The following is a 48516-nucleotide window of genomic DNA, read 5'->3' on the forward strand; positions in this document are numbered from 1 at the left end:
GCAGGCGAGAGTGCACACCGTCTCCGACCGGACGGGCGGCAACTCTGGCCCGCTGAGGCAGCACGAAATTCACCGCTACGAAAATGGCCCGAACCCGGCGAAACCGTCCGGGGAAGAATTGATTTTCCCGGACGGTTTCCCCGGCAAAGACCTCGTTGTTGTCACGACTTGTTGGTGCCGGGGGTCAGCACCTTGCCGATAACGAAGACGGTCGCGTTCTTGGTGGGGATGTTGCCGCAGAGGACCGGGTTTCCGTTGACGGTCGGGGCGAACACCGTGATGGACGGCGCGCTGTTCAGCGGGTCGACCAGGTTCGTCGCCTGGACGGCCGCGACCAGGGTCTTGAGCAACGGGTTCGTCGACGCGGCGGAGGTGCCGTGGTTGTCCCGCTGACAGTGTTCTCGTCCGGCCGACAGTGTCGACCATTGGGCTCCCGCCGATCGCTTCCGACACCGGCGTGACCGCTGGACACGCAGCGTCCAGCAGTGGCCTTGTCAACGGAGCCAACGGTTCCGTCAGCGACGTCACCGCGTCGAGAGCCGGCGAGCGCTCGACATACTCGGTGCCGGTTCCGGCCGCGCTCTGGTAGGCCTCGGCGGTCACGGACGGGAACTCCTCGCAGCCGCCGCGGTGGGAATCAAACGCCTCCGCCGGACGCTTACACCTGCTGTGAAAAAGATTGGCTTCCTCTCCTTCGGCCACTGGTCGCCGGGTGCGCACTCCGAGACCCGGTCCGCCGCCGACTTCCTGCACCAGTCCATCGACCTGGCGGTCGCCGCCGAGGAGCTCGGCGTGGACGGCGCGTACTTCCGCGTGCACCACTTCGCCCAGCAGGCCGGCAGCCCGTTCCCGCTGCTCTCGGCGATCGGCGCGCGCACCTCGAAGATCGAGATCGGCACCGGCGTGATCGACATGCGCTACGAGAACCCGCTGTACATGGCCGAAGACGCCGGTGCCGCCGATCTCATCTCCAGCGGCCGCCTGCAGCTCGGCATCAGCAGGGGGTCCCCCGAGCAGGTGATCGACGGCTGGCGTTACTTCGGGTTCACCCCGGACGAAGGCGAGACCGACGCGGACATGGCCCGCCGGCACACCGAGGCCTTCCTGAAGGTGATCGAGGGTGAGGGCTTCGCGCAGCCGAGCCCGCGGCCGATGTTCGCCAACCCGCCGGGGCTGTTGCGCGTCGAGCCTTACTCCGCTGGCCTGCGCGAACGCATCTGGTGGGGCTCCGCCTCGAACGCGACCGGCGCCTGGGCCGCGAAGCTGGGGATGAACCTGCAGAGCTCCACACTCAAGTTCGACGAGACAGGTGAGCCGCTGCACGTCCAGCAGCGCAAGCAGATCGAGGCCTACCGCGACGCGTGGAAAGAGGCCGGTCACGCCCGAGAGCCGCGGGTGTCGATCAGCCGGAGCATTTTCGCACTGACCAACGACCTGGACCGGGCCTACTTCGGCCGCGACCGCAACTCACGGGACCAGATCGGCATGATCGACGAGAACACGAAGGCGATCTTCGGACGTTCGTACGCCGCCGAGCCGGACGAGCTGGTGAGGCAGCTCAAGGAGGACGAGGCCATCCAGTCCGCGGACACCCTCCTGCTGACCATTCCCAACCAGCTTGGTGTCGACTACAACGCCCACGTACTGGAGAGCATCCTCACTCACGTGGCCCCGGAGTTGGGCTGGCGCTGACCGCCGTCGGGGTACGAGCACTGACGGCTGTCAGTCTCCCGTCGATCAACCGCCTTCACGCTTTTGGGTGATCACGCCAAGTAGCGTCGGGTTGGTGCCTATCCAACAGGAACCCGAAACGGCGGCTTGTCTCGCCGCGCCATGTTTGGTCTCTCCGGTCTGATCACCGCGGCGGTCGCGGTAGGGAGCACCGGGGTCGCGGCCGCAGCCGAGGAGCCCATCGACCCGGCGGCCGGCACCCTGATCACCCTGGGCACGGCGGCTGGCCCGCTGCCGGAGGCGAACCTGACCGGGACGAGTTCGGTCATCGTCACCGGCGGCCACAGCTAGATCGGGCCGCCACTCGCGGGCCACCGCCAACGACTCCTCCAAGGACATGTCCACCCTCGTACCGCCGAACCCCTCGCCCGCAGCGGCGGGAACTATGCCCTCCAGCAGGTTGACACCGATACGAAGCTGGACTTCGGCGACGATGTCAGGGAGTTCGGCACCCGCCGCAAGGAACTCCACGTCGTCTGCGGCCAACACAGCGAAGACGGAGGGGGCTGACATGAGCGCGACGGTGTCACCGCGCTTACGGAAGGCTCGAGCCAGGGGCAGGAAGGGGGAAGATGTGCCCGTGGGCGGGGGTGGCAGAAAAGAGAACGCGCACCATTATCACTTACCTCTGCAGCGAATAGTTGATCGTGCAAGAATGTTGATAGGGCAAGAACACTGCGGTCTGCTGACCCTGTCGGCCCGCGATCGCCGCGAGGTCGCCTACGAGGTACATCATGGACATTCGGTGATTATATAACTATGACCGCAAAGTTATAACACAAGTGATCGTCAGGGCAATCCGTGCTGCCCTTCTTGCCAATCAATTTGATCTCAAAGCAGCATCAAGGTACCGAAAGGCGCCCTGGCGCTCTGCGCATGTGTGAGGCGCATGATGAATATGCACCACCGGCGCTGGACGCACTGGTCGGGGCCGGGGACACTCACGATTGAGAGCTGCGCCTGCCGACCTCGCGGCGTCCGAAACGAGGAGGCCTTGATGGGCAAGAAGCTCGCCCGCCCTACGCCGCTGCCGCTTGCGCGCGCGGCGGATGAATTCCTGCTGTGCACGGTGTTGTTGTTCGTTGTCGTGACGATGGTGCGCTGGCTGCGAGCACCGGATTCGCCGCTGTATATTGCCGGCCTGCACAATGCGCTCGCCGTACTCGGCCCACTCAGCGGGGTGGTGCTGGTCGCGTTGATCTACTCACCGCCTGGCCGACGCAGCGGGGGGCACATGAATCCGGCGGTGACGATCGGCCTGTGGCTGACAGACGCGTTCCCCGGCGCGAGCGTGCTGCCGTACGTTGCCCTGCAGCTGGGTGGATCGCTGCTCGGCACTGAGCTCGGGCAACTGGCATGGGGCAGTGCCGCCGCCGGCCCGACCGTCGGCGACGCGGCGTTGCGTCCTGGCCCTGGCTGGGGCACCTCGGCTGTGTTTCTCGCCGAGACCGCCAGCGTGATCGTAGTGATCTTGCTCGTCGGGCATTTCCTGGCACATCCGGCTTATAGCCGATGGTTGCCGCCCACGGTCGGCCTCTTCGTTGCCACGCTCATTGTCGTACTTGGTGCCTACAGCGGCGGATCAGCCAATCCCGCTCGCCAGTTCGGTCCGGCAATCATCTCGGCGCAGACAACGCTGTTGTGGGTGTACCTACTGGCACCGGTGGTGGGCGCCATACTCGGGGCGTCAGTCCATCACCTGCTGTTCCGCAGGTTCCAAATCCGCGAACCGCTGAGCTACAAACTGGACGGCAGTGGGTCGATGCCGCCCGCCGACACGCCAGTAGCTGCCGCTCAGACTTCCTGAGCGACGCCCGCGGTCGTGGCGCGGGAGTTGTTCGGTGTTGGTTGCGGCGCGCCGGGCAGCATCAGGCTCAGTACGAGGGCGACTCCGGTGAACCCTGCTGCCCACCAGAACGCTTGGTCGAAGGCGTTCGCGGCCAGCGCCGCCGAACCCGAATGGTTGCCGAGAGCGACATCCAGGATGACGGCGAGCACAGCGACACCGAATGACCCGCCGACCTGCTGCGCGACGCGATTGATGATGCCGGCGTGCGCAATCTCGTCACGCCGAAGGCCGACGAACGAGGCCGCCTGCAGGGGAATCGACACGACGGAGAGTCCGAAGCCGCGCACCACCAGCACCGCCATCAGGAACCATTCGTCGGTCGTCGCCGAGACGAGCGCGAAAGGCACGGTCGCGAGTCCCACGATCACGAAGCCGGCAAACGCGACCCGCCTTGGCCCGATCCTATCGGTGAGTCCACCGGCCAGCGGGCGGCCCAGGAGCGCGCCGATACCCAAGGGAGCAACCAACAAGCCGGCGTGGAGCGCGTCAGCTCCGCGTACTTGCTGCAAATAAAGGGGAAGCAACGCCATGCCGCCGTAGAGCGCGGCTCCGGAGAGGAAGGCCATCGCGGTGGCGGACGCGAGTGGCCGGTGTGCGAACAACCTGACGTCGACCAACGCCGTGCCGCCGCGTCGAACCGAATACCAGGCGAATATCACCAGCAGGACCGTGCCGGCAAGCAACGGGCCGAACGCGTCGGCACCGCCGAAACCGCCTTTCTGCGACGACCTGGAAAGACCGAACAGAATCGCGACCAGACTCGGCGACAGCAGAAGCCAGCCGACGAGGTCGAAACGCGGACGCGCGTTCGTGGCGTCCGCGTCCAGCATCCGCCAGGCCAGTATGAAGCCGACCACGCAGAACGGAACGTTCACCCAGAACAGCCACCGCCAGTCGAGCCAGTTCAGAATGACGCCGCCGATGATCGGACCCAGAATCGGCACCACCACCATCGGCAAGCTGACGATCGACATCGTGCGCCCCAACGCCCTGCCTGCCGCCGCTTGCATGATCATCGTCGAGAACAGCGGAAACAGGAGCCCGCCGCCGAATCCCTGAACAATCCGGAAGCTGATGAGACTGGTAGCGCTCCAGGCCAGGCTGCACAGAATCGAGCCGATCAGAAAGACGGTCAAGGCGAACAGCCACACTCGCTTGCCGCCGAATCGGGCCTGCGCCCAACCGGCGAGCGGAATCACCGCACCGAGCGCGAGCAAGTACCCGGTGCTCACCCACTGAATCGTCGAGATCGGCACGTGCAACTGCGCCGAAAGGGTCTGGAGCGCAACGTTGACGATCGTCGTGTCGAAGACCACGGCGAGCGAGCCGACAATGAGCGCGACGGCGATCTTGACAACTTTCGGATCGAGGCGATCGTCGGTGGTTGTCTTGGTCACTTCGGCTCCAGTGTCGTCTGTCTGGGTCAGCGTTCCACGGTGCCGATGAGCCGGCCCCGGGCCAGGACGGGGGTGGTGATGGAGGACAGGAGGACGCGCGGCCGTTCGCGTTCCGGTGCGGTTCCGCCTGTGGTTGTACTGACGGGGGCGGCGAGGGCGAAGAGTTGGAAGGTGTAGTGGTGCGGCCCATGGCCCTTGATGGGTGCGGGGCCGTGGTATCCGCGTCCGATAGTGGAGCGCAGAACCCTTACGCCTTCGGCAGGTTGCCCTGCGGCGAGGGCGCCCGGGGCGAGGTCGCGGACCGCCGGGTCGATCAGGGCAAGACAGTGGATGGCGGGCTTGGCCAAGGGAACATCGGTGTCCTCGACGACCAGGAGGAGCTGAGCAGTGGCGGGAGGCGGCGGATTCCACGCCAGGTGGGGCGACAGGTTCTGGCCGCCGATGTTCTTGCCGCAGTGGTCCGGCGGGATCGTGCCGCCTTCGTCGAAATCCCGGCTGCTCAGGTTCAGCAGTTCGGGGCCGTGCAGGTTCGGCTGATTCCACGCCGCGTGGGTCTCACCTGATTTGCGATTTTTCAGGAGTCGGCCGAGCAAGGTCAGCGCCATGGTTTCTTTCTGGTTCAGTGGGGATCAGATTCTTTGGGCGAGTCGGTCAAGCAGCGGCGCGGCCGCCGCGAGCTGCTCCAGCTCCCCCGGCGTGAAGCCGTCCGCCAGCGCCAGTGCGAGCAGTTCCGTGCGGGCGCTGCGCTTGTCCTTCAACGCTTGCCGGCCCGCGTCGGTCAGCGCCAGGACCACACGCCTGCCGTCCTGCGGGTCCGGGCTCCGCTCGATCAGACCGCGGGCCTGAAGTCCGCCGAGCGTCGCCCCCATCGCCTGCGCGGTGATCTGCTCCTGACGGGCCAGTGCTGCCGACGTCGTCGGGCCCGCGCGATCCAGCAGCGACAGAGCCGCCCGCTCAGGCATCGTGAGCTCACCCTCGACGCGCGTTTGACGCGCTCGCCTCAGCAGCGCGCCGACGCTCGCCAGCAGGGCGGTGGCGAGCGTAGCGGGGGTCAGCTCGTCGCTCATATGCTAAGGCTACTTTATAAACCAGCCTTAGTAAAGTCGTCCTGCCCTGGCCCGGGAGGGTGGACCGACGAGCGGGTTAGCTGAGACTGTTGACGCAGGCCACGGACAGGGCGACTGCTTGATCGCGACTCACAATGGGCGACTCGGGCGCCGCTGACGAAACGGGGCGGCCCGTACCGCCGAAATCAAACGTCAGCGCCAGGAGATTATTACCGGAGTCGTCGACTTCGATCGAGAACTGGCGATTGTCCGCGTCGCGTGAACTTCCCGCTGTCGACTGCACCGTATAATTCTCGATGCGCTCGACCTTGCACTGATGAGCAGAGGGATCGCCGCAGTCACCTTTGGACTGCGTTATCGTCGGTCGCGTCAGGTTGATTTCAACCTCTCCCGAACTGCCGTCGGTTCCCCGTACGGCGACATCGACACGAAAGGCAGTGCCAGCACCATCCGGGGACGTAGTCACCGTCGATTGGGCGTGCACGGTAGCGGAATTCACCGCAGCCCACTTGGCGACCGCGGCGAGCAGAAGGTCTTTGCCGACCACTCCGTCCGGTATCGATCGTGCGTGATTACCCTGCTCCGGAACGGTTGGGGCGGAACATCCAGCACAGAGGGTGCCGATTCCGAAGAGTGTCGACAAGAAGATAATTGCATAGGCCTTGCTCACCCTGTTTGCTCCCCCGCTTTTACGAACGTTACCTGCCAGTGTGCGGTGGTGCGGCGGGTAATTGCACCGTGACGCGGAGCCCGCCGTCGGCGCGGGGGGTGAGGGTGAGGGTTCCCTCGTGTGCCTGGGTGATGCTTTTGACGATGGCCAGGCCGAGGCCGACACCTGCTGCGTGGTCGGTGCGTATGCGTTGGCTGCCGCGCTGAAACGGCTCGACAAGCGTGGAAACCACTTCTGGGGAAAGGTTCTTGCCGGTGTTCTCGACAGCGAGCAATACAGCTTTGGGTTGAACGCTGGTCGTGACCCACACCGTGCCCTGTTCAGGCAGGTTGTGGACGATCGCGTTGTGCACCAGGTTCGTCGTCATCTGCAGGAGGAGCGCGCGTGAGCCGATGGTGGGGGTCATCTCGCCGGCGATCTCGATGATGAGGCCACGTTTTTCTGCGAGCGGGAGAAGCGTTTCGGTGGCCTCTTCCGCGATGAGGGAAAGGTCGACGTGTTCTCGGCCAAAGGACCGCTGGTTGGCGCGGCTGAGCAGGAGCAATGCTTCGGTGAGGTCGATCGCTCGGGTGTTGACGAAGTAGAGGCGGTCGACAAGTTCGGCAGTGTCGCGGGTGCGATCGTTGCGAGCCACGTCGAGAAGTGTCTGTGTGATCGCCAGCGGGGTGCGCAGTTCGTGGGAGGCGTTGGCGGCGAATCTCTGCTGTTCAGTGACGTGTGCTTCGAGCCGTGCGAGCATGGCGTCGAAGGCGTCGGCGAGTTCGCGGAATTCATCTCTCCTGCCTTCCAACTCGATCCGGTGGGAGAGCGATCCGTCCGCGGCCTGGCGGGTGGCACTGGTGATGCGAATCAGGGGCGCGAGCATGCGGCCGGCGAGGATCCATCCTCCCAGTAGGCCGAACAGCAGCAGAAACAACAGCGCTGCGGCCACCTTCGGGGCGAAGGCGCGCAGCAGGTCGGAGCGGTCTGGGATGAACATCGGACCGGGTGTGCCGGGCGGACCGGACGACGAGATGTCGATCACCGCGGGCACGTAACGCAGCAGGAACACCCACACCACGGCGAGCAGCAAGGCACCCGCAAGCATGACCAACCCGGCATAGGTGAGGGTGAGTTTGAGGCGAACGCTCAGACCGGGCGCCCTATCCACGGTCCTCTCCCCCACGTCCGGTGCCGGGTGCGGTGTCGATGCGGTAGCCGACGCCCGCCACGGTGGCGATGATCCAGGGTTCGCCGAGGCGTTTGCGCAGCGCCGAGACGGTGATCCGCACGGCGTTGGTGAACGGATCGGCGTTCTCATCCCACGCCCGTTCCAGGAGTTCTTCGGCGCTGATGACACCGCCTTCGGCAGCGACGAGGACTTCGAGCACGGCGAACTGTTTGCGGGTGAGCGCGACGTAGCGGCCGTCACGGTAGACCTCGCGGCGGAACGGATCCAGCCGCAGGCCTGCGATCTCTCGCACGGGCGGCCTGTTGTGGGCGCGCCTGCGGTCGAGTGCCCTGAGACGGAGCACGAGCTCCCTGAGCTCGAAAGGCTTCGTGAGGTAGTCGTCGGCGCCGAGCCCGAACCCGGTGACCTTGTCGTCGAGCCGGTCGGCGGCGGTGAGCATGAGAATCGGCACGCCGCTGCCGGAGGCGACAATGTGCTTGGCGATCTCGTCGCCGGAGGGGCCGGGGATATCGCGGTCGAGAACGGCGATGTCATAGGCGTTGATGCGCAGCAGTTCCAGCGCGGTATCACCGTCACCGGCGATGTCGGCGGCGATTGCTTCCAGCCGTAGGCCATCGCGGATAGCTTCAGCCAAAAAGGGTTCGTCCTCGACGATCAACACACGCACACTCGCGATGCTACGTGCCGGAGCATATCGCCGGCATATCGAAAACCAAATACGTGTCGGCAACACCACGTTGTCTTGGCTGGCAGCATGACATACCGCGAACCAGCACGAACAGCAGCACGCCAGTCGCCGGCGTCCTCGTCCTCCTCGGCCGCCCGGCGCGCCCTCGGCGAGCCGGCCGGCGCCGTCCCTGATGGCGCGACGGTCTTCGATGACGAAATTCCGGCCGTGGCCAACCTTGACCCCGAGCTGCTCGGTGCCCTGCGCCAGGCTGCGACTGATGCCGCCGACTACGGGGTCGAGTTCTTCGTCAACGGCGGCTGGCGCTCCCCGCAATACCAGGAACGACTACGCCATGAGGCGGTTACGAAGTACGGGTCGGAAAAGGAAGCCGCTCGATGGGTGACCACCGCGGACACGTCTGCCCACGTGTCCGGGCACGCGGTCGACATCGGGCCGGCCGACGCCAGGGCCTGGCTGTCCGAGCACGGCGCCGCGTATGGGCTGTGCCAGATCTACCGTAACGAGCCCTGGCACTACGAACTGCGCCCCGAAGCCATCGACCACGGTTGCCCGCCCATGTATGCCGACCCCACACACGATCCCAGGATGCGGCGGTGACCGAGACTCTCGTATGTTACCCGTCGGTAGCATATCGTCGGCATATCGAAAACCGGATACGCGCCGACAACACCGCGGTGTCTTGACTGGAGGCATGACCTACCGCGAACCAGCACGAACAGCGGCCCGCCGCACGCGGTCGCTGTCGTCCTCGTCCTCCGCGCCCGTGCCGGCGCTGGGCATCACCATCTATGGCTGCGGTCCGGACGAGGCCGTGTTGTTTCGAGAGATGGCACCTCGCTTCGGTGTTGTGCCCACTATCACCGAGGCAGCGGCAACTGAAGCCACCACTGAACTGGCATGGGGAAATCGATGCATCAGCGTGGGCCATAAAACTCGTCTCACCGACTCCACCCTTCTTGCACTGAGCCGGGTCGGCGTAAGGTATATCTCGACACGAAGCATCGGCTACAACCATCTCGACGTAAAATACGCCGAGAGTGCAGGCATCTGCGTTGAAAATGTCGCCTATTCGCCCGACAGCGTGGCCGACTACACGCTGATGCTGATACTGATGGCGGTCCGAAACGCAAAATCCATCATCCGCCGCGCGGACGTTCATGACTACAGACTGAGTGATACACGCGGGAAAGAACTACGCGACCTGACCATCGGGGTCGTCGGAACAGGACGCATCGGCGCCGCGGTCATGGACAGGCTGCGAGGTTTTGACTGCCGAGTATTGGCCTACGATAATCACCCCTTGGCCGCTGCCGACTACGTTCCTCTCGATGATTTATTGCAGCGGAGCGACATTGTAACGCTCCATACACCACTGAACGCGGACACGCACCATCTACTGGATCGTCACCGTATCGAGAAGATGAAGCATGGCGCGTTTATTATCAACACCGGGCGCGGTCCGCTCCTTGACACTGAGGCTCTTATTCCAGCGCTGGAAAGCGGTAGGCTGGGCGGTGCGGCGCTGGATGTTCTCGAAGGCGAGGAAGGCATATTCTACGTCGACCGCAGGGAGAAACCCATCGAAAGCAAGCAGTTGCTGCGGCTGCAAGAACTGCCGAATGTGCTGATCAGTCCACACATCGCCTACTACACGGACCATGCGCTGAGCGACACTGTCGAAAACTCCATCATCAACTGCCTCACCTTTGAAAGCAGAAATCACCATGGATAGGTTGAAGGTCGGAATCATTTTCGGGGGTTGCTCCGAAGAGCATCCCATCTCCGTCAAATCTGCGCAAGAGGTCGCAAAAAACCTCGATACCGAAAAGTATGAGCCGTTCTATATCGGGATCACGAAGAGCGGCGCTTGGAAGCTCTGCGACGGCCCTGGTGAAAATTGGGAAAAGGGCAACTGTCGTCCGGCCGTGCTGTCGCCGGACAGAGACGCACACGGACTTCTTGTTCTGCAGCAGGGAAAATGCGAAACGATCAGCCTGGACCTCGTGTTTCCCGTTCTGCACGGCAAACTCGGCGAGGATGGTGCGATGCAAGGTTTGCTGGAACTCTCCGGCATCCCCTACATAGGCTGCGACATCCAAAGTTCCGCTCTGTGCATGGACAAATCCCTTGCTTACACCGTCATCAAAAGCGCGGGAATCGCTACGCCGAACTTCTGGACCGTCACGGCGAAAGAGAATATTGATCCCGACAGCCTCACCTACCCCGTCTTTGTCAAACCGGCCCGTTCGGGGTCGTCTTTCGGCGTCAGCAAGGTATCCCAGAAGGAAGAACTGCCGGGCGCAGTGGAAACCGCGAGGCGCTACGACTCGAAGGTGCTGATCGAGGAGGCTGTCGTCGGCAGCGAGGTCGGCTGCGCCATCCTGGGGAACGATCTGGAGCTGATCGCCGGCGAGGTGGATCGCATTGCCCTGTCCAGTGGATTTTTCAGAATCCACCAGGAGAGTGCGCCTGAAAGCGGTTCCGAAAACTCGACACCAGTCGTTCCCGCGGACATTTCAGCCGAGTCACGCTCGCTCGTTCAGGAGACAGCAAAGGTCATCTATCGCGCACTGGGGTGCAGTGGACTGGCACGGGTGGACATGTTCTTGAAGCCAGACGGAACAGTAGTCCTCAACGAGGTCAACACTTTGCCTGGTATGACCTCTTACAGCCGCTATCCGAGGATGATGGCGGCCGCCGGATTGCCGCTCGCCGAAGTGATCGACCGGCTGGTATCGTTGGGCTTGACCGGAAAAATACGATGAAAGGTGACTTCGTCTTCGTGGACGAGTTCGTCGCCGGAATACGCTGGGATGCCAAGTACGCCACCTGGGACAACTTTGTCGGCAAACCGGTGGACGGCTACCTGGCAAATCGAATCGTCGGCACGAAGGCTTTGTGCGCCGCCCTGGAAAGAGCGCAAGGAATGGCCGAATCCCTTGGCTTTGGCTTGTTTCTCTGGGATGGTTATCGCCCACAACGCGGCGTGGACTGTTTTCTGCGCTGGTCACAACAGCCGGAGGATGGCCGGACCAAGCTACGCCACTATCCGAATATCGACCGAGCCGAGATGTTCGAAAACGGGTATGTGGCCACCAAGTCGGGCCACAGCCGGGGCAGCACCGTCGACTTGACGCTCTATCACCTGGCTACCGGCGAACTTGCCGCCATGGGCGGCGACCATGATCTGATGGATTCACTCTCACATCATGGAGCAGCGGAGGTCACGCCGGCCGAAGCGAGAAACCGCCAGTACCTCTGTTCCGTCATGGAGGCCTCCGGTTTTGCCCGGTACGACTTCGAGTGGTGGCACTACACGCTGAAAAATGAACCTCATCCGGACACCTATTTTGATTTTCCCATCACCTAGCGTGATACACGTAAGGAAGAGAATGTCGCCGCAGAAATCCATTTTGTCCGGTGTCTTCGGTGCTCGGCACGAGCCAGTTGCAGCGCAGGCGTGACAACACCGCGCGTCGTCGTCGCCGGCGGCCATTCGGCCGGGCACATCGAGCCCACGATGAACTTCGCCGACGCGCTGCGTCGGCTGGAGCCCACGGCCGAGATCACCGCGCTCGGCACCCTCCGAGGCCTGGACACGACGCTCATCCCGGCCCGCGGCTACCCGCTCGAGCTCATCCCGCCGGTGTCGCTGCCGCGCCTACTGAACCGGGCACTGCTGCAAACGCCGGGTAGGCTGCGCGACTCGGTGCGGGCGGCCGAGGCGATACTCGACCGCGTGCGGGCCGAGGTCGTGGTGGGCTTCGGCGGCTACGTAGCCATGACGGCGTATCTCGCCGCCCGCCGGCGGGGCCTGCCGATCGTCGTCCACGAGGCGAACGCCCGGCCCGGAGTGGCCAACCGGCTGGCAGCCCGGATGACGACGCACGTGTTCACCCCCGCGCCGAGTGTCCGACTGGCTCACGCGACCGCCATCGGGATCCCGCTGCGTCCGGCGATCACCGGGCTCGACCGGCCCGCGCTGCGCGACGCCGCCCGGCAGCGGTTCGGCCTGCGACCCGACGGGCCGGTGCTGATGGTCACCGGCGGTTCGCAGGGCGCCCTGACGATCAACGCCGCGGTGTCCGGCGCGGCCGCGGCGCTCCGGGCAGCCGGTGTGCAGGTCCTGCACATCACCGGGCCGCAGCACGTGGTCGAGGTGCCGGAGGGCGACCCCGCGGATCCGCCCTACGTCGTCCTCCCCTACGTCGACGAGATGCAGTACGCCTACGCCGCGGCCGACTTCGGGATCTGCCGCTCGGGGGCGATGACGTGCGCCGAACTGGCCGCTGTCGGCCTGCCGGCCGCGTACGTCCCGCTGCCACTGCGCGGCGGTGAGCAGCGGCTGAACGCCGAGCCGGTCGTCGCGGCCGGCGGGGCACTGCTCGTCGACAACGCCGACCTCGACCCGACCTGGATCGAGACCACCCTGATCCCGGTGCTCACCGATCCCGAGCGGATCGCGGCGATGTCGGCCCACGCGTCGGCGGCCGGCGCACCTGACGCGGACGTCGTCCTGGCCCGGCACGTGCTCACCGCGGTCGCCGAGCGACGTAGGTATCCTGCAAGTCGGTGATTCGGCCAGTGTGGGAAAATCGTGAACCATGACGAAGCTGCCTAGGTTCTGATGGTGGGCGAGCAGGCCGCGAGGTCGATCGACGCCACCCACCTTCCCGAAAACCTGGTGGCACTCATCGATTCTCTCGGCCCCGGTCAGAATCTGCTGATAACCCGGGACGGTCAGTCGATCGCGTCGATATCCAGCACGGTTGAGACCGGAATCGGCGATCCCGCCGGCGGCGGCCGTGGCGCCGCCGGGAACGTGACCGTGGTGGCCACCGCAATGGAGCTGTCGGCATCGGCTCGGGCGTCGTTGTCCGCGCAGCTCGGCCCCGACTACGTAGTACTGGACATGAACTCGGCCCCCGAGAGCGTCGACGTGCTGCTGATGCCGCCGACCAGCCCGCAGTTGATCGGGCACTTGCGATCGAGGTTCCCGAAGGCCCGGATAGTCATCGCGGAAATCGAGGATCGAGAACTCGGTGTCAGCTACCAGGGCCCCGTCCGCCGGCTACTCGACGCCGGCGCCGACACCTACTTTCCGCCCAGCACAATCCCCCGCCTCGCCGAGCAATTGGACCGCACGATGATTCATCTTGCTCAGCTCACCGCCGACGCCTCACCACCACGGACAATCGAATCGCCGCAAGACCGCAATGTCCTTGAAAGCGAATAACCCGCTCGCAATTCGGTGAAGGTGGTCGACGCCGGTCGTGTACTGGCGATCTTCGCCCTTCGGTGACACGATTCTCGGCGATGAAGCCCGAATCCGATCCAGCAAGCGCCACCAGGCTGAACACGCATCTGGGTCGTCTCCGCCGCGCAGGACTCGCGAGTGTTCCAGCGCGTTCTAAGCGGTTAGAACCTGGTTAGAACCGGCCGCAACACTCACGAGTCTTTAGGGTATGTACACGGCGTCCTTGCCGTACAGCGCTTTGGTGAAGCTGGAGATGTAGGTGTGCGAGTCGGCAGCGCCGAGGTTGTACGTCAGGAACACGCCGTAGCCCTCACTCACGGTTCGCTGGGCGAGGCTGGCGGTGGTGCTGGTGGACGTCGCGCCGATCTGCACTGCCGCCGGCGACAGCCCGGACTTCGGGAGCGCGATACTCGGCACGCCCCAGGTGCCGTAGTAAGGGTTCCAGGCGTAGTTGAACTTCGACGTGATGTCGACGCCTCCGTAGGACAACCTCGATGCCGCCGGGCCGATGTTGTACAGCGAGATGAGTTTGGTCGGCATCGCCGCCCGCAGTGCTGACACGAGGTAGACGAACGAACTGGAGTTGGGCTGGCCGGTGGCGTTGTTGCCGTAGTCGGCGTATTCGTCGTCGAAGTCGATACCGTCGAGCCCGTACTTGGTCACGGCGTCGGACAGTTGCTTCGCGAAGGCCTCGGCCGCCGACTTGGACGGGAAGTTGGCGAACCCGGCGCCCTGGTGATTGCCCAGCACCGACAACATGACCTTGATGCCTTTGGCCTGTAGCGGGCGGACCTGGGTACTCACGTTGTCTAGCACGCCCTGCACGTTCGGGTTGAAGCTCAGGTATGCCGCCTTCTTGGCGGTGTCGTAGTTGATGTTGGCGGCGAAGATGACACCGATGTCAAAGACGTTGCCGCCGCCTTGGGCCAGCGTGTACTTGCCCACGTTGACCATGCTGTCGTTGTTCACCTCGATGTAGGCCACGGAAATCGGCCCGGTCTTCGCGAGCCGCGGCGCGGGCGTGCTCGCCGCCCCCGTGCCCGCCGTCAGGCCCGCCATGAGCGTGGCGGCCGCCAGCAGTGCAGTGACCCGGCCAAATTTGACCACCGTTGATCAACTCCCGTCGAGTGGGTACTCACGAACTCGAGCAGAGAACGGACGCGGATCGCGCCTGAAGACACTTTGACTATGTATGTGCTTTTCCCTCGCCCTGTCAAGGTTTGTGATCAAGTAACGCGCTCGGTACCTCGGTTGGCCTACGCAGAACGTCTTGTCCCGAACACTCACGAGTCCGAGCGCCGGCGAGCGAAGCGCTTCGCTGACGCTGGCCTCCAGTTGTCCGAACAACTGGTCCTTCACGGCGTCGAGCAACTGGCCCTTGCCGGAGAACCGGCGAGATCGCTCCCACCGACGTTCCCGCCTGCGGGAGCTGTGCACCACTGCCATCTGGATGGACGGGGGCCGGATACGCATGGCCGGCTCGCTGAGCGAGGTCCTCGCGGCTTATAGGAATTCTCTATAGCACCTGCTGACATTTCGTCTTTGCCATTGGCGACTTTCCGGACGTACGGTGAAATAGCTCGACGAGGTGCGCACCGCGATTTCTCCGAAAGATTCGCGCTCTACGCACATAAATCATTCTTCTCCTCGAGCGGACGAACACGTAATCGAAAGGACCGGTGGCATGACCACGATCGAAAACGGATCGGGAACGCGCGAACTCAAGGGAAAGCGGGCCCTGGTCACAGGTGGTTCTCGCGGAATCGGAGCGGCCATCGTGCGCCAGCTCCTGGACGCGGGTGCCGAGGTGCTCACCACCGCCAGGTCGGCAACGAGCACGGTGCCGGAGGGAGCCACCTTCGTGGCGGCCGACGTGCAGACACGGGCCGGAGCGGAGGCACTCGCCGCGGCCGCGCAGGAATCGCTCGGCGGGGTGGACATCCTGATCCACAACGCGGGTGGGGCGCAGCCGTACAAGGACAGCTCGGCCATCACCGATGAGGAATGGCAGAACGCACTGGACCTGAACTACCTGGCGTCGGTGCGGCTGGACTCGCTGCTGACAGCGGGGATGCGGGAACGGCGTTCGGGGGCAATCGTGCACATCTCCTCGGCCGCGGTCCTCACCCCGATGGGACAGTTCCTGCACTACACAGCGGCGAAGGCTGCGCTGGAGAACTACAGCCAGGGACTGGCCTTGGAGCAGGCCCCGTTCGGAATCCGGGTCAACATCGTGTCTCCTGGCCGAACAGCCACCCCCGGCGGCGAAGCAACGCGGGAGCAGTGGGCCGGTCTGGACGCGACGCCGGGCCAGACCAACGCCAACGACACCCCGCCGCTGGGGCGCGATGGTCAGCCCGACGACATCGCCAACGCGGTGCTGTTCCTGGTGTCCGACCGGGCGAGTTGGCTGACCGCGAGCAACCTCTTCGTGGACGGCGGCGAATTCCCCCGGGGCTGACGCCGACGCCCGCTTTCTTCTCGGCCGTCAGGAGACCGGCGAGAAGGAGGCGGGCTCGCTCCAGGTCTCTTGACGCAGGAGTTCGAGCAGAGCTGTCTCCGCCGGGCCCGGGCCTTGCCGGACCACGGCGATGACGGGCTGGGACACGACCGGGAACACCGGGCGAACGAGGTGCTCGTGACCGTCCGGCACCACCGAGGCCGGGACAAGCGTCACCCCCAGCCCTTGGGCGGCCCAGCGCACGGCCGTCGCCGTCTGGGACGCGCGGGCGGCCGTGGTCGGGGTCAGATCGTTGTCCCGCAGCACGTTCAGCAGCACGCCGTCGAGCGCGCTGTCGCGGTCGAACCTCACCCACGGCTCCCCTTCCAGCTCGCGCAGATCGACCCGGTCCGCGGCGAGCTGCGGGTGCCCTGGGCCCAGCACCACGACGAACTCCTCGTCGCCGAGGTGGTGGGCGTCGGCGGGACTCTGGTCGCACGCCGCCATCAGGGCGAGGTCCAGCACGCCCCGGCGACACAGCTGATCCAGCTCGGCGGAGCTCGGCTCCTCGAAGACGGTGACCTCCAGCCGCGGGAATCGGCTACGCAGTGCGCCCAGCGCACCCGGCAGCTGCCGCGTGCCGAAGCCCATCTGCACCGCGACCACCAGCTCGCCGACCAACTCGTCTGCACCGGCCCGCGCCGTCGCCCTCGCCCGCCGCGACGCGCTCACTGCGACCTGCGCCTCCCGCAGGAACGCGCGGCCGACCACGGTGGGCACCAGCCCGGTCGGCGTGCGGGCGAACAGTTTCACACCAAGTTCCCGCTCCAGGCCGCGAATCTGTTGGGACACCGACGGTTGAGCGACGTGCAGCAGCTCCGCCGCCGCTGTCACCGAGCCCTGCTCAGCAACGGCCAGGGCGTACTCGTACTGACGAAGGCTCATCGGCTCCCCTCCTTGCGGTTGCGCGGTCTCCCCCGTTGTAACGTTGTAATACTACGTGGGTCAGCCGAGCACCGGCTGAGCGTGAGCCACAGCGTGTACAGCCGGATGTACAGGTGACACGTAAGTGGCTCGGACGCACGGTGCGATCGGATAGCGCTACTGGCCGATCGACCAAAGTTGCGCCGAACTCCTGTCCATTTCCCGAGGTTGCCTTCGCGACTTTCGTCGCCAGCGGACAGCACAACGGTGGAGACCACGACTGCAGGTGGAACGGGATCAGCGTCTATGAGCTGTGGTGGACGGTGTAGAGCGCTGGACTGAACGGGTAGTGGCGTAGTGCGTCGAGGACCACGTTGACCGCGGCGCGGGGCGGTGCCCCACGCCGCACGGCGGCGGTGATGGCGCGCGTGACCGGCGCGAGGAGTTCCCGGGTGGTGACCCGATAGCGGGGATCCACGGCGAGGGCGGGCAGCAAGGCGATCGACAGGCCGGCTTCGACGTGCTGGAGGGTCAGCAGGTAGTTGCTGAACCGGCACACCACCCGCGGTTCGAACCCGGCCTGCCGGCACAGCCTGGTCGCGAGATTCGCCATGTACGACTGGGGTATGTCGAACGCCCACGGCTTGTCCGCGAAGGCGGCGAGGTCGGCCGGGCCCCGGCCCGCCGCAGGATGTTCGGGGCAGACGAGCACGATCGAGTCGGTTGCCAGTGCGACGAGGTCGACGTCCGGGTCCAGGGGTTGCTCGACGAAGTCCGTGGTCGTGATGATGATGTCGGCGTCACCGCTCCGCAGCACGGACATACTCTCGTGCGGCTCCAGCTCCAGCAGTTCGACGTCGAGGTGCGGATGCGAGCGCGCGAGCCGGGTCACGACCGGCACCGCGAGCGAGTGGATCGCGCTCTGGAAAGCCCCCAGCCGCACCACCCCGACCGGCTCGTCACCCAAGCTGCGCAACTCGGCTTCGACCGCGTCCAGGTGATCGAGGATCGCCCGCGCCCGCCCGGCCAGCAGCACCCCGGCCGGGGTGAGCCGGATCCGACGTCCGGTGCGCTCGAACAACCGCGTGTGCGTCTCGGTCTCGAGCACCGCGAGTTGCTGGGACACACTCGACGCGCTCTGGTTCACAGCCTGGGCCACCGCGCGGACAGTGCCGAGCTTGTCCAACTGGGCCAGCAGCCGCAAGCGCCACGGATTCAAGGTCACGACCGAATTGTTGTACGGTTCTGCCGAACAGGGAAGCCAGGATTATGAGCTGGACCGGGCAACCGACCGCCGCTTACCGTCGGTGAGATGACTACCTCGACCACTGTGCCGCCGTCCCCTGTGCCGCTGTCCCCCACCGACACGTTCTGGGCCGACGCCGACCGGCATCTCGTGCGCTACGCGGGCTCCGGCGAGTTCACCCGAAAGATCATCGACCACGCGGCGGGGAGTTTCCTGTTCACCGAGGACGGCGACCGGATCCTCGACTTCACCTCCGGGCAAATGAGCGCGATCCTCGGTCACTCGCACCCCGAGATCGTCGCCACCGTGCGGCGGCAAGTGGGCTCGCTCGATCACCTGTACAGCGGCATGCTGAGCCGCCCGGTCGTCGACCTCGCGCGGCGACTCTCCGAGACGCTCCCCGCGCCGCTGGAGAAGGCACTGCTGCTGACGACCGGCGCCGAGTCGAACGAGGCCGCCATCCGGATGGCCAAACTCGTGACCGGCAGGCACGAGATCGTGTCGTTCGCCCGCTCTTGGCACGGGATGACCCAGGCCGCCGCGAGCGCCACCTACAGTGCGGGCCGCAAAGGCTACGGTCCGGCGGCTCCGGGCAATTTCGCCATTCCGGCGCCCAATTCCTACCGGCCGGACTTCACCACCGCCGACGGCGAGCTGGACTGGCGGCGCCAGCTGGACTTCGGCTTCGACCTGATCGACGCGCAGTCAGTGGGCAGTCTCGCCGCCTGCATCGTCGAGCCCATTCTCAGCTCCGGTGGCGTCATCGAACCGCCCGTCGGATATCTCGCCGCCCTGCAAGGGAAATGCCGTGAGCGAGGAATGCTGCTGATCCTCGACGAGGCGCAGACGGGGCTCTGCCGCACCGGCAACTGGTACGCGTTCGAACGCGACGGCGTCGTCCCCGACATCCTGACGTTGTCCAAGACGCTCGGTGCCGGCCTGCCCCTCGCTGCCGTGCTCACCAGCGCCGACATCGAACAGGAGGCCCACGACCGCGGGTTTCTGTTCTTCACCACCCATGTCGCGGACCCACTGGTGGCGGCGGTCGGCAACACGGTCCTCGACGTCCTTGCCCGAGACCGGATCGACGAACGTGCCACCGAACTCGGCAAGTTCCTCCGCCGGGGGCTCGACTCGATCGCCGAGCGGCACCCGGTCGTCGGGGACGTCCGCGGCCGCGGCCTGCTGGCCGGCCTGGAGCTTGTCGTCGACCAGGAAACGAAGACGGGTTCGGACGAACTCGGCGCACTGGTCACCCGGCGCTGCCTCGAACTCGGCCTGCACATGAACATCGTGCAGCTTCCCGGCATGGGCGGTGTCTTCCGGATCGCGCCGCCACTGACCGCCACCGAAGACGAGCTCTCACTGGGTCTGTCCATTCTCGACGAGGCCATCGGCGACGCGAGCGCCCAGTTCGGCCTCTGACAGCAACGGTGCTTCTGGCATGTTCTGCCACGGATCTCTTCACGTTCTGACACGCGACCGGAAGGTAACCTCGCTAGCATGCCGGGCAATCCGGAAGACCTAGTCGCCAGTCACGTGCGTTCCTCCCCCACCGGCGAAGAACTTTGGTCTTGGGTGTCCGAGAACCTGCGCCGATTCGTCCCGTTCGACGGTGCCGGCTGGTTCGGCATCGACCCGTCGACGCTGCTCGCGAACTGTCCCATCCGGGTGGAGAACATCGAGCAAGGCCACTGCGAGTCGTACTGGGAACGCGAGTGCAAGGTCGACGATGTCCTCCTCTTTCGAGACCTGGCAAGAGCACCCGTTCCGGTCGGGACACTCTATGCGGCCACCGGCAATCGGCCGGAGCTAAGCCCCCGCTACCGTGAATATCTCGCACCGCAGAACTTCGACGACGAGTTGCGTGCCACGTTTCGAATCGGCGGAAAGAGCTGGGGTGCCATCGACCTGTACCGGCAGCGAGGCCGAAACCGGTTCGACGAAAAAGACGTCGCGCTTGTCTCGCGAATAGGGTCGGCCATTGCCGGCGCGCTCCGGGGACTGGCAACCCAAGAAAGATCCAGGGAAGCCACCCCGCCGCCAGAAGGTATCGGGACTGCCCTGTTCGACCACAGCGGCGGCCTGCTCTCCTTCGACGAGCAGGCCGACCGCTGGTTCACCGAGATCGGCGGTCCACAGTGGATGGAGCGGCGGCCGCCCTCGATGAGCGGGGTATGGGCGACCGTCTTCCGCGCGGCGAATGTCCATATCGGACGGGACCGGGGACCCTCGACCGTCCGGCTGCGGACCAAGGACAGGCACTGGGTCACCGTGAGCGCGTCCGTTCTCCGCAGTGTCGGCTACGCTGCCGGCCCCGGCCCGGTCGCCCTGTCGGTGTCCCGCTCCTTGGGCTGGGATATCGCCCCGCTGCTCGCCGACGCCTTTGGGCTGACGCCAAGGGAACAGGAGATCTGCGAGGCGACAGCCCGCGGCCTGTCGAACCAGGAGATAGCCGCCGAGGTCGGCCTGTCGGCTCACACGGTCCGAGATCATCTCAAGGCAGTTTTCGCCAAGATGGGCGTAACCAGCAGAGGCGAACTGGTTGCCCGGATGTTCTCCGACCTGTACGAACCGAGGATCATGGCCCCCGGGGCCGACGTCGTGCACGCGTACTTCTGAGCGGTCAGCGCGTCCCGATCAGGTCGAGGAATCCGGTGGCCGAGGCGATGGCCTGGTCAACGGTGTCGTCGGTGTACATCTGTTCGATGAAGAAGTGCGTGAAGCCGAGAGTCTCGGAGACTCGCTTGATGTCATCGACGACGACCTGCGGGGCATCGCCCCTGGCGACGTTGACCCGAACGATCGCGTCGATCGCCTTCGGGTCGCGCCCGGCTTCGGCGGCGGCCTTCTCCACGATCGTCTGCTGGGCGCGAAGCCCGTCGAGGTCGACCTGTCCGGGCATCAGGATCGGCAGCCAGCCGTCCCCTCGCCGGCCGACCCGCTGAAGTGCGGCCTCGGAAAAGGACGCGAGGTAGATCGGCGGCCGGGGTCGTTGGATCGGTTTCAGGTTCGAGTGGTGCCGAGGCACCGTGACCAGCGTTCCCCGGTACTCGGCCGGATCGGTGGTCCAGATGGCCTCGAGTGCGTCGAGGGTCTCATCCAGCCGCTTGCCGCGCTGCCGGAACTCCAGTCCGGCGGCTTCGTACTCCTCGGGCGACCAGCCGACGCCCAGGCCGGGCAGCAGACGCCCATTGCTGACCACGTCGATCGTGGTCAGCGCCCGCGCGAGCACAACCGGCGGATACCAGGTGGCCACCAGCACGTGCGTGCCTAGCTGGACCCGTTCGGTGGCCCCGGCGGCAACCCCGAGCAGGGTGAACGGATCGAGGACGGAGTTGAACTCCGCCGGGATGGTGTCCATCATCCCGCCGTAGCCGATTCGGGGGTCCACCGCCGCGAACAGCCGGTCACCGACCCACAGGCTGTCCGCGCCCGCCGCTTCCAGTTCGCGGGCGAACCGGGCAGTTTGCCCTGCGTCCGACGCCAACCTGGCGTACTGCGGAATGCTGAAACCGATTTTCATGGAGTGTTTCCTTTTTCGGGAGAGTCGACGTGGTGACCACGTTCTCAGTTATTGTTTCGCCCACCGCGCCGGCAGTCCATCCCGGTTACGAGGGGGGAAACCGTTCCTGACCCCTACAGATGTAGCTCTTGTGTCGTATCCGTGGGTCCAAGCCCGCGGTTTGTGGCCGCTGATGCGGCGGGTGTGGCGTTGTGACCTGCCGTGAAGGCCACCTTCACGGCGTAAGGCGCACTCAACTAGGCCTTCACGACACGCCCGACCTGCCGAACCCCAGCCTCGTCAGCACACCTCAACCGAACGCGTTTCGTATCGGGGGATCCCTGGTACGAACCCTCCAGGCCCGAGGCAGGCTGCGGGCACACGTGGGTGATCTTTTGGGCTGCCAAGATCACGCGGCCTCATTAACCTGTCGTCATGGTGTTCACTGTGCCCAACAGGAAGGAACGCGTGATGGCGCTGCTCGACGGTGCGGAGTGGGCGGGCCAGGTGTTCACCGGCACGTGGACGGCAGGCGCGGGCCCGTCGCGCACGGCGATCGAGGTAGCTACCGGTGAGGCGCTCGCCGAAGTCGGTCAAGCGGCCGTCAGCGACGTCGAGGAAGCGGCGAAGCAGGCAAAACGCGCACACCGCGCGTGGGCCGCGACACCGGCCTTCGACCGCGCCGCGATCCTCACCGAAGCGGCGGCCTTGTTCCGCGAACACGCCGAGGAGATCATCGACTGGATCGTGCGGGAGTCGGGCTCGACCAGGGCCAAGGGCGCGATCGAGATCCAGGCCGCGATCGCCGAGTGCACCGAAGCCGCGGCCCTCGCGACCGCGCCCTACGGGGAACTCCTGCACTCGCAGACGCCGAGGGTCAGCATCGAGCGGCGAGTTCCCGTCGGCGTGGTGTCGGTCATCGCGCCGTTCAACTTCCCGCTGACCCTGTCCATCCGCTCGGTCGCGCCCGCGCTCGCGCTGGGCAACGCCGTCCTGCTCAAACCGGATCCCCGCACCGCGGTCTGCGGCGGAGTCGTCCTCGCCCGCATCTTCTCCGATGCCGGGTTGCCGGCCGGGGTCCTGCAGATGCTGCCCGGCGGGATCGACGTCGGCAGCGCGATGATCGACGCCCCCGAAGTGCGGGTCGTCTCCTTCACCGGGTCCACCCCGGCCGGGCGTGCCATCGGCGCCCAGGCCGCGAAGACCCTGACCCGGACCCATCTCGAGCTCGGCGGGAACAGCGCGCTGGTCGTGCTCGGGGACGTCGACGTCGAAGCCGCCGCGTCGTGCGGGGCGTTCGGGAACTTCGTGCACTCCGGGCAGATCTGCATGGCGGTGGGCCGCCATCTGGTGCACGAGTCGATCTATGAGGACTACGTTTCCTTGCTGGGCAAGAAAGCCGACGCGTTGACCGTGGGTGACGGGTTCCGCGAGGATGTGGCGCTCGGCCCGATCATCGACCGCAAGCAGCTCGACCACGTCAAGGGCCTGGTCGACGCCAGCGTCGCCGCGGGTGCAAGGCTGGTGTCCGGCGGTACGCACGACGGGCTGTTCTACCGGCCGACGGTTCTGGCCGACTGCACGTCCGACACCCCCGCCTACCGCGAGGAGGTGTTCGGGCCCGTCGCCTGCATCCGGAAGTTCTCCGACGTCGACGAGGCCGCCGCGATGGCCGCGGACAGCGAGTTCGGGCTCAGCCTCGGGGTGCTGGGCAACGACCTGGCGACCGCGATGTCGATCGCCGACCGCGTCCCCGCCGGGCTGGTGCACATCAACGACCAGACCATCAACGACGACGCCAACGCGCCCTTCGGCGGTATCGGGTCCTCGGGGTCCTCGCGGATCGGCGGACACCGCGCCAACGCCGAATCGTTCACCGAGACCCAGTGGCTGACCCTGCGCACGACCGCCCCGAAGTACCCGTACTGAGCGCTACAGCTGGACATGTTGCGGGGTGAGGGCCGTGTCCTCGGCCAGGGAATCTTCGGTTACCTGAGTGTTCCCGCGGCCACCGCGCAGCGCCGTCACGGCGAGCAGGGAGCACAGGAGCGCGGCGATGCCGCAGACGAGGAAGCCGATCGAGTAGCCGTTGCCCAGCGCGTCCACCGCGATCGACGCCGCCTGTCCGGGCGGGCTGGCGGGTGGCACCGAGTTGATCGCCAGCGGGCCGCCTTCTTGGGCGACCGCGGTCGCCGCGGCCCGCACTTGGGGTGCCAGCGCGGAGGTGGCCAGGTTGGTCGTGAACGTCGAAGCGGCACTACTCAGCGCGATGGCGCCGATGATCGCCGGCCCGAGGGTGAAGCCGAGATCGCGCAGCAGGCTGGTCGACGCGCTCGCCATGCCGGCGTAGTGGTTGGGCACCGTGTTCACCGCGGTCGCGGTGATCGAGGAGACCGTGAGCGCGAAGCCGAGACCGAGCAGCACCAAAGGCAGGACCAGCGAGGTCAGCGCGGTGTCGCGCACGTCGAGCCCGGCCGCGATGAAGTCGCCCGCCGCAATCAGCAGCAGGCCGCCGCCGAGCAGCCAGCGGGGGTTCACCCGCTCCAGCAGCCGTGAAGTCAACGGGGTCATAACCAGGGCGAGCCCGTTGATCATGACGAAGGCCGCCGCGGCGCGCAGCGGGGTCTGGTGCTGGATCGGGCCGAGCCGGATGCTGATCGCGTAGGCGGTGCCGAGGAAGCTGAACATGCCGACGACGGCGATGATCGACGCGACGGTGAACGGCCTGCTGCGGAACAGGTCCAGTCGCAGCATCGGCGCTCGGGCGCGGGCCTCCGCGACCACGAACAACACCAGGAAGACCGCTGCCACCACGAACGCGACGATTACCGAAGGCGCGCCCCAGCCGTCGCTCTGCCCTTGGATGACAGCGTAGAGCAGGGCGAACAGTCCGATGAGGATGGTGACCTGGCCACCCCAGTCGAGCGATCGACCTTCGGGCGCACTCGAGTTCTTGGCCAGTGCCAAGGAAACCAGGGTACTGAGCGCCGCGAGCACGACGGCCACGACGAAGGCCGTCCGCCACGACCCGTTGCCACTGGTGATGCCCGCGACCACCGGCGCGACGAAGCCGCCGGTGGACAGTGCGGCGGCCCAGACCGAGATACCCCGGGCGCGCTCGCGCACCGTGTGCGTGCCGGCCGCGATCATCGCCAGCGAGGTCGGGAACACCGCCGCGGCACCCAGTCCCGTGATCGCCTGGCCGAGCCACAGCCCGTGGACGCCGCCGGCCGACGCCGACACGATCTCGCCGACCGCGATCAGGGTGGTGCCGCCCACCAGCAACCGCTTGCGGCCGAAGAGGTCGCCGAGCACGCCGAAGGTCAGTTCGAGCACGGTCACCGGCAGCAGGATCGCGTCGGAGATCCACGTCAACTGGGAGCCGATCGGGTGCAGGTCCGTCTGGAACAGTCCATTGAGGACCGCGGGCATGGCTATCGCCATCTGCGCGAGGCAGACCGCGAGGCAGCCGGCCAGCAATGTCCCCCTGCTCAGGGAACTTGGGTGGAGTGAGGTCACTTCGGTCATCGGATCCACCGTCCTAACGGTTGTGCTCAGGCTTGCACTTCGATCGTCTGACCCGACTCGACCGGCACGGTCAGCGCGCGGTGGGCATAGCAGGTGTTGGCCGCCGCGGTGAGCAACGACTTGGCCTGCGCATCGTCCACGGAGCCGTTGATGAAGAGCTGGGTGTCGAAGGGCTCGCCGGTGAACGTGCTTCCCTGGACCAGCCGGGGTGAGCCCGCCGGGAGCCGTCGGACGGCGACATATCGACAAAGCTGGGTGTGGTAGCAGAACGCCGTCCCCAGTGAGAAGTACGCCAACGGGCTCGGCGCGCGGCGGTTGGTCCGGTCGCTGATCAACGTCCAGCGGCTCGCACCGGCTCCTGGGAAATCGATCCTGGACTCGACCAGCCCGGAATCGACGCGGTAGGGGCCAGATCCGCAGACGTAAAAGGCGATCGTGCCCGACTGGTCGTCACCCAGTTCCTGTTGTGCGGCCTCGGAAGCCGGTTGCTTCCACTGGAGTTCCTCGGTGAGCGTCTCAGCTTCGACCGGCGACGGGCGGTTGGCGTACCGCAGGAACGGGTCGACTTCGGCCGGTGCGTGCGACTGCGGGACGCCGAGGACGGGTACCGCGCGTCCGTTCGCGGAGAGCGCGAACACGCCTTCCAGCTCGCCGGTCAGCGCGCCGACCGCGGGTGAGGAACGCAAGGCCTCCTCGACCACGGACTCGACGGCGGGCTTCGGCGCCCCCGTCCGCATGGCGACCTTCCACTTCAGGTCGAAGACGAGCGCGACGGCCTCGCCCCGCGCGAACGAGCCCTTGGAAGCGAATCCCTGCGCAAAACTGACGTCGAGCTCGGAGAAGTCGATCCCGGCTTCTTGCGCGAGGTCCGCGATTCGCATCGTCACGTCGCCGTGCAGACCGGCAGCCCAGTGCATGAGCGGAGCGGGCCCCATGTCGGTGCCCCGCAGGTACTTTCCCTCGTCCGCGACGAGGCGCCAGGCCCTCCCGGTGGCGAGATCGGTGACGAGCCCTTCCTTCTGGAACTGGCCGAGCCCCATCACTTCGCTGCGGAACTCCTCGCCGTGGGCGGCTGCTTCGTCACCCGCGGCGGCCAAGAAAACCAACGGGTGTCCGGACTGTTCGAGCGGGGTCGGCTTTCCGGACGATATCTCCACTGATCCCATCAGGGACCACCCTTCATGAGGTTGGCAGCGGTCAAGCCAGGCAGGTGAGCGGCTTGCCGCCGTTGTAGGCGACCATTTCGGCGAGTACGGCGGGGTAGTCGATGGGGGCGCCGGGCGGGGTGCCGTCCAGGTCGGCGTAGGCGCGGTGCAGGTTGCCGACCAGCCGCTCCGAGTCGAGCAACTCCGCGTAGGGGCCCGCACCGAATTCGCGAGCCGCCAGCAGGGGTGTCAGGCCGCCGGCGTGTGCCTCCGCGGCGATGCTTCGCACGTACTTCAGGTAGCCGAGGACCTCGTCGACGACCTCCGGCCCGCAGACCGCGCCATGGCCGGGAATGATGGTCTCCGCGACGAGCGGTTTGATCCGCTCCTCGAGCACGGAAATCGTCCCGTCGATCGAGCCCGCCATCAGGAACGGCGTGCCGCCGTTGAACAGCAGGTCCCCGGCGATCAGCACCTTCCGTTCGGGGATCCAGACGTACGAGTCGTTCGTGGTGTGCGCCGGCTGCCCGGCGTAGGTCACCTGACAGGCGAGGTCGTCGGAGTGCACGGTGATCTCGTCGCTGAAGGTGATGAACGGTGGCTCGAGCCGGACGCCTCCCCAGTCGGTCTCGGTCCAGATCGGCGCCGAGAACGGCATCCCGTGAGCGAGGACCTCGGCACGGACGTTGTCGTGGCCGATGACCGCGGCGGTGGGGAACAGGTAGTTGCCGAAGGTGTGGTCGCCGTGATGATGGGTGTTGATCAGCGTCCGCACCGGTTTCGGGGAGATCGCGGCGATGGCGTCGAGATAGTCGCGCGTGCGTTGCTCGGTGGAACACGCGTCGATGCTGACGACTCCCTGACTGCCGAGGAGGAACGCCGTGTTGTTGACGAACCAGCTGCCATCCGGCTGGATGTAGGCGAAGATGCCTTCGCTGACCTCGATGGCTTTGCCCGGCGCCAGCGCCACGTGATCGGGATGTCCTGAGCTCATCGCCCGTGCCTCAGGCCTTGCCCAGCGGGATCGGCTCGGTGGCCGGCAGCATGATGGCCTCGATCGCGCCGAGTTCGTCGGCCTCCAGGCGCACGGTGTCGCCCGCCTTGAGGAACGGGTAGGCCTCCTCGCCGTGGACCCGGGACAGCTCCAGGATGCACCCGGTGCCGACAGTTCCGCTGCCGATGACATCGCCCGGCACCAGCCTCGTGCCCCGGGACGCGTAAGCGAGCATCTGGCCGAACGACCAGTAAAGGGACGAGAGGTTCCCCTTGCTCCAGAGCTCGCCGTTCCGATAGGCACGCATGCCGATGTCGTAGGCATTGCCGCTTTCGCGGTCGGCGAATTCGTCCGGGGTTACCAGGAACGGGCCGAAGCTGGTCGCCGAGTCCTTGCCCTTGACCGGGCCGAGAGGCTGGCGCATTTCGCGGGCCTGCAGATCGCGGGCGCTCCAGTCGCACAGGAGCAGGTAGCCGGCGATGTGGTCGGCCGCGTTCGCCGGATCGATGTCGGAGCCACCGGCACCGATCACCACGGCGATCTCCAGCTCGTAGTCGAACGCCTCGCTACCTGGCGAAATCCGGACGTCCTGCTCGGGCGCGTGCACCGCGGCCGGGTTGGTGAAGTAGAAGACCGGGATCTCGTACCAGTCCGGGTGCACCACCTGCCCGAGGGCCGCGCTGGAGTTGACCACGTGCTCCTCGAACGCCATGAAGTCGCGAATGGACGGTGGCGTGGGGATCGGCGCGAGCAGTCGCGACGTGTCGAGCTCGACGACCTCGGCCGGACCGCGCAGGATCTCCTCGCGCGCCTCGCTCAGGCCGTCCGGAGCAGCGAGCAGGTCGATCAGTTGCCGGTCACCGGGGAGCAGCTGAATGCGGTCGTCCACCACCAGGCCCGCGTGCGGCTTGCCGTCTTCCGAGCGGTAGGTGCACCACTTCATCCGAACTCCTCCTCAGCACTGAGAACCGTTACGGCGAAGTTAATGGCCGTGCGCGACTGAGGAAAGTGACTCATCGGGATAGGGCGGATCGATGGGATCGATACGCACTCAGACGAGTTGGGCATACGAGCGGACACGGTCCCGCAGCCAGCGGTGTCCCGCGTCCTCGGTGTTGCGCCGATCCCAGTACATGGCCTCGGTGACCGAGGCCAGTTCGACCGGTGGCTCCAGCAGTTTGATCCCGGCCTGACCGGCCACCTGCCTGCCGAGCCGCTCGTAGAGGAAAGTGATCAACCGGGTGCCGGCCAGCAGGAAGGGCGCGAGCGCGAAGGTCTCGGTGGTCACCTCGGTCCGGCGGGGTATTTCCAGCACGTCCAGCTGGGACTCGACGAGCGAGTATGCGTCGCCGGAGTGATAGGCGAGGTAGGGCAGGGCGCTGAACTGCTCGAGGCTGATCGTCGCGCCGACATCGGGGTGGTCGGCGCTCACCGCGCACACGTGCCGGTCGGTGTACAGCGGCGCGTGGGGGAACCGGACGTTGGCCCCGCCGGCTATCTCCCGCGGCAGGATCACGAGGTCCGCCGCGCCGGTTCGCAGGTGGTCGAGGTAGTCGGGGCCGACCGGCGTCACATGGATACGGACCCCGGGCGCCTCCGCGGCGAGCTCGGCGAACAGCGGTCGCAAGAGGACGAGCAGCACGTAATCGCTGGCGATGACCGTGAAGCTGCGGTCGTCCCGGTCCGGCTGGAAAGCCCCGCGCACCGAAATGATCGACTCGATCGAATCGAGGCACTCCCGCACCGGTTTGGCCAGGGAATCGGCGAGCGGGGTCGGCATGAGCTTGTTTCCCTGCCGGACCAGCAGCGGATCGTCGAACAACCGGCGCAGCCTGCCGAGTGCCGCGCTCATCGACGGCTGGCCGATCGACAATCGCCCGGCGGCCAGCGTGACGCTCCGCTCGGCGAGCAGCGCGTCCAGCGCCACCAAGAGGTTCAGGTCGATCCGGCTCAGCTTCACAAGCGTCTCCGCCTCGTTCGATCGCGGCCAGGAAGCCCAGCGTATCGATGCGATTGATGCCAGTCTCCACCGACAAGGTCGTCATTACCTTCGAGTGAGCACCGGGAAGAGCCTTTTCCTCTACCCAGCACCCAAAACACCAATGTCGTTCGCCAACCTGGCGCTAATGAACGCGATCACCACCATGCTCACGATCGGCGGCATGGTGGTGATCGCGTTCAGCTTGGATTCATCGCGGGGACTAGAGACCCATACTTGCGCCGAGGCTGTCCAGTGCCTTGGTGACCAGCGCCTGGGTATTGGTGTTCAGGTTCGCGTTGGTGCCATTCACGACCCAGGACGAGCCGGAGAAGATCACCACGGTCACGCCGTTGTCGACACCTCCGGTGGTGCCGCTGCTGGGGATGCTGAGCAGCGAGGCCGCCTTCACCGACGCCTCGCCCAATTCGCGGGAGTCGTTGCTCGAGGTGGTCTGGTCGTTCCCGGTCTGCGTGTCGCCGAAGATCGCGCCGATGACCTTGCTCTTGTAGAACATCAGCGCGAACTGCCGGCCCTTGATGTTGTGGTCCTTGTAGAAGAAGTGCGGGCAGGGGCTCTTGCGGTCCCAGCAGTCGTCGCCCAGCACGTAGAATGGCACATGGTGCGCGGCCAACTGCTGGCCGTTGCTGTCTTGGAAAGTCGTCTGCCCCTGGTGATCAGGATCGGGATCAGGGTCGCTGCCGTCGTCGTCGACAGCCAAGCTGGAACCGTAGGCGTAGACGCCCGTCGCCACCTGGTACACGTTCACGTTCTGGGCACGCGTCATGGTGTTGATGTGGGCTTTGGAGTTGACCTTGTTCGCGGTCGTACTGTTCTTCTGGACACCGGCCAGCACCTGGGCGGCTGTGTACGTTGGGGCGGCTGGGGTCTCGGCAGCCGTGGTGGCGGTGTTCATCGTGGCGGCGTCAGCGGACTTGAGAGCGAGCGGCGCGGCGAGCGTTAGAGCCGCAGCGACTACCACGGCTAAGCGCGTACGGGGAGATGACATGACCGGGGGACCTCCAGCGATCGTTAGGAAAGCTTCCTAACATAGTGAACCACCGGTGACCCCTGTCACATAACCCCTGCGGTCGACTTTACGAAAATTTTAAGGTCTCGTGAGTCAATGCCGCACAGCTGAAATCGCGTCGAGTCTCCGGTTGGCGTTATCGGTGGTAAAGCGAGCGGGGTCGAACTGGCTGCGGTTGTCGATGGCGAGCCAGTCAAGCGCATCCTGGTGCTGCCGGTACTACCCCGAGCGCGCTGAGCAAATGCGCCTGGCTGCGACGACCGGCCGCACGCCCTCGGCCGATCCGGCCGTGCTCAGCACGCTCATCGACGACCTTGGCCCCTGGCTCGCCACCGAATACACATCCGTGCACGGCGAGAAGGCACACCGCCCCTGAACAGACCACGGACTCGTGAGTGTTCCGGCTGGTTAGAAGCGGCCGGAACACTCACGAGTTCTGGACTTGCAGGTCCATTTTTGGCGACCTACCTTGGCGGTGGCACACCCCCGAGAGACAAGGTTTCCCATGCACGCGATCCACATCGGCGAATACGGCGGCCCCGAGGTCATGATCTGGACCGAGCTGCCGGATCCCGTACCGGCCCCTGGCGAGGCACTCGTCCGGCTCGGGGCCGCGGGGGTGAACTTCATGGACGTCGGCGCCCGGACCCAGGCCCTGCCCGGCTGGTCGGTCCCCACCATCCTGGGGGTCGAGGGCATGGGCCGCGTCACCGCCCTCGGGGACGGGGTGCGGGACCTCGCCGTGGGCGACCGCGTCGCCTGGTACTACCACCGGGGTAGCTACGCCGAACAACTCGCCATCCCGGCGACCTCCCTGGTGAAGGTCCCCGACGAGGTGGACGACGAGACGGCCGCGGCGCTGATGATGCAGGGGCTGACCGCGAACCATTTCACCACGGAGACGTACGCGGTCCAGCCGGGTGACACGGCGGTTGTGCATGCCGCGGCGGGCGGTGTCGGCCAGATCCTCACTCAGCTCGTCAAGGCGCGCGGCGGCACTGTGATCGGCCTGGTGTCCAGGGAGGAGAAGGTCGCGGCAGCAAAGGAAGCCGGCGCTGATCACGTCCTCGTCTCCAGTGGCGGCGGCTTCGAGAACCGGGTGAAAGAACTGACGAACGGCGAAGGCGCGCACGTCGTCTACGACGGCGGCGGGCCGGAGACACTCCCCTCGTCGCAACAGGCCTTGCGCGCCCACGGTGTTCACGCGTACTACGGCGTCATCATGGGCGACATGCTGCTCGACCCGAGGAAACTGCCCAACAGCATCCTGCTGTCGTACCCGACCGTCGCCGACCATGTGCGCACCCGCGAGGCGCTCGTCAAGCGCACCAACGAACTCTTCGACTTCGTCCGAAAAGGACAACTCACCCCGCGCATCGGGCAGCGTTACGCACTCGCCGACGCCGCGCAGGCGCACGTCGACATCGAATCCCGCCGCACGACAGGGAAATTGCTGCTCGTGCCCTGACAACCTCAGGCGGGGGCAGAAAGGAGAACGACATGAACGACCTCGAACGTCTCAGCTTCACCGAAGAAATTCGCCGCGTTATGGCGCGGTACGTCCGTTACGCGGACTACCAGCGGTGGCAGGACCTGGCAGGACTGTTCACCCCCACGGGCACTTTCACCCCGCACAAACCGGACGGCTCGGTGTGGCTGCACATGAGCGGCCGCGAGGAGATCGCCGCGACGATCGGCGGCACCGCGGGACCGGGTGACGTGTATATCCACCACCTGTTCTCGGACGAGATCAACGTCGAGTCAGCGAACTCGGCCTCCGGGATCTTCACCATGGAGGACAAGATCTACCGCGCCGAACGCGACACGAAAGAAAGCGCCGTCATCCCCGAGGAATTCGCCTTCACGAAAATGGAGGGTTACGGCCACTACCAAGGAGAATTCGTGAAGATCGATGGCGCCTGGTACATCGCAAAACTCACCCAGAGCCGCCTACGGCTGGACGTCACCTACTGATCTCGTGCACCTGAAGGGGTTCATCACCATGAGCGACAACAAGACCAAGTCTCTGGAACCGTTCACCATCAACGTGCCGCAAGACGTGCTCGACGACCTGCGAGCCCGGCTCCGAGCCACCCGCTTTGCCCCCGATCTCGACAACGCGGACGAGTTCTACGGACTGAGTACCGCCTACATCAAACCGCTCGTCGAGTACTGGGCCGACGGATTCGACTGGCGTGCGGCCGAAACCGAACTCAACACCTTCCACCAGCACCGCATCGACATCGACGGCACGCCGGTCCATTTCCTGCGCGAGCCGGGCAAAGGCCCCGCGCCGATCCCGATCATCCTGTCCCACGGTTGGCCGTGGACGTTCAACGACTGGTCCAAGATCGTGCGTCCGCTGGCGGATCCGGCCGCGTACGGCGGTGACCCGGCGGACGCCTTCGACGTGATCGTGCCGTCGCTGCCGGGCTTCGGGTTCTCCACCCCGGTCACCAAGAGCGACATGAACCACTGGAAGATCGCCGACATCTTCCACACCCTGATGACCGAGGTACTCGGTTACGAGAAGTACGCGGCCGCCGGTGCGGACTACGGCTCACTGATCTCCACCCAGCTCGGGCACAAGTACGCCTCGGAGCTGTATGGCATCCACCTCGGCCAGGAACTGATTCCCCCGCTCCTGCAAGGCGAACGGTACTGGGACACCACGGGCGGCCAGTCGGCCCCGGAAGACGCCCCGCAGCAGTTGCGCGACGACCTGGACTTGTTCATCCACACCTACGTCTCACATGTCACGGTCCACATGCTCGACGCGCAGACGCTGACGCTCGGGCTGAACGATTCGCCGATCGGCATGCTCGCCTGGCTGCTCCAACGCTGGAAGAAGTGGAGCGACAAGAACGGGAACTTCGAGGAGGTCTTCCCCCGCGACCACATCCTCACTGCCGCCACCATCTACTGGGTCAACCAGGCGATCGGCTCGTCGATCCGGTCCTACCTCAACGCCAAGCGGTACCCGTGGCAGCCCGAGCACGACCGGCAGCCGCAGATCGAGACGCCGACGGGCTTCACCTTCCTGCTCGGCGACGTCTTCCCGCCAGGGGTCCGCACTCCGGAAGAACGCATTGCCGCGTTCAAGAACAGCCCGATGGGTGCCTGGTTCAACCCGGTCAACATCAAGGTTCACCAGAAGGGCGGCCATTTCGGTCCGTGGGAGAACCCGGAGGCGTTCATCACCGACATCCGGGACACATTCCGCGCACTGCGCTGAACAGCGCAGTTGACCTTGACCTTGGGGTAAGCGACATCCTCCTCGTACCGGTCGCTGTGGCCGGGACGAGGAGGATGTCGACGTGGGGCTGCTGACGATCGGGGCGTTTGCCCGAGCTGCCAGGCTGACGCCGAAGGCGTTGCGCCTGTACGACAAGCTGGGGCTGCTGCGGCCGGCCGTGGTCGATCCCGAGTCCGGGTATCGGTTCTACGACGCCGACCAGCTCGACCAAGCCCGGCTGATCGCCCAGCTCCGTCGCATCGGTATGCCGCTTGCCGAGATCGGCACCGTGTGCCGCATGGAGGCCGCCGCGGCGGCTGAAGTGATCAACACCTACTGGCAGCGGGTCACCGCCGATACGACAGCTCGCGGCCGACTGGCCACCTTCCTCGTCGATCATCTGTCCGGAAGGGGCACCACTATGTCGAAGACCAATCCCACCCTCGCCATCCGCTACGCCGCCCACTGCGACACCGGGTCCACACGCGACAGCAACGAGGACGCCGTGCACGCCAGCGACCGGCTGCTGGCCGTCGCCGACGGCATGCGCGGCCCCGGAGGCGCCGCTGCCAGTGCGGCGGCCATCGACGCTCTCACGGCGTTGGAACTGGTCGACGCACCGGCTGCCGAACTGCTCACGATGCTGGCCAGCGCGGTCGCCGAGGCCGACCGCGCCGTGCGCCAAGCGGCGACCGAGGACGATCAACCGGTCACCACGCTGACCGCGATCCTGCGCTCCGGTTCTCAGCTGGCTCTCGTGCACATCGGTGATACCAGGGCATACCTGCTGCGCGGATGCGAGTTGTTCCAGCTCACCCAGGACCACAGCTACGTGCAGTCGTTGGTCGACCAGGGCAAGCTCGACCGCGCCGAAGCCGCGTCACATCCTCAGCGCGCGCTGCTGGTGCGAGCCCTCGGCGCGGGCGGACACGACGTCGAGGCGGACCTGGCCCTGCGCACCGCCCTGCCCGGTGACCGCTATCTCCTGTGCTCCGACGGTCTGTCCGCCGTGGTCGACCGCGAGGCGCTGCACACGGCTCTCACCACGGCAGCCGCCCCCGAGCGGACTGTGCAGCAGCTGATGGACCTCGCCTACGCCCAGGGAGCGCCGGACAACATCGCCTGCGTCATCGCCGACATGGTCGCGGTCTAAACAATGCGCTCGAGCAGCCGGCAGAGCTGGGTGATCTCGGCGGCGCTGAGCGGTGACATCCGTTCGTCGAGAACGGCGTTGACCACCGGCTCGCACTCGGCCAGCAGGGTCTGGCCCTTCCTCGTCAACGAGTGCTCGAACTTGTTGCCCCGCCGGACCCTCTCGATGAGGCCGCGTTCGACCATGGGGGTGACCAAGGTCCCCAGCGACTGCTCGGTCTGACGCGTATGTGAAGCCAGTGCCCTGGCCGAGGACCCGGGATTTTCGGTAATCACCCGCAAGACCGACCACTGGGCCATCGTCGTCCCGTGGTCGGCCAGCGCGGCGTCGAGTTCGGCCAGGTTCTGCCGCTGCGCCCGTCTGATCAGGAAGCCCGCGTCGCGCGCTCCTCGTCCCACGATGACCTGCCCTCAGTTCAAGAGATATCGCCTGCAAACGAGAACAGTCTACGGGCGGTCGGTTTGTTTCAAGGCTTGCGTAGAAGTCGGATGTATCTGACAATATCGGTACACGGGAAGCCGGTGACGTCGGCCCGCTGGGCGTTCGGACAGACATTCATTGGATGTCTGGCCTCCCCCGCCGTCGGCAACGTCCGCAGTTTCGGAGGATCGATGGCTCAGGGCTCGGCTCGGCGCGCGGCGGGAATCTTCGCCTGTGCGGTCCTCGTTCTGGTCGGCTGCGCCCAGGCGCCCGCGGACGCGGCGGCAGCGGCGAAGGTGGTGGACGTGACCTCGTTCGGCGCCGATCCGACGGGGGTCGCAGACTCCGCCCCGGCTGTGAAGGCGGCGCTTCGGTACGCGAAGACGCTCTCGCAGCCGGTCAGGGTGGTCTTCCCCAAGGGCGTCTACCAGCTCTACCCCGAGCAGGCGGAGACGCGTGAGCTCTACGTCTCGAACACCGTGGGCGCCAACCAGACCTACCGGGACAAGAAGATCGGGGTGCTCGTCGAGGACATGCACGACGTCACCATCGACGGCGAAGGCTCCAAGCTCGACTACCACGGTCTCCAGACGGCGTTCGCCTCGATCCGCTCGACCAACGTCACCTTCACGAACTTCGCCTTCGACTACGTCGCGCCCAAGGTCATCGACGCCACTGTCAGCGATACCGGCGTCGCGGGCGGGCACGCGTACCGAGTCATGACGCTGCCCGTCGGTAGTCCCTATCGCGTGGCGGACAACCACATCACCTGGCTCGGCGAGAACAGCCCGGTCACCGGACAGCCGTACTGGTCCGGGGTCGACGGCATGCAGTACCTCCAGATCCACGATCCCGTGACGGACACGGCGTGGCGGGCCGACAATCCGCTGTTCACCGACGTTCAGGCCGTCACCGACCTGGGCGGCCGGAAGATCCGGATCGACTACGCGAACGCGACGCCGTCCACCGACAAGGGGCTCGTCTACGAGATGCGGCAGACCACCCGCGAGCAGCCGGGTGCGTTCATCTGGAACTCCCACGACGTCGTCGTGCGCGGGCTCGATGCCTACTACATGCAGACGTTCGGCCTGGTCGCCCAGTTCAGCGAGAACGTCACCATCGACCGGAACAACTTCCGGCCGGACCCGGCGTCGGGGCGCTCGACGGCGTCCTCCGCGGACTTCCTGCAGATGTCCGGGGTCAAGGGCAAGGTGTCGATCACGAACAACGTGTTCGACGGGCCGCAGGACGACCCGATCAACATCCACGGCACGTACCTCCAAGTCACCGCCAAGCCCACGCCGAACAGCCTCACCGTCAGCTACGAGCACCCCGAGACCGCCGGGTTCCCGCAGTTCCACGTCGGTGACACGGTCGAGATGGTCACGAAGCAGACGATGCTGGCGGCCGGGGGCCAGGCGATCGTCACCGCCGTGGACGGCCCCAGCGGGATGGACCACGCGAAATCCTTGACGGATATGACGATCACCCTCGACCGACCGGTGCCCTCGGCCGTCACGATCGGCGGCAGCGTGGCGGAGAACCTCACCTACACCCCGTCGGTTCTGGTGTCCGGCAACACTTTCCGCAATGTGCCGACCCGGGGTGTGCTGGTGACCACCCGTAAGCCGGTGGTGATCGAGAACAACCTGTTCGACGGGATGACCATGTCTAGTGTGTACATCTCCGCGGACGCCTACCAGTGGTACGAGTCGGGCCCGGTCGACGACGTCACCATCCGCCACAACGTCTTCGCCAGGCCCTCGAGCCGGGTCATCTTCGTCGAGCCGACCAACCAGGTGCTCGATGCGGCGAATCCGGTGCACCACAACATCAAAGTCGAGGACAACACCTTCGACATCGGCGATGTCGACGTCGTCGACGCCAAGAGCGTCGGCGGGTTCACCTTCACCGGCAACACCGTGCAACGGCTCGATCGGGCAGCACTGCTCCAGGTGCAAGCGCAGAACCGCTGCCTGGCCGTGGGCGAGCACACCCCCCTTCAGACGACAGCCACGCAACCGGCGTACCAGACTTCGCTGTTCGTTTTCCGGGGCTCCTCGGACGTGCGAGTCGCGCAGAACCGTTACGACAACGGGCTGAACGCGCGGGCGGACACCGTCGACATGAACGCCCAGTCGGTCGCTGTCACCCAGGATGCGGCCAAGGTGAACGGCGACAACGTGGTGCCGGTACTGGGATCGGTCGTCTACCGCAGCAGCGATCCCGGCGTGGTGCGGATCCAGCCGGACGGGACCGCGCTCGCGTTGGGGAACGGCCAGGCGCAGGTGACGGCCGTGACGAAGACCGGCGTCGGCGAGCTCAGCTCGGCGCCGGTCACCATGACCGTCGGCTCGCCGCAGTGTGGTGGGTAAGCCTAGGACTCGTGAGCGTTCCGGCTCGTTCTAACCGGTCGGAATGTTCACGAGTGGTCTGCGGGACTGTGCACGAAGCTGCCCCCGACGAGGGTGTGCGTGGGGTTGAGGTCGCGCAGGTCTTCGCTCGGGCACCGCGCGGGGTCTCGGTCCCAGATGGTGAGGTCGGCGAGGCGGCCAGGGGTGAGGGTGCCTCGCAGGTGGTCCTCGCCGAGCAGGTGCGCCGCTCGGGTGGTGTGCAGGGCGAGGGCTTCGGCGTAGGTGATGGCGTGCTCGGGGCCCTGAATGCCGGCGACGGTTTGGCGGGTGGTCATCCCCCACACCGACCGCATCGCGCCGAACTGGCCGACGGGGAAGTCGGATCCGGCGCTGACCTGGGCGCCTTGGTCGAGCCAGCCTCGGGCGGGGAAGAGTGCGGCGACCCGTTCCGGGCCCAGAAGCCCAGTTCCACCTCGGCGGTGTCGTGCAGCATCGGCTGCTGGACCGTGACAGGGATGCCCAGTGCGACGGCGCGGGCGCGCTGCTCAGCGCCCGCCGGGCCACCGTGTTCCATCACGAGCGTCCCGGCGGGTAGGCCGGGGTTGCGCTCGAGAACGCGCTCGTAGACGTCGAGCAGGACACGCACGGCGCGATCGCCGTAGGCGTGGGTGCCGACTCGCCAGCCGCGGCGGACCACGGCCTCGACAGCTTCGACCAGCGCGCCGGGCTCCCACATCAGCGTCCCGGAGAAGGTGTGGTCGCACACGTACGGCGCTTCGGTCGCTCCGGCCTCCAGCCCGCCGTCGAGCATGAACTTCACTCCCCACACTCGCAGCCACGGGTCGGCGTTGTAGCGCCAGTCCTCCATGGCGTCGAGAAGGGGTTCCACCTCGGCCGCATTGGTCAGGCCGACCGCCGAGATCAGGGCGCGCACCCTGGTACTGCCTGGAGCTTAAGGGGGGTCGGGGTGGTCGGTTCTGTCCAAAGCAGCAAGGACCGAGGCGAATGGGTGCTGGTAGCGGAACTGAAGGCCAGTCACGCCGTGCAAGTGGCGCTAGTGATGGCAATGTGACTGCTGGGACTCCCGAAGGCACTCCCGGTAGAGCAGGGGCGCCGTCAAGGCCTAGTTGAGTACGCCTTACGCCATGAAGGTGGCCTTCACGACCCGGCACATCAGCCACACCAGCCACACCAACTCGCCCTGGTCCTTGCTGCAGTAAAGCCGAACCCTTGAGGGGTCCTCAGGCCGGATCCGACCGTGGGCGGATGCGACCGCCGCCGGGAGTTCCTACGCTGTGAGTCGTGCACGCGACGGTGATCAAGAGGCTCCGGGCCCGGCTGGAAGCCAGCCTTGCCAGGTCCGGGCTGACGCTGCCCTGGTGGGTACCGGTCGGCGCCGCGGTGGGCATCGTGTTCGCCATCGTCGCCCTGGCGCAGCGGGGCGCCCTGCTGCCGCCCACGCCGCTCGCGCTGACCGGTCTGCTCGAAGCCGCGTCGATCCTGGTGTGGGCCGTCACCGGCGAGATTGCGCCGCCGTGGCTGAAGTCGAGCACGATCATCGCGGCGGTCGCGATCCAACTCACCCATCCGGTCGTGCCGGACTTCGCGCCGATCGTGCTGGTGTTCCTGACCGCGGAGATGGCCGCGATAGCGAGGCCCAGGCTGTCGGTCGTCGTGGCCGGGGTCAGCATCGCGGTGCTCGGCTGGGCCGGGATCTGGTCCGGGCTGGTCGGCTACCCCGTGTACATCGTCGCGGTCCTGCTCGGCTACACCGCCGGGTGCGTGCTCCGCTGGTACGTCCGCGCGTTGGACGCCGAGCGCGGTAAGCAGGACGCCGTGCGAGAGCAGGCCGTCCTCGCCGAACGGCAGCGCATCGCGCGTGAGGTACACGACGTCGTCGCGCATTCGCTCAGCATCACCTTGCTGCACCTGACCGGCGCCCGCCGGGCACTGCAGCAGGACCGGGACGTCGACGAGGCGGTCGACGGGCTCACCGAAGCGGAGCGCGTGGGCCGCGTGGCGATGGCCGACATTCGCCGGGCGGTCGGCCTGCTCGCCCGCACCCCTGCCGGGACGCGGCCGCTGCCGGGCGCCGACGACATCGCCGGGCTGGTCGAGCGCACGCGCGCGGCCGGCGTGGACGTCCACTACGAACAGCAGGGCGAGCCGTCGACAGTGGGTGCCTCGGCCGGCTTGGGCCTCTACCGCATCGCGCAGGAGTCGCTGGCCAACATCGCCAAGCACGCCCCCGACGCCACCGCCCGGATCCACCTGCACGTCGACCAGGAAAGCACCAGGCTGATCGTGCGCAACGGCCTGCCCGCCACCTGCTCCGACGCCGCGTCCGGCGGGGCGGGGCTGCCGGGCATGCGCGAACGCGCCGCGCAGCTGGGCGCCGACCTCAGTGCCGGACCGCTTGGGGGACAATGGGTTGTGGACATCACGGTGCCCTGCCCGCAGTCGAGGACGCAGGTGAGTTCGTGACCGAGCCCGCCGACGCCGTCATCCGGGTCCTGCTGGTCGACGACCAGGAGCTGGTCCGCTCCGGTCTTCGCCGCATCCTGCGCCGCCGCGACGGGTTCGTGATCGCCGGCGAATGCGGCGACGGAGCCGAAGTGCCCGCCGCGCTCGCCGCCTGCGACGTCGACGTCGTCGTGATGGACCTGCGGATGAAGGAGGTCGACGGGATCGAGGCGACCCGGCGGCTGCGGTTGGCCGGCAGCCACCCGCCGGTGCTGGCGCTGACCACGTTCGACGACGACCGGTTGCTCGCGGGCGCGCTGCGTGCGGGAGCCGTCGGCTATGTCCTCAAGGACTCCTCCGCCGAGGACCTGATCCGCGCTGTACGCGCTGTCGCCGCGGGCGACGCGTGGCTCGACGCCGCGGTCACCGCGCGCGTGCTCACGACGTTTCGGTTGGCCGCCGAAGACGGCCGCACCGGCCCGTGCCCCGAACTGCTCACCCCGCGCGAGCACGAGGTGCTCCGCGCTATCGGCCGCGGCCTGACCAACGCCGAGATCGCCGCCACACTGGTCATCTCGGAGGTCACGGTGAAAAGCCACATCGGCCGGATCTTCACCAAACTCGGCCTGCGCGACCGGGCCGCCGCCATCGTCTACGCCTTCGACCACGGCATCGTCAGTCCCGGCCAGGTCAGTCCCGGCCAGGTCAGCGTGTCCACTAAGGACGAGATACCGCAGCCGGTTGTGCAAGAGTCGCCGGATCCCTTGCCCCACCTACGCTTCTCGGTGCTCGGCCCGCTGCGGGCCTGGCGCGACGGCGTACAGCTGGACCTCGGGCCGGTCCGCCAGCAAGCGTTGCTGGCTGTGTTGGTGCTGCGCCCGGACGTGACGGTCAGCCGGCGGGAGCTGCTCGACGCGGTGTGGGGACTCGAACCGCCGGGCACCGGCGGCAAGGTGGTGCCGGTGTACGTGCACCGGCTGCGCAAGTGCCTGCGGGCCGACGGCTTTTCGGATTCGGTGATCGGCCGGGACCGGGGCGGCTACCGCTTTTTCAGCGGCGGCGTGCAAGTGGATTCGGCCCGGTTGGCGGAGATCGCCGCCGAAGCAGGCGCGGCCGAGGACGCGGGCGACCTGGCCGCCGCGGTAGGGGCGTGCGGCCGCGCGCTCGACTTGTTCGAGGGCGATCCCTTGGCCGGGCTTCCCGGGCCGTTCGCCGCCGGGGAACGGCGTCGGCTGACGGAACGCCGGATCGCGTTGTCACAGCAGAAGTCGGAGTTGCGCTTGCGACTGGCCCAGTACGGCGAAGCGGTCGGCGAGCTGTCCGTCCTGACCGCGGCGAACCCGCACAGCGAACCGCTGGCCGCGTTGCTGATGCGCGCCCTTCACGGCAGTGGTCGTCGAGCCGACGCACTGGCGGTGTACGGCCAGATCCGACGTCGGCTGGTGGACGACCTCGGGATGGAGCCGAGCGAGGAGCTGCGCCGAGCCCACCACGAGGTGCTGCGCGAAGACGAGACCCCGCTCGGCGCCGCTCAGCGGCCACGCTAGGCGTCGGCGGTGTGGTCCACTTTGGACGCCTTGGACGTCGGACCCAGCGTCACCGTGACAGTCAGGCCCTCCGGCGAGTCGTCGTCGGCCAACGCACTCGACGACGTCGAGTTCCCGGTGGTCCCGGTGGTCCCGGTGTCCTGCCCGCTGGTAGAAGCCCCTTGAGCGCTGCTCCCGCCGAGCTGCGTCATCACCTGCTGGACGGCCTCAACGGTCTGTGTCACCGACTGGATGAGCTGCAGCAAGGCCTGCGAGCTGTTCAGCAGGGTGCCCATCTTCGCGGCGATCTTCTGCCCGTACTCCACCGCGATCTCCACGGCCTGCGGGATCGCCGCCGCGACGCTCGCGCCGAAGGTCGCCGAAGCCGCGGCGAGCGCCTGGGTCATGATCGTGATGATCTTCCCGGCAGCCTCGTTGACCAGCTCCGTAACAGCCTGGCTGACCTGCGCGACCACCTCGCCCGCCCCGGACACCGCAGCCGACACCGCGGTACTGGCCTGGCCGATCGCGGCGATCCCGTCGGCGTTGCGCGCACCGGTGTCGCGATACTGCGACGCGGCCGCACCCGACCAGCCGGTGGTCTCCGCACCGGCCGACTTGCGATACGAGTCGGCGACGGACGTGACGTCCTGCCCGGCGCCCTGCAGGCTCTGGGCGCTCGACGAAACAGAGCTCGGATCGCCGGTCAGTTGCTTCAGCGGTTCTTCGAGAAACGAAACGAGTTCCGTGACCGCGCCGAAGCCGGCACTGGTGATGGCCGACAACGGATTTCCGGTCGAGCCGAGCAGATCGAGTGCGGTACTCGCCCCGCCGAGACCGGCGGACAACCAGTCCTTGTTCTGCACGGCGGCGGTGGTCGACTTCAGGTCGGCGAGTAGCTGGCCGGTGCTCGTCGTCGCGGGAATCACTGGACGTCCTCCCGACCCAGTCGCGCGGCGTGGCTTTCGTCCGTGCGACGGTAGCTTTCGGCTGCCTGCCCGAGCTTCGCGCTCGTAGCGTCCACAACGGACGATGCGTGCGCGATGGCCGCCGTGGTCTTGGTCGCGGCGCCTTGCAGCCCGGCGGCGAGGAACCCGACGAACGTGCCGAGCGCGTTGGCGCCCAGCCCATCCGGTTGCCCGGAGGCGACCGCGGACAGCTGTCCACCGAGGTCGCGGACCGTGCCGGAGTGTTTCCGGAGCTGCGCCAGGTCGACCTGAAACTGTTGCGGGGTAGTCATTCTACGATCTCCGGTGGGTTCGCGAAGTAGTCGTCGTCGTGGCCGACGGGCGGCCGCTCCGAGTCGCCGGCCGGCGCCACGCCGACACCTGCGGCGGGCGGAAGGTTCTGTTTGACGAGTTCCAGGGCGGGTCCGTCACCGACGTACTCGGTCATGATCTCGACGACCTGGGCCCCGACGGCGCGTTGCGCTTGCTGCGCGGTGGCCAGGATGAGCGTGGCGAGTTGGTTCGCTTCGAGCGCGCGAGCCGCCGACGTCAGCTTGAGGGCCTCGAGCGCGCCGCTGGCACCGACCGACACCGCGACTTCGCCACGCGGTGAAGTCGCGCTCCCCCCGACCCGCCGCAGGCTCGCGCCGGCCGCCTGCGCATTCGCCGACGCCCGGGCGAGGCGTTTGTCGTAGCTCGCCAGCCATTGTGCTGGATCCACGGTATTCCCTTCAGTTGCTGCGGACGATCGTGGCCATGTCGTTGAGCGCGAACCTCAGGTCGGCCTGGCGCACCGGGTTGACGCTCACCCAGCCGTCCGTAGCGCGGTTCACCCTGACTCGACCCCGCGGACCGTCCAACCAGGACAGTTCGACACCGGCCCGAACGTTCCCCCCACCGGAACGCCGGGTAGCGCCGAACTGTCCCCGACCGGTCAGCTCCGGAAGCAGCCCGGCAAGCCTGCCGAGCGCCTCGGGATCACCGCCGCAGTCGCGGACGAGGTCCCGCAGGCACTGCTCTTTCGCCGCGTCATCGGAGATTTCGGCGATCAGCCGCGTCGCCGTGTTCACCGCGTGCGCGGGCAGGACGATCGGCATCGATCTGGCCGGAATGAGATCGGGCACCATCGACAGCAGCTCATCGGTCAGCGCTGTCTGACCGACCCGCCGGATCCACACGGTGCTCGCCGGATCGTCGTCCAGCGGCTGACGGCAGATCAGCGCCCACGACCGGTAGACCATCGCGACGACGCCCGTCGCCCCGCCGGGGCCGGCCAGCACGAGGTCGATCGTGCCGCGGTGTTCTCGCAAGGCCGCGACCAGCTCGGCAGCGGGTCCGAGCGGCCCGGTTTCGTCGGCAAAACCGCGTAGCCGCAAGGTTTGTCCTGCCGCGGCCAGTAGCACTTCCCGCTCGCCGGCGATCCGGCCGAACGACGGTACGCGCAGCGGGTACGGCAGCGACACCCCGGCGTGCGCGGCGAGCAGGTCCAGCTCTACAAGTCCGAAGTGGACAGTTCCGGGCGCTTCGGCGTCGGCGATAACAGACGTCATATCGCGGCCTCGCCAGCGCTTGCGACCCGCCGCACGGCATCGGATTCGTGCTCCAGGTAACCGTTGACCGTCGCGTTCAGCGCACGATGGAAGCTGTTCAGTTCGGTGTCCGCCGCGCTGACCTCGCCGGTGAGCCCGGACTGACCCGCCGCCTCCCGCAGGCGCATGGCCAGGTGCAGCGCCGGTGGCGCGGTGCCGAGCTGCGGCAGGCGCTCAGCCAGCCGGGTCGCCGAAGCCACCAGGCCGCTGGTCTCGTCGCCGAGCGTGGTGAGCGCGGTGACCTGCGCGGCAAGCTCGTGCGGCGCGACCTCGTACCCGCGCTGGGGTGCTGCTCCCGAAGACAAAGTCGTTCTCCTGTCTCACAGCCCGATGACCGGGGTGCTCACTTTGTCGGCGTCGAAAAGTGGTTGTTCGAAAACGGGCATGCGGTTCTGGTGCACCTCGTCCTCTTCGCTCTGCTTTCGTGCGCCGGCACCCGGAAACATCCCGCCGGCGCCCGCCGCACGCGCGGCCGCGAGCTGGGACATCGTGCCGGCCCGAGCCATCAGCTCGCTCTCCAGCGCACCGCCCGTGAGCAGGCCTGAGGACAGCTGCGGATTCAAGGAACCGGCGCCGACCAGCCGGCTCCACGGCAGCCCGCTACCGGTCGCCGCGCCACCACCGACGTATCCAGCGGCCGTGGTCCCCTGGTTGTCCACCCCGTAGGTCTCGGCCTTGACCGCTCCCGGCCGCGCCGGGGTGACCGCCGCGCTGCTGTGCTGCAGGCTCGATTCGTAGTTCTGCATCACATGTACTGCCTCGGCCTTCTTCTCGGCGGCCGCGACGTTGGCCAGGAAAAGGCTGGCACCGCCACCCGCCACCGCGCCGATGGCGGCCCCCATCAAAGCGCCCGGCCCCGCGCCGATCCCCCCGGCGCCCGCGCCGACCACCGCCCCGATCGCCGCGCCCGCACCGGCTCCGGCCGTCGCCCCGGCCACCGCGAGTCCGGTCGGATCGCCTGGCGGGGGTGGCATCGTGTTGCGCGCGACGGCTAGCGCGTCACCTGCGCCCTGGGTGGCCTGCTGGACGGTAGCCGCGCGAGTGCCGGCCCCGGACGTCCGTTCGCTGAGCTCACCGAGCCGGCCCGAGGCCTGTTCGGCGGCTTGTCCGGTCCAGTTCTGCTGCAACGTGCCCTGCTGGCCGCGCAGCACGTCCGAGTGGCCCGACAGCTCGGTACCGTGGCGCCCCCACTCGGCCGCAACCGTGCTGACGTCGCCGACATCGGCCTTCTGCCACAGCATTTGGTAAAGCTGGTCGTGCGAGTAGGCGTTCCAGTTCGTGTCGCCCGGCGGGGTCGGCGCGCCGAAGTACCCCTCCCACACGTTGCGCAGGGCGTCCACCACGGGCTTCACCACCGCACCGGCGGGCCCGCTTTGGTCCAGCGCGGAAGTGACGGCGCCGGCCAGTTCTTCCACGCCGGAAGAGGCCGCTTCGATCATGTTCCCCGCACCGGAGTCGCCGGTCATGCCCTACCCTTCGGCCGCCTGGGTGACGAGATATAACCCGGCGTGACGTTACTGGCGACCGATGAAATCCTGATGAAACCGCTGGCTCTGCCTATTCCCGGCCGGAAAGCCGGAGGCTGAGGACGATCTCGCCGTTACCGAAGCCTCGGCCTTGGAAACGCTCGTCGACGAGCAGCCGCCACAGGAAGTACGGCCCGAGGATGCCCGGGCGGCCGGGCGGCACGTTCCAGCTGAGCATCACGAAACCGACCGGCACATCATCCGCGTAAACGGCCCGGTACCACGGCTCGGCCTCAGGCGTCGCCGCCGCTTCGACGAGTGATCTGGCGACCGAGTCGACAAAGAGTTCCTGATCCGGGCGGACACCCAACGCGCCGACCGCGTCGTGGTTGTCGCCGGTGATCACTCGCAGGTGCACGCCTTTGGGACATGGCTTCGAGGTTAGTGCCGGCCGGGAAACAATGTGCGGATCAGCCGTCCGGTTGGCAGGCTGGGATCATGAACAACCCGGACGACTCCAGCACGGACTGGATCACCACGCCCATCACGGCAGACCTCCTGCGCGGCGCGCTCGAGCTGGAGCGCACTGAGCACGGGGTGCTCCCCCACCGGCTGCCTGCGCGGGCTCGAGCGCAAGGCGCCGACGGGCAGCTGGCCATGGCCGAGTCCCAGCCCTCCGGCGTACGGCTGGTGTTCCGCACGCGGGCCACCGTCGTCGAGCTGGACACGCTTCGCACCTCCATGGCCTACGTGGGCTTCCCGGCCCGCCCGGACGGCGTGTACGACCTGCTCGTCGACAGCCGGCTGTCCGGGCAGGCCGGCACTACCGGAGGCAACCTCATGCTGGTCGACATGGCCACCGGGTCCGCGGAAAACCGGCCCGGTCCAGTCGGCACCGTCCGGTTCGCCGGACTATCCGACCGGGTGAAAGATGTCGAGATCTGGCTGCCGCACAACGAGATCACCCAACTGGTCGCCTTGCGCACCGACGCCTCCGTCGACGCTGTGCCGATCACGAGCCGCGTGTGGTTGCACCACGGCAGTTCGATCAGCCAAGGCTCCAACGCCGCCAGCCCCACCGGCATCTGGCCCGCTGTGGCCGCTTCGCTCGGCGGCGTGGAACTGGTCAACCTCGGTTTCGGCGGCAGCGCCCTGCTCGACCCGTTCACCGCCCGCACCCTGCGGGACACCCGCGCGGACGTGATCAGCGTCAAGATCGGCATCAACCTCGTCAACACCGATTTGATGCGGCTGCGCGCGTTCGTCCCTGCCGTGCACGGCTTTCTCGACACCATCCGCGAAGGACACCCGGACACGCCGCTGCTGGTCGTCTCGCCCATCCACTGCCCCATCCACGAGGACACGCCCGGCCCAAGTCTCCCGGACTTCAGCAACGGGACAGTCCAGTTCCGGGCCACGGGAGACCTGGCGGAGCGAGCCGCGGGCAAATTGACGCTCAATGTCATCCGCGAGGAACTCGCCCGCATTGTGCGACAGCGGACGGTCGACGATCCCCACCTGCACTACCTCGACGGCCAAAACCTGTACAGCGACAAGGACTTCGTCGAACTGCCCCTGCCCGACGAGCTCCACCCGGACACCGCCACCCACCGGCGCATCGGAGAACGCTTCGCTGAGCTGGCCTTCGGCGCCCACGGACCATTCGCGAACCATGGCTGACCCGCTGGTACCCACGGCTACCGCGTCATCCTGCCCGATCTGCGGGGCCACGGTGACAGCGCGCGGCCGCACGATCCGACGTCGTACCTGCCTGACGTCCTTGCCGACGAAGGGCTCGCGTTGGTCGAGTCGCTCGGACTCGAGGACTACGGACCTGGGCGGCTACTCGTTGGGCGGACGAACAGCGCTGCGGATGCTGGCCCGCGGCGCTCGATCGGCGCACGCAATCATTGCCGGGCAAGGACTCGACGCGGTCCAACGGACGGCCAACCCACGCGGCGCGACCCGGCGTGTGTTGGCCGCCCTCGCCAACCGGGACACCCTTGAGCCTGGGTCACCGGACGCGGAAGCGGCGCAGTGGATCGTCCAGTCCGGCAACGACCCGCGGGCACTGCTCAATGTCCTGAACACACTCGTCTCGACACCTGACGACGCTTTGCGCCGGATCTTGACCCCGACACTCGTGGTAGTCGGCACCGAGGACACGGACCACGCCTCCGCCGGCGAGGGCGCGCAGTACGGATCCGCGCGCCGCTTCCGTGATGTCATGGGCCTGCGCAACTCGACGGCGAGTTGCGATCGTTGCGGACATCAACTACCGCAACTCGACGGCGAGTTGCGGTTGGGGGAGTGCGGTTAGGGCTGTGGTGTTGCGGTGTCGATGTGGCCACTTGAGGCTGCTGCGGCTTGTTGCGCCCGTTCCCATTCGTATCGGGGGATCCCTGGTACGAATGATTCGTACCAGGGATCCCCCGATTCAGTACCGCTGTCGGGCGTTCGCAACTCGACGGCGATTTGCTGTTCTGCCGGGAACGCAGTCAGGGCTCGTCAGTGTCGCGGCCGGATGATCCGGTCGCGGCACTCACGAGCCCTGGAGTGGGTCGGTATTCTGTTACAGGTGAACGGTGTTGCGCCTGGGTCTTCGAAGCGGATCAAGATTGGCAGGCGGGATGAAGTCCGGTCTCCCGTCACCACCCATCCGCACTTCCCAACCACCACAATGCACCAACCTATGGTGGCGTTCACAAAGGAGGGTCAAGTTGTCCAGATTTGTTGGCCC

47 protein-coding genes and 6 pseudogenes are annotated in these 48516 nt (G+C 66.8%); 25 read left to right on the forward strand and 28 right to left on the reverse strand.

Going from position 1 to position 48516, the window contains the following annotated elements:
- Positions 1-161: 161 nt before the first annotated feature.
- Positions 162-371: pseudogene (locus tag JWQ81_RS06725) on the reverse strand (fasciclin domain-containing protein); the annotation flags it as partial.
- Positions 372-669: 298 nt separating this feature from the next.
- Between JWQ81_RS06725 and JWQ81_RS06730 the strand changes: the two are divergent.
- From JWQ81_RS06730 to JWQ81_RS06740, 3 genes are all read left to right on the forward strand, one after another.
- Complete coding sequence (locus JWQ81_RS06730) at positions 670-1692, forward strand: LLM class flavin-dependent oxidoreductase (protein WP_297538672.1); 1023 nt, start codon at positions 670-672, stop codon at positions 1690-1692.
- A 141-nt stretch (positions 1693-1833) separates the two neighbouring features.
- A complete protein-coding gene (locus JWQ81_RS06735; RefSeq protein WP_297538674.1) occupies positions 1834-2022 on the forward strand; it encodes a hypothetical protein in 189 nt (62 codons plus the stop codon).
- Positions 2023-2728: 706 nt separating this feature from the next.
- On the forward strand, positions 2729-3538 hold the full coding sequence (locus tag JWQ81_RS06740) for an aquaporin (RefSeq protein ID WP_297538676.1): 810 nt from the start codon (positions 2729-2731) through the stop codon (positions 3536-3538).
- Here JWQ81_RS06740 and JWQ81_RS06745 read toward each other — a convergent pair.
- The 6 genes from JWQ81_RS06745 to JWQ81_RS06770 form a co-directional block, all read right to left on the reverse strand.
- Positions 3526-4977, reverse strand: coding sequence for an MDR family MFS transporter (locus JWQ81_RS06745; protein ID WP_297538678.1), 1452 nt, complete (start codon positions 4975-4977; stop codon positions 3526-3528). The two genes, JWQ81_RS06740 and JWQ81_RS06745, sit on opposite strands and share 13 nt — an antisense overlap.
- Before the next feature lie 26 nt (positions 4978-5003).
- Positions 5004-5582, reverse strand: a complete 579-nt coding sequence (locus JWQ81_RS06750) for a YbhB/YbcL family Raf kinase inhibitor-like protein (RefSeq protein ID WP_297538680.1) — start codon at positions 5580-5582, stop codon at positions 5004-5006.
- 24 nt (positions 5583-5606) lie between these two features.
- A complete protein-coding gene (locus JWQ81_RS06755) occupies positions 5607-6044 on the reverse strand; it encodes a MarR family transcriptional regulator (RefSeq protein WP_297538682.1) in 438 nt (145 codons plus the stop codon).
- Positions 6045-6120: 76 nt separating this feature from the next.
- Positions 6121-6714 (reverse strand): hypothetical protein, encoded by a 594-nt coding sequence (locus JWQ81_RS06760; protein ID WP_297538684.1) that lies wholly within the window; start codon positions 6712-6714, stop codon positions 6121-6123.
- Positions 6715-6742: 28 nt separating this feature from the next.
- Entirely contained in the window at positions 6743-7864 is a 1122-nt protein-coding gene (locus tag JWQ81_RS06765; protein WP_297538762.1) for a HAMP domain-containing sensor histidine kinase, read from the reverse strand.
- Complete coding sequence (locus tag JWQ81_RS06770; RefSeq protein WP_297538686.1) at positions 7857-8552, reverse strand: response regulator transcription factor; 696 nt, start codon at positions 8550-8552, stop codon at positions 7857-7859. The genes JWQ81_RS06765 and JWQ81_RS06770 overlap by 8 nt, the downstream gene beginning before the upstream one ends.
- Positions 8553-8639: 87 nt before the next feature.
- On the opposite strand from JWQ81_RS06770, the gene JWQ81_RS06775 reads away from it, so the two are divergent.
- The 6 genes from JWQ81_RS06775 (at position 8640) to JWQ81_RS06800 (ending at position 13812) form a co-directional block, all read left to right on the forward strand.
- Positions 8640-9173, forward strand: a complete 534-nt coding sequence (locus JWQ81_RS06775; RefSeq protein ID WP_297538688.1) for a M15 family metallopeptidase — start codon at positions 8640-8642, stop codon at positions 9171-9173.
- Between the two features lie 229 nt (positions 9174-9402).
- Positions 9403-10308, forward strand: coding sequence for an NAD(P)-dependent oxidoreductase (locus tag JWQ81_RS06780; protein ID WP_297538764.1), 906 nt, complete (start codon positions 9403-9405; stop codon positions 10306-10308).
- Positions 10301-11341 (forward strand): D-alanine--(R)-lactate ligase VanA-Sc, encoded by a 1041-nt coding sequence (gene vanA-Sc, locus JWQ81_RS06785; RefSeq protein WP_297538690.1) that lies wholly within the window; start codon positions 10301-10303, stop codon positions 11339-11341. The genes JWQ81_RS06780 and vanA-Sc overlap by 8 nt, the downstream gene beginning before the upstream one ends.
- Positions 11338-11946 (forward strand): D-Ala-D-Ala dipeptidase VanX, encoded by a 609-nt coding sequence (gene vanX / locus JWQ81_RS06790; RefSeq protein ID WP_297538692.1) that lies wholly within the window; start codon positions 11338-11340, stop codon positions 11944-11946. The genes vanA-Sc and vanX overlap by 4 nt, the downstream gene beginning before the upstream one ends.
- Positions 11947-12036: 90 nt before the next feature.
- Complete coding sequence (locus JWQ81_RS06795) at positions 12037-13152, forward strand: UDP-N-acetylglucosamine--N-acetylmuramyl-(pentapeptide) pyrophosphoryl-undecaprenol N-acetylglucosamine transferase (RefSeq protein ID WP_297538694.1); 1116 nt, start codon at positions 12037-12039, stop codon at positions 13150-13152.
- Positions 13153-13203: 51 nt separating this feature from the next.
- The gene (locus JWQ81_RS06800) at positions 13204-13812 is read left to right on the forward strand and encodes a hypothetical protein (RefSeq protein ID WP_297538696.1); all 609 of its coding nucleotides are present in this window, start codon (positions 13204-13206) and stop codon (positions 13810-13812) included.
- Positions 13813-14034: 222 nt separating this feature from the next.
- On the opposite strand, the gene JWQ81_RS06805 is transcribed toward JWQ81_RS06800, so the two are convergent.
- A complete protein-coding gene (locus tag JWQ81_RS06805) occupies positions 14035-14940 on the reverse strand; it encodes an endo-beta-N-acetylglucosaminidase H (RefSeq protein WP_297538698.1) in 906 nt (301 codons plus the stop codon).
- A gap of 313 nt (positions 14941-15253) precedes the next feature.
- Here JWQ81_RS06805 and JWQ81_RS06810 point away from each other — a divergent pair.
- Both JWQ81_RS06810 and JWQ81_RS06815 read left to right on the forward strand, forming a co-directional pair.
- Positions 15254-15355 (forward strand): annotated as a pseudogene (locus tag JWQ81_RS06810) (ABC transporter ATP-binding protein); the annotation flags it as partial.
- 162 nt (positions 15356-15517) lie between these two features.
- Positions 15518-16294: an oxidoreductase gene (locus JWQ81_RS06815; protein WP_297538700.1), complete on the forward strand. Its 777-nt coding sequence runs from the start codon at positions 15518-15520 to the stop codon at positions 16292-16294.
- A gap of 27 nt (positions 16295-16321) precedes the next feature.
- On the opposite strand, the gene JWQ81_RS06820 is transcribed toward JWQ81_RS06815, so the two are convergent.
- Positions 16322-17218, reverse strand: coding sequence for a LysR family transcriptional regulator (locus JWQ81_RS06820; RefSeq protein WP_297538702.1), 897 nt, complete (start codon positions 17216-17218; stop codon positions 16322-16324).
- A gap of 283 nt (positions 17219-17501) precedes the next feature.
- Positions 17502-18422, reverse strand: a complete 921-nt coding sequence (locus JWQ81_RS06825; protein WP_297538703.1) for a LysR family transcriptional regulator — start codon at positions 18420-18422, stop codon at positions 17502-17504.
- A gap of 87 nt (positions 18423-18509) precedes the next feature.
- On the opposite strand from JWQ81_RS06825, the gene JWQ81_RS06830 reads away from it, so the two are divergent.
- Entirely contained in the window at positions 18510-19868 is a 1359-nt protein-coding gene (locus JWQ81_RS06830) for an aspartate aminotransferase family protein (RefSeq protein WP_297538705.1), read from the forward strand.
- A 78-nt stretch (positions 19869-19946) separates the two neighbouring features.
- A complete protein-coding gene (locus JWQ81_RS06835) occupies positions 19947-21065 on the forward strand; it encodes a helix-turn-helix transcriptional regulator (protein WP_297538707.1) in 1119 nt (372 codons plus the stop codon).
- 4 nt (positions 21066-21069) lie between these two features.
- On the opposite strand, the gene JWQ81_RS06840 is transcribed toward JWQ81_RS06835, so the two are convergent.
- Positions 21070-21969 carry a TIGR03619 family F420-dependent LLM class oxidoreductase gene (locus JWQ81_RS06840; RefSeq protein ID WP_297538709.1) on the reverse strand — a complete coding sequence of 300 codons (900 nt, stop codon included), beginning with the start codon at positions 21967-21969 and terminating at the stop codon, positions 21070-21072.
- Between the two features lie 450 nt (positions 21970-22419).
- Here JWQ81_RS06840 and JWQ81_RS06845 point away from each other — a divergent pair, with 450 nt between their 5' ends.
- Complete coding sequence (locus tag JWQ81_RS06845) at positions 22420-23877, forward strand: aldehyde dehydrogenase family protein (RefSeq protein WP_297538766.1); 1458 nt, start codon at positions 22420-22422, stop codon at positions 23875-23877.
- Between the two features lie 3 nt (positions 23878-23880).
- On the opposite strand, the gene JWQ81_RS06850 is transcribed toward JWQ81_RS06845, so the two are convergent.
- The 6 genes from JWQ81_RS06850 to JWQ81_RS06875 form a co-directional block, all read right to left on the reverse strand.
- Positions 23881-25476, reverse strand: a complete 1596-nt coding sequence (locus JWQ81_RS06850; RefSeq protein WP_297538711.1) for an MFS transporter — start codon at positions 25474-25476, stop codon at positions 23881-23883.
- 26 nt (positions 25477-25502) lie between these two features.
- Positions 25503-26642 carry a hypothetical protein gene (locus JWQ81_RS06855; protein WP_297538713.1) on the reverse strand — a complete coding sequence of 380 codons (1140 nt, stop codon included), beginning with the start codon at positions 26640-26642 and terminating at the stop codon, positions 25503-25505.
- A 31-nt stretch (positions 26643-26673) separates the two neighbouring features.
- Positions 26674-27615: an MBL fold metallo-hydrolase gene (locus JWQ81_RS06860; RefSeq protein ID WP_297538715.1), complete on the reverse strand. Its 942-nt coding sequence runs from the start codon at positions 27613-27615 to the stop codon at positions 26674-26676.
- Between the two features lie 10 nt (positions 27616-27625).
- Positions 27626-28558: a fumarylacetoacetate hydrolase family protein gene (locus tag JWQ81_RS06865; RefSeq protein ID WP_297538717.1), complete on the reverse strand. Its 933-nt coding sequence runs from the start codon at positions 28556-28558 to the stop codon at positions 27626-27628.
- 108 nt (positions 28559-28666) lie between these two features.
- The gene (locus JWQ81_RS06870; RefSeq protein WP_297538718.1) at positions 28667-29575 is read right to left on the reverse strand and encodes a LysR family transcriptional regulator; all 909 of its coding nucleotides are present in this window, start codon (positions 29573-29575) and stop codon (positions 28667-28669) included.
- A 241-nt stretch (positions 29576-29816) separates the two neighbouring features.
- Positions 29817-30575 (reverse strand): glycoside hydrolase family 75 protein, encoded by a 759-nt coding sequence (locus tag JWQ81_RS06875; RefSeq protein ID WP_297538720.1) that lies wholly within the window; start codon positions 30573-30575, stop codon positions 29817-29819.
- Positions 30576-30864: 289 nt separating this feature from the next.
- On the opposite strand from JWQ81_RS06875, the gene JWQ81_RS06880 reads away from it, so the two are divergent.
- From JWQ81_RS06880 to JWQ81_RS06900, 5 genes are all read left to right on the forward strand, one after another.
- On the forward strand, positions 30865-30999 hold the full coding sequence (locus JWQ81_RS06880) for a hypothetical protein (RefSeq protein ID WP_297538722.1): 135 nt from the start codon (positions 30865-30867) through the stop codon (positions 30997-30999).
- Between the two features lie 129 nt (positions 31000-31128).
- Positions 31129-32091, forward strand: coding sequence for a quinone oxidoreductase (locus JWQ81_RS06885; protein WP_297538724.1), 963 nt, complete (start codon positions 31129-31131; stop codon positions 32089-32091).
- Between the two features lie 32 nt (positions 32092-32123).
- Positions 32124-32597: a nuclear transport factor 2 family protein gene (locus tag JWQ81_RS06890; protein ID WP_297538726.1), complete on the forward strand. Its 474-nt coding sequence runs from the start codon at positions 32124-32126 to the stop codon at positions 32595-32597.
- Positions 32598-32625: 28 nt separating this feature from the next.
- Positions 32626-33858, forward strand: a complete 1233-nt coding sequence (locus JWQ81_RS06895) for an epoxide hydrolase family protein (protein ID WP_297538728.1) — start codon at positions 32626-32628, stop codon at positions 33856-33858.
- Positions 33859-33940: 82 nt separating this feature from the next.
- Positions 33941-35011 (forward strand): MerR family transcriptional regulator, encoded by a 1071-nt coding sequence (locus JWQ81_RS06900; RefSeq protein ID WP_297538730.1) that lies wholly within the window; start codon positions 33941-33943, stop codon positions 35009-35011.
- Here JWQ81_RS06900 and JWQ81_RS06905 read toward each other — a convergent pair.
- The gene (locus JWQ81_RS06905; protein ID WP_297538732.1) at positions 35008-35409 is read right to left on the reverse strand and encodes a MarR family transcriptional regulator; all 402 of its coding nucleotides are present in this window, start codon (positions 35407-35409) and stop codon (positions 35008-35010) included. The two genes, JWQ81_RS06900 and JWQ81_RS06905, sit on opposite strands and share 4 nt — an antisense overlap.
- A 213-nt stretch (positions 35410-35622) precedes the next feature.
- On the opposite strand from JWQ81_RS06905, the gene JWQ81_RS06910 reads away from it, so the two are divergent.
- On the forward strand, positions 35623-37806 hold the full coding sequence (locus JWQ81_RS06910; RefSeq protein WP_297538734.1) for a glycosyl hydrolase family 28-related protein: 2184 nt from the start codon (positions 35623-35625) through the stop codon (positions 37804-37806).
- 47 nt (positions 37807-37853) lie between these two features.
- On the opposite strand, the gene JWQ81_RS06915 is transcribed toward JWQ81_RS06910, so the two are convergent.
- On the reverse strand, positions 37854-38243 hold the full coding sequence (locus JWQ81_RS06915; protein ID WP_297538768.1) for an amidohydrolase family protein: 390 nt from the start codon (positions 38241-38243) through the stop codon (positions 37854-37856).
- A 38-nt stretch (positions 38244-38281) separates the two neighbouring features.
- Positions 38282-38653 (reverse strand): annotated as a pseudogene (locus JWQ81_RS06920) (amidohydrolase family protein); the annotation flags it as partial.
- Between the two features lie 434 nt (positions 38654-39087).
- Here JWQ81_RS06920 and JWQ81_RS06925 point away from each other — a divergent pair.
- The 3 genes and pseudogenes from JWQ81_RS06925 to JWQ81_RS06935 all read left to right on the forward strand — a co-directional run.
- Positions 39088-40269 (forward strand): histidine kinase, encoded by a 1182-nt coding sequence (locus tag JWQ81_RS06925; protein WP_297538735.1) that lies wholly within the window; start codon positions 39088-39090, stop codon positions 40267-40269.
- Positions 40212-40934: pseudogene (locus tag JWQ81_RS06930) on the forward strand (response regulator transcription factor); the annotation flags it as partial. The gene JWQ81_RS06925 and the pseudogene JWQ81_RS06930, both read left to right, overlap by 58 nt.
- A gap of 168 nt (positions 40935-41102) precedes the next feature.
- Positions 41103-41795, forward strand: a pseudogene (locus JWQ81_RS06935) (AfsR/SARP family transcriptional regulator); the annotation flags it as partial.
- On the opposite strand, the gene JWQ81_RS06940 reads toward JWQ81_RS06935, so the two are convergent.
- From JWQ81_RS06940 to JWQ81_RS06970, 7 genes are all read right to left on the reverse strand, one after another.
- The gene (locus tag JWQ81_RS06940; RefSeq protein WP_297538737.1) at positions 41792-42703 is read right to left on the reverse strand and encodes a hypothetical protein; all 912 of its coding nucleotides are present in this window, start codon (positions 42701-42703) and stop codon (positions 41792-41794) included. The pseudogene JWQ81_RS06935 and the gene JWQ81_RS06940 sit on opposite strands and share 4 nt — an antisense overlap.
- A complete protein-coding gene (locus JWQ81_RS06945; RefSeq protein WP_297538740.1) occupies positions 42700-43014 on the reverse strand; it encodes a type VII secretion target in 315 nt (104 codons plus the stop codon). The genes JWQ81_RS06940 and JWQ81_RS06945 overlap by 4 nt, the downstream gene beginning before the upstream one ends.
- On the reverse strand, positions 43011-43442 hold the full coding sequence (locus JWQ81_RS06950; RefSeq protein ID WP_297538742.1) for a YbaB/EbfC family nucleoid-associated protein: 432 nt from the start codon (positions 43440-43442) through the stop codon (positions 43011-43013). The genes JWQ81_RS06945 and JWQ81_RS06950 overlap by 4 nt, the downstream gene beginning before the upstream one ends.
- A 10-nt stretch (positions 43443-43452) precedes the next feature.
- Complete coding sequence (locus JWQ81_RS06955) at positions 43453-44271, reverse strand: ESX secretion-associated protein EspG (RefSeq protein ID WP_297538744.1); 819 nt, start codon at positions 44269-44271, stop codon at positions 43453-43455.
- Complete coding sequence (locus JWQ81_RS06960) at positions 44268-44615, reverse strand: hypothetical protein (protein WP_297538748.1); 348 nt, start codon at positions 44613-44615, stop codon at positions 44268-44270. Before JWQ81_RS06960 ends, JWQ81_RS06955 begins: the two co-directional genes overlap by 4 nt.
- Before the next feature lie 15 nt (positions 44616-44630).
- Positions 44631-45776 carry a hypothetical protein gene (locus tag JWQ81_RS06965; RefSeq protein WP_297538750.1) on the reverse strand — a complete coding sequence of 382 codons (1146 nt, stop codon included), beginning with the start codon at positions 45774-45776 and terminating at the stop codon, positions 44631-44633.
- A gap of 91 nt (positions 45777-45867) precedes the next feature.
- The gene (locus JWQ81_RS06970; RefSeq protein ID WP_297538751.1) at positions 45868-46194 is read right to left on the reverse strand and encodes a hypothetical protein; all 327 of its coding nucleotides are present in this window, start codon (positions 46192-46194) and stop codon (positions 45868-45870) included.
- Between the two features lie 80 nt (positions 46195-46274).
- On the opposite strand from JWQ81_RS06970, the gene JWQ81_RS06975 reads away from it, so the two are divergent.
- Together JWQ81_RS06975 and JWQ81_RS06980 are read left to right on the forward strand one after the other, a co-directional pair.
- Positions 46275-47456 carry a GDSL-type esterase/lipase family protein gene (locus tag JWQ81_RS06975; protein ID WP_297538753.1) on the forward strand — a complete coding sequence of 394 codons (1182 nt, stop codon included), beginning with the start codon at positions 46275-46277 and terminating at the stop codon, positions 47454-47456.
- Positions 47449-48096 (forward strand): alpha/beta fold hydrolase, encoded by a 648-nt coding sequence (locus JWQ81_RS06980; RefSeq protein ID WP_297538755.1) that lies wholly within the window; start codon positions 47449-47451, stop codon positions 48094-48096. Before JWQ81_RS06975 ends, JWQ81_RS06980 begins: the two co-directional genes overlap by 8 nt.
- Before the next feature lie 252 nt (positions 48097-48348).
- Here JWQ81_RS06980 and JWQ81_RS06985 read toward each other — a convergent pair.
- A pseudogene (locus JWQ81_RS06985) lies at positions 48349-48516 on the reverse strand (HNH endonuclease); the annotation flags it as partial.

It is taken from the genome of Amycolatopsis sp., from assembly GCF_025464955.1.
Taxonomy (GTDB): Bacteria; Actinomycetota; Actinomycetes; order Mycobacteriales; family Pseudonocardiaceae; genus Amycolatopsis.

Bases quoted from the DNA above. Each gene is read 5' to 3' on its own strand.
- JWQ81_RS06735 (WP_297538674.1), top strand. From the start codon at position 1,834: ATGTTTGGTCTCTCCGGTCTGATCACCGCGGCGGTCGCGGTAGGGAGC.
- JWQ81_RS06740 (WP_297538676.1), top strand. From the start codon at position 2,729: ATGGGCAAGAAGCTCGCCCGCCCTACGCCGCTGCCGCTTGCGCGCGCG.
- JWQ81_RS06750 (WP_297538680.1), bottom strand. From the start codon at position 5,582: ATGGCGCTGACCTTGCTCGGCCGACTCCTGAAAAATCGCAAATCAGGT.
- JWQ81_RS06755 (WP_297538682.1), bottom strand. From the start codon at position 6,044: ATGAGCGACGAGCTGACCCCCGCTACGCTCGCCACCGCCCTGCTGGCG.
- JWQ81_RS06775 (WP_297538688.1), top strand. From the start codon at position 8,640: ATGACATACCGCGAACCAGCACGAACAGCAGCACGCCAGTCGCCGGCG.
- JWQ81_RS06780 (WP_297538764.1), top strand. From the start codon at position 9,403: ATGGCACCTCGCTTCGGTGTTGTGCCCACTATCACCGAGGCAGCGGCA.
- vanA-Sc (WP_297538690.1), top strand. From the start codon at position 10,301: ATGGATAGGTTGAAGGTCGGAATCATTTTCGGGGGTTGCTCCGAAGAG.
- vanX (WP_297538692.1), top strand. From the start codon at position 11,338: ATGAAAGGTGACTTCGTCTTCGTGGACGAGTTCGTCGCCGGAATACGC.
- JWQ81_RS06800 (WP_297538696.1), top strand. From the start codon at position 13,204: ATGGTGGGCGAGCAGGCCGCGAGGTCGATCGACGCCACCCACCTTCCC.
- JWQ81_RS06815 (WP_297538700.1), top strand. From the start codon at position 15,518: ATGACCACGATCGAAAACGGATCGGGAACGCGCGAACTCAAGGGAAAG.
- JWQ81_RS06820 (WP_297538702.1), bottom strand. From the start codon at position 17,218: ATGAGCCTTCGTCAGTACGAGTACGCCCTGGCCGTTGCTGAGCAGGGC.
- JWQ81_RS06830 (WP_297538705.1), top strand. From the start codon at position 18,510: ATGACTACCTCGACCACTGTGCCGCCGTCCCCTGTGCCGCTGTCCCCC.
- JWQ81_RS06835 (WP_297538707.1), top strand. From the start codon at position 19,947: ATGCCGGGCAATCCGGAAGACCTAGTCGCCAGTCACGTGCGTTCCTCC.
- JWQ81_RS06840 (WP_297538709.1), bottom strand. From the start codon at position 21,969: ATGAAAATCGGTTTCAGCATTCCGCAGTACGCCAGGTTGGCGTCGGAC.
- JWQ81_RS06845 (WP_297538766.1), top strand. From the start codon at position 22,420: ATGGCGCTGCTCGACGGTGCGGAGTGGGCGGGCCAGGTGTTCACCGGC.
- JWQ81_RS06850 (WP_297538711.1), bottom strand. From the start codon at position 25,476: ATGACCGAAGTGACCTCACTCCACCCAAGTTCCCTGAGCAGGGGGACA.
- JWQ81_RS06855 (WP_297538713.1), bottom strand. From the start codon at position 26,642: ATGGGATCAGTGGAGATATCGTCCGGAAAGCCGACCCCGCTCGAACAG.
- JWQ81_RS06860 (WP_297538715.1), bottom strand. From the start codon at position 27,615: ATGAGCTCAGGACATCCCGATCACGTGGCGCTGGCGCCGGGCAAAGCC.
- JWQ81_RS06865 (WP_297538717.1), bottom strand. From the start codon at position 28,558: ATGAAGTGGTGCACCTACCGCTCGGAAGACGGCAAGCCGCACGCGGGC.
- JWQ81_RS06880 (WP_297538722.1), top strand. From the start codon at position 30,865: ATGCGCCTGGCTGCGACGACCGGCCGCACGCCCTCGGCCGATCCGGCC.
- JWQ81_RS06885 (WP_297538724.1), top strand. From the start codon at position 31,129: ATGCACGCGATCCACATCGGCGAATACGGCGGCCCCGAGGTCATGATC.
- JWQ81_RS06890 (WP_297538726.1), top strand. From the start codon at position 32,124: ATGAACGACCTCGAACGTCTCAGCTTCACCGAAGAAATTCGCCGCGTT.
- JWQ81_RS06895 (WP_297538728.1), top strand. From the start codon at position 32,626: ATGAGCGACAACAAGACCAAGTCTCTGGAACCGTTCACCATCAACGTG.
- JWQ81_RS06910 (WP_297538734.1), top strand. From the start codon at position 35,623: ATGGCTCAGGGCTCGGCTCGGCGCGCGGCGGGAATCTTCGCCTGTGCG.
- JWQ81_RS06945 (WP_297538740.1), bottom strand. From the start codon at position 43,014: ATGACTACCCCGCAACAGTTTCAGGTCGACCTGGCGCAGCTCCGGAAA.
- JWQ81_RS06955 (WP_297538744.1), bottom strand. From the start codon at position 44,271: ATGACGTCTGTTATCGCCGACGCCGAAGCGCCCGGAACTGTCCACTTC.
- JWQ81_RS06965 (WP_297538750.1), bottom strand. From the start codon at position 45,776: ATGACCGGCGACTCCGGTGCGGGGAACATGATCGAAGCGGCCTCTTCC.
- JWQ81_RS06975 (WP_297538753.1), top strand. From the start codon at position 46,275: ATGAACAACCCGGACGACTCCAGCACGGACTGGATCACCACGCCCATC.
- JWQ81_RS06980 (WP_297538755.1), top strand. From the start codon at position 47,449: ATGGCTGACCCGCTGGTACCCACGGCTACCGCGTCATCCTGCCCGATC.